The following is a 57671-nucleotide window of genomic DNA, read 5'->3' as shown; positions in this document are numbered from 1 at the left end:
GGTGGACATCATTTGCGCGGGTATCAACCACCAGACCTGGTACATCAGCGTGAAACACAAAGGCCAGGACATGACCGGGAAACTCCTGGAGGCCTTTGAGAAGCACGAGACGTACAGCAAGACGGAAAAAGTGCGCATCGAAATGCTGCGGCGCTTCGGCTATTACTGCACGGAGTCCAACGGGCACTTCAGCGAGTACGTGCCGTGGTTCCGCAAGCGCGCGGACGACCTGGTCAACTGGATCGACCTGGGAAGCTGGATCAACGGCGAGACCGGCGGTTACCTGCGGGTCTGCACCGAAGGCCGCAACTGGTTCGAGCATGACTTTCCCAACTGGATGCAGGCCGACCCGTGGACCTTCGAGCCCGAGAAGCGTGGGCACGAGCACGGCTCCTACATCATCGAGGGTCTGGAGACCGGGCGCAGGTACCGGGGGCATTTCAACGTTCAGAACCACGGCTGCATCCCCAATCTGCCCCCGGATTGCTGCGTGGAAGTCCCGGGCTACGTGGACGGCAATGGCCTGAGCATCCCCATCGTGGGTGACCTGCCCCTTGGTTGCGCAGCAGTCTGCAATGCCTCGGTGAGTGTGCAGCGGCTTGCGGTGGAGGCGGCGGTACACGGAGACGACTTCCTGCTGCGGCAGGCAATGATGATGGACCCGCTCACCGGTGCTGTGCTGAATCCGCCTGAGATTAGCCAGATGACCGACGAGATGCTGGTTGCGGGGGAGGCGTGGTTGCCGCAGTACGCTGACGCTATTGCGGCGGCAAAGAAGCGGCTGGCTTCGGGGAATCTCATCCCGACCCGCGAGGGCTATCAAGGCGCGGCGCGCCTGCACACCAAGACCGTGGAGGAGATGGAGGCAGACCGCGAGGCGGCGCGTAAGCTGGCACAAGAGGCGGACAAGGCCAAGGAGCGCCCGGCTGCGGAAGGATAGGGAGGGACTGAAGGTGACAGGTGCGGGGCCGCGTCGGCTGGACACCGCCGACACCCCGCACCTGCTGTCTGATCGGGAGCTCTGCAAAGACTGGCTTGCTACCGCGTCAGGTCATCGATGCTCCGCAGTTCCTCGTCACTGAAATCCAGGTTGTCCAAGGCAGCGATGTTGTCCGCAACTTGCGCCGCACTGGAGGCGCCAATGAGGGCGCTGGTGACTGCCGGCAGGCGCAGGATCCACGCCAGAGCCATCTGCGCCATGCTCTGCCCACGCTTTGCTGCGATCTCATTGAGCGCCCGCACCTTCGCCCAGACCCCGCGAGCGTCTTGCTCGTCCCACCACTTCTTGCCGTCTGCTCCCCGCTTGCCCCACCGTGAGTCGGCAGGCAGGCCCTTGAGGTACCGGTCCGTGAGCACTCCCCCCGCCAACGGGCAGAAAGCGATGACGCCGGTGCCGAAGGCCGCGGTGTGGGGGAGCAGGTCGCGCTCGATTCCCCGGCTCATCATGTTGTAATACGGCTGATGGATGGTGATCGGCGACCAATGATTGTCGCGCATCGTCTGTACGGCCTGGCAGAAGCGCTCCCCCGGGTAGTTGCTGACTCCGACGTATAGCGCCTTGCCCTGCTTCACGATGAGGTCCAGCGCGCCCAGCGTCTCCTCCAGGGGCGTTTCCGGGTCCGGGCGGTGGTGGTAGAAGATGTCCACGTATTCCAGCCCCATGCGCTGCAGCGACTGGTCGAGGCTGGCCACCAGGTACTTCTTGCTGCCCCAGTCGCCATAGGGGCCCTCCCACATGGTGAAGCCGGCCTTGGTGGAGATGATGAGTTCGTCCCGCGGCATGTCCTTCACGATCTTGCCGAAGACGATTTCGCTGTTGCCTGGCGGCGGCCCGTAGTTGTTCGCGAGGTCGAAGTGGGTGACGCCGTGGTCGAAGGCGTAGTAGACCGCCTCCCGGCAGACCTCCTCGCGCCCCGGCTCGCCCAATGACTGCCACAGACCGAGGGAGATCGCGGGCAGCATCAGTCCACTGCGACCGCATCTGCGGTACTGCATCCTGTCGTATCTCTGCCCGCTGAACTCGTGGGCCATGCTAATCGCTCCTTCATTGTCCAGATAGTGGTCGGGTATTCACCGCCGCCGCCGTGGATTCCTGTCTGCTGTGCGCAAGGAGGAATGACCGGTCGGTCTGGACAAAATAGACGCTGACGGAAACCACGCGTCTCGGGAGCATTGATGGAACACGCCTGTTGGTTCGCTATCAGCCTGCTGGTCATCACCGCTTTGTCTGTCGCCCAGCCGCCGGGGCCGCCGCAGTTCAGGGACGGCGATGTGGTCGCCTTCATCGGAGACAGCATCACCCACTCGCGCAAGTTCCACCGGTACATCTACGATTACACCCTCACCCGGTTCCCGGAGCGCAGGGTGAGGTTCGTGAACTGCGGCATCGCGGGCGATTCCGCGAGTGGAGCCGTGAGTCGGCTGGATTGGGACATCCTGCCGAACCGGCCCAATGTTGCCTCTATCATGCTGGGCATGAACGACGTGGGGCGCAGCTACTACGGTCGAGAGAACCCCGATGAGGCGATCCTGACCGCCCGGCAGAACGCCCTCGACAACCACCGGCGAAACATGGAGACGCTCGCCCGACGACTGCTTGCGAATGGCGTTTCCACGCTGATCTTCTGCACGCCCTCGCCTTACGACGACACGGGAGACATCCCCACGGAGAACCTTTTCGGTGTGAACGCCGCGCTTGCCACTTGTGGCGAGTATGCGCGCAACCTGGCTCTGCAGTTTGGTGGATCGATCGTGGACTTCCACGGACCGATGACAGCGCTCAACATTGAGAAGCAGAAGACCGACCCAAAGTTCACGATCATCGGTCAAGACCGCGTTCACCCTGGTGACGTGGGGCAGATGGTGATGGCGTACCTGTACCTCAAGGCGCAGGGCGTGCCGGCCCTTGTCTCGAGCGTGTCACTGGACGGCGTGGCCGGAACCGTTGTGGAATGTGCGAACGCGGAAGTGAGCGCGATCGAAGCGTCCGGTGAGCGCATCGCCTTCACGGTCGCCGCAAAGGCGCTCCCCCTGCCCATTGAAGACGTTGCGAAGCCCGCGTTGGAGCTGGTGCCCTTGATCGAAGATCTCAATCAGGAAATCCTCAAGGTCAAACTTGAGGGCGCAGGCAGAATGCGCCTGGCAATTGATGGCGAGAACGTGGGGGAGTACTCGCGCGAGGAGCTTGGTGCGGGAGTCAATCTTGCCACCAATCCCGCGACTCCGCAGTATCGGCAGGCGCGTGAGGTGGTCGCCCTCAACGACCAGCGCAGCGCTCTCGAAGTGCGCATCCGCAGTTGGGCACAGATCAGGATGATGCTGATGCGAGCGAAGATTGATGAGGGCGACGACGCAGCCATCCAGACATACTTCGACGACTTCCTGGCGAAAAACAGCACCCCCGCCGGGCCGAACCCATATTTCGCCGGGCAGTTCAAGAACTACCTGGCAACGCGGGGGGAGTTGGATTCTCTGAGGTCCCGGATTGAGGACCTGCAGCAGCAGATCTGGCAGAGGAATCAGCCCGTGCCGCACCGGTACGAACTTGTCCCCGTCGCTGAGTAGCTGATTATCACTGTCTCGGAGGCACTCACGTGGCTCGCAAGCGCATTTTCAGCCAGTATGAGGCCACACAGGCGCGCCTGAAATCACAAAGGCCGCTATACCCGTGCAAGGCGAAGACGAAAGAGGAGTGGCAGGCCTGGCGGAAGACCTTCCGGCGCGAGCTGGTGAAGCTCCTGGGGCCGGACCCGGAAGCCGTGCCCCTACGCCCGGAAGTGCTCGAACGCACCGACCAAGGGGACTACATCCGCGAGAAAGTTGTCTTCGATTCCGACCCCTATAACTCGATTCCAGCGTGGGTGCTGACTCCCAAGGACCTGCCCCAAGGGAAGCGACTGCCCGGCATTGTCATCGCCCACGGACACGGGATGGGGAAGAACCCCTCGGTCGGTCTGGACAATGATGGTAACCCCATCGAGGACTACCAGCGTTGCATGGCGATCCAGTTCTGCCGGCGGGGGTATGTGACGATTTCGCCCGACTGGCGTGGGTTCGGGGAGCGCATCGATCCGGACGAGTGGGTACGTCGCCCCAGCCGCGACGGGTGCAATGTGGCCTACCTGGCCAACGGCTACTTTGGCTTCCAGTATCTGAACCTGCACATCTGGGACGCGAAGCGCGTGGTGGACTATTTGCAGACGCGGCCGGAAGTGAACGCCGGGAAGATCGGCTGCATCGGCGTGTCCTTTGGCGGCACGATGACCACGTACCTATCCGCCCTGGACAGCCGTATCAAGGCCTGCGTTATCTGCTGCTACCTCAGCACGCTGTCCGATGCCCTGGGTGACCGCGGAAAGGGCAATTTCTGCGGGGCACAGTACATGCCGGGTCTCGCGAAGATTGGCGATATTCCCGACGTGGCTTCACTCATCGCGCCGCGGCCGATGCTGGCGGAGATCGGCGAACAGGACCAGTGCTTCGTGGTGGATGACGCGATGAAAGCATACCGGAAGGTGGCCGCCTGCTATAAAGCGGCGGGTGTCCCGGAGCGCTGCGACGTGGATCTGCACCCGGGCGGTCACGAGTTTAGCGGGGCCAAGGCATTCGACTGGTTCGATCGCTGGCTGAAGGGGAAACAGGGGCGATGAGGGCGCACGATCACCCGGGCGAGAGAGTTTTCCCTCGCCCGGGTCGTTCGCACGGTTCCGGAGGCCGCTGTTTGCGCCCAAGCAATGCTTGGCAAGCTCACTTCTCCCGGATGAAGAAGATCCGGTCGATGGAGATTGACTCGATCTGGTCCGGGTTGTTCTTCGGTGCAAACCACACGTACATGCTGGTCTTCAGTTCCTGCACCCCCAGGTCGATGAGCACATAGTCATCGCCCGCGCACTCGGAAGCCGCAACTGTTCGACCAGCCAGGCCGGCTTTGGTCTCGTTGTCGTAGATGCCCGCCTCAAAGGCCGGGGCGGCTTTGTCCTTCGCGGCGCACTTCACCAATGCATAGCAATGGCTCTTCCCAAGCTGTTCCACGTCCCGGGTGATGGGGTACTGGGTGGCCCACTGGGTGTGGTTCGTGGGCATGCGCGCTGCCCAACCGTCGGATGCCTTCTGGTCTTCGACGAGAGAGACCCACGCGCCTGCATTGTGGAGGGTGAAGTCGTTGTCCTGCACGTCCACCCAGTCCTCAACGGGGAGGTCCTTGCACATTTCCGGCGGCGGTCCGGCTGCGCGGAACCGGCGCTCCAGCGTGGGCGCGTAGTTGCTGAACGGCTGGCCCTCGCGGAAGCTGTCCACGTCGAAGCGTTCGGCAGTCTCGATGAAGTCCCGGACCATTGCCTGCGGGTCGGCGGGCCCGAGGAACTCGGTCTTCTCCCCGATGGCCTGGCGGCGGAGGGCGTTGTAGCCCAGGATCCAGGAGTGGTCCAGCGGCAATCGGGCCCGGCGCACGCGGTCGCTGAGGACCTGATCGCCCTCGACTGCCCGCGCCGCTTCGGCGAACAGCCTGGTGGCCGCGTTCATGTCGGCCAGCGGCAGCCAGTCAATCGTGCCGCTCATGTAGCACCGCAGGGCCTTACCGCTTCTCTCAATGGCGTCATGATACAGTTCAATGTACTGGAGTAGGGGTTCGGCTGCCGGCCCGTAGTAGCCCTGCATGAACTCGCGGATCAGGGCCTTGTCGTCCAGCGACGGGTCCCACATCAGTTTCGCGAGAAGCCACGCGCGCAGTTCCGGGAAGTCGCTGCAAGAGCAGCTTGCGTCACCCTGCTCGAACAGCCCGATGGTCTTGTTGTTGACGAAGAATCGGATGTTCGGCGCAAGCACCCGCAGGTTCGGATGGGGCATGATGTAGCTGGCGAAATTGGTGACGTAGTCCCACACGTAAAGCTGCGGGGCGACGGCGCTCCACGCCGCCACGTCCCGCGCGAAGGTCCTGTTGGTTTTGCTGGTCTCCAGGGGCTTGGAGAAGTCGCACTCGATTGAGCACAGGCGGATGATAACATTGCGCCGCGGCTTCACCTTTTGCGGAGCCTGCCGGGTGTACTGGTAGGCGAGAGTCTCTACCAGCACATTCGGGAACTCCTTCTCGATTTCCTCAGCCACCGCGTTTACAAAATGCACCAGCACCCCGGATGGCGCTCCTTCGGACTCCTCCAAAGCCCTGCAATCAGCGCACTGACAACGCCCGTGCCAGTCATTCTGGGACACAGAGATAATCCCCGCGTCCGGCTGCTGACGGATTCGCTCCAGTGCTACGCGGACGAATTCGGCGCGCATCTCGGGGTTGGTGAGACACAGTTGGGCACCCTCATGGACACGCCGTCCGTTGATCTCACTGTACCACTCTGGATGCGCCGCGAAATACTTCTCGGGCGGCAGGATCTGGTAGAACGTGTGGCACCACCCGATGATCGAGTAATGCCCGCCGTGAGAAGCCGGAATGCTCTCGAAATGTCCATTGAGCTTGAGCTTCGCAGCAAACAGCGGATTTCGCAGCACGCCGCGGTAGAAGGCCTCGCGATACTGGAGTTTCGGCACGTAGACTGTGTTGAGATCGCCAATTTCGAGGGTTGGGCGCCGGGGCACGAACTCCGCATCCGCCGCCCACCAGCGACAGCCGACAGGGTTTTCGAGAAACGTGTAGACCGCATACAGCGTGCCACGCGGGCTGCCTCCTGCGAGGAAGAGATCGTCACCGACGGTGCGGATGACGATGCCGTCGCGCTGCAGGGCAGCGAGATCAACATCCGGGCAGGCCTTCTTGAAGCGCTCACCGGGACCGACTGCGATAACCGGTGCATCGGCCGCGACGTCACTCTCCTGAGCGATCTCCAGAACGGCGCCGGTCACCGCCTTCAAGGTCTTCTGCAACTCCTCGGCTGCGGTGATCGTCGGCGCGTCGGCATTCACCGGGACCGCGATGACGTAGTGGCTCGCACCGTTGTGCGCGAGGGTGACTGCAGACGCACAGCCTGCGCAGGCAAGCAAGACGATGGCGATGAGGACGAGATAAACCTGGTGCATGTCCGCCTCCTGGTTATACGGCATCGAGTTTCTGCCAGTATTCATACTCATATTGCCAGTCGTCCTTGCGCATGGAAACGATCTGCCGCATGAACTGGGCGGTCTGCTCGTGCTCCTCGACCTGGTCCGCGGGTGGCTCACCGGATTGCACGGCGGCAACCAGCTTGCGGCCCAGTTCCCGCGCTGCTTCCACTGCTTGCGGCGCCTGGGACGGGTCCATGAGCTTGAAGGCTTCGGCCCCGGTGCTTCCAACGGTCCAGGCACCGGCCATGCGCAAGAAGCGCAGCATATAGTCTTCAACTTCGGTGCATCCACCGCCGCCGGAAGTCACTACGGCAGCGCCGAACTTGCCGGCGAACTGCTGAATGTGGATCGGCCCGCAGCAGCGGTCGAACAGGGCCTTCATCTGGGCGCTTACGCTGAAGATGTAATTCGGGCTGGCCAGGACGATCATGTCGGCGTCCAGAATGGCCTGGAGGACCTGGTCGAAGTCGTCGTTGATCGCGCACTTGCCACCTTTGTGGCAGGCATCGCAACCCACACAGGGGGCGACTTTCAGCTTGCCCAGAAGAAGCGTTTCGACCTCCGCGCCGGCTTCCTTCATTGCCTCCAGCATCGGTTCCAGCAGCTTCGCCGTATTGCCCTTCATTCCGTGGGGGCTGCCCATGATTGCGACTGCTTTCATGCAACTCCATCCTTTCCGTTCTCAGGCGTATCTTTGGGTGTGGCCGGGTTGTCGCGACTGACGGTGGCGGGCATGAGGCCCGCGCCTAAGGCACCGAGGGCTGATGCGATTGCCGGTGGGATCATCGCCGGCGGCAGAGAACCCGCGGCGTCGCCGATCATGCCGCCGACCGTGGGTCCGACCGCCTGCCCGATGCCCAGGAAGAGCGTGACGAAACCCAGGGCGGCCGGGGCAAGTCGCGGTCCCAGCATATCGCCGCAGGCAGCGGCAATGATTGCGGGAACGCTGAAGGCGGTGAGGCCGAAGAGCAGCGCGGACAGTGTGAACCCCGCCGGCGTGGGCACGAATGCATACAGACCGTACGCCGCGGCCTGGATCAGATAGACGATCACCAGCGCGCCCTTGCGGCCGATGACATCCGACACATGGCCCCAGATAAGGCCACACGAAAGGCTGACCCAACCCATGATCATGAACAGGTGCCCCGCCTGTGCCTGGGTGTAGCCGCCGTCGGCGATGAGGCCTTTCACGAAGAAAGTCAGGTACGTGATGTACGCGAACCCGTAGGCAGTATAGACGAAACCCATCTGCCAGACTGCTCGCGAGCGGTAGATGAGCCCCCACCGCAGGCCCTCGGATTTCACGGGGACCGGCGGCGTTCCGTTGACATCACCCACCGGGCAGAGATTGTACTCGGATGGGCAGTTGCGCAGGAGCAGTCCGGCAAGGGCCGCTACGAACAGAGTGATCCCCCCGTATGCGAACCAGCAGACGCGCCAGCCACTATCCCCGTAGGCCGAGAGCACCGACGGAGCCGCGTATCCCAGCAGGATCAGAGCAATGGATGAGCCCGCCACGGCGATACCCGAAGCCACGCCTCGCCTGCGCAGGCTGAACCACGCGGCGAGCAGACCCATAATCGGTACATTGCTGGCCCCACTGCCCACGCCTGTGATTGTGCGCCAGATGCCGGTGTCGATGATGCCGTGGGAAAGGCCGGTCAGCACCATGGAAGCTCCCGCAAGGGTCATCCCCACCGTGATAACCACCCGCGGCCCGAAACGCGAGGCCAGTGCGCCGCCCAATGCGGAGAGGCAGAGATAGCCGGTGAGATTGGCGCTTGCCAGTGCGCCGGCCTGGGTGTTGTCCATCCCCAGGCCCTCCTGCATCGCGGGCAGAACCATACCGTAGCCCAGACGCCCCAGACCCAGAGCGCCGAAGACCACCAGCGTGCCTACCGTCAGGATAATCCAGCCGTAATGCAGGGATGCGAGCTTGATTCTCATGAATTGCCTTCTCTTCTCATGCTGATTTGACTACTGCACACCGAGCCTGCTGCGGTGTGGTTCTCTTGGCCCGGTGGCTGCACGGGCTTCCTCGATGATACGCCGGGCGTCGTCGCCCTCATCGAACCCGAAGTACGCGATCAGCCCTGTCTCCCGCGTCGGATCGCAGGCCGCGGGGGGATCGGCCGCGCCCTGGGCCACGTGGGCAGCGAGTTCATCCTGGGGCAGCGCTCGGCTGTACACCCGCACCTCATCAATGAGGCCCTCGAAGGAGCTGTAACGGTCCTGCCTGCCACCCACTGCGAGGGGGGTATTGCCGGGCTCACGCCTGCGGTTCACGGCCTTGCGGGCGACCTCGGTTCCGTTGGCGAATACGACGAGGTCTTTTCCGTCGTAGGTCATCGCCACGTGTTGCCAGACGTCGGACGCCAATGCACCATCAGCGCTCCAAAGCTGGATCATGTTCCCCTGCCCGCCGCCGATGTTCAGGTATGCACCCACTTTGCCAACGTTCGTAACCAGCGCATAGTTGCCCTGGGTCCACTCATCATCGTTCTTACAGACAATCCAGCGCCGGGTGTCACCGCTCGGATGGGACGATGGAACGCGCACCCATGCCTCAAGGGTGAGTTGCTCGGGCTCGAGCGCCTCCGAGTGGGGCATCTCCACCAGCGCCGACGGGCACTGAAGCGCGCCGCCCACAAGTCCCCGGGCGAAGGCCCGGATACCGAACTGGTTGTCCACCCACGTGTGTCCTTCGGACCGGTTCTGGTTATGTCGCACCGGTTCGGAGCCCACCGCGTAGATCACATTCCGTTCGAACAGGAAGCCGGTGCTGCCCTCGTCGATGAACATTCCGTTGTTCGGAGCGCCCTGGGCATGGCCGCTGCGGTAGACATCGTGGATGAGATTGCCGCGGATCACTGTGCCGGGCTGCAGGCCCAGGGTGTAGATGCCGCCACCGTCGCAGAGCTTGCCCATGACATGGTGAATGTGGTTGTACTCGATCAGATTGGCCTTGCACGCGGATGCCTGCGGCGCCCAAACCCACCCGCAGGAGATGCCGCTGTACGGAAGGTCATGCACCCGGTTGTGGGAGACGGTGGTCTCGCGCGCGAAGCCGACCCAGATGCCGACCGCGCCGAAGAATCTCTGGCCTGTGTGATGGATGTGATTGTCGCTTACGATGTTGCCGGCCGGCGCTTCGGCGTCATCATTCGCCGCACCCACTTCGATGCCATTGCCGCCGATATCCGTGACTTCATTGCCCACGATGCGCACGCCATAGCAGCGCCGGCCGATCTCCAGGCCGGACGCCTCGAAATGCCTCACTGCTCCCTCGGTCAGGCTGCAGTCCTGTGCGCACTCCCAGCGGATGCCCACCGGCACCACCTTCCGGTTGGCGGTGCTGCCGGTGGAGTAGCGGCAGGCCTGCACTCCATGGTAGTCGCCCTCTGGAAGTGGCCAGGCGGAATCCTCGAACTGGATTCCCTGGAAGTGCAGGTTGCGCACCGGCTGCTCGTTGGTGCCCCTGACCACCACCAGCCCCTCGCAGCGGGGCATAACAGCGCTCAGCTTGCCAGGGTCCTGCCCCGGGAGCGGCATGTAGCTGATGGTCCCGCTGGAGCGGTCGAGATACCACTCCCCGGGCTGGTCGAGAAACTCCCGGGCGTTCTCGAGAAAGAACCAGCGGCCTTTGCCGGGCCAGTTCCAGGGGAGCTTCGAGCGGTCAAGATGCGGCGGCTGGAACACCGCTGCGTTCCTCTCTGGATCGAGGCTCACCACGCGCTTGCGGTTGATCGCCCAGTTGCCCTGGCAGACCATCTCCACGTCAGTGGGGTTGCCCCAGTTCTCGACGACCCCTGCGGGGAATGTCAGGCGGAACTCCATCCGCTCAGTGTCCAGCCGTTCGTCCACAACCTGGATAAGTGGCTGGGGCGCATCCGCATTGGGGGTCCGCGCGCGAGTTGCAGGCTGCCCGTCGATGATGAGCGACGAGGGATACCAGTCGCCCTCTCTCACACCCGGCACGGTCGCTGTCCAGATGCCGTCTGCGTGTGCCTGCCACCCGGTGATCTCGCGGCCGCCGCTGATGACCACATCCTCCCCCGGCGCAGCGCACCAGGTTACGGAGAACTGCTCCGTCCCTCCATGCTCCGGGCCGAACTCCAGGGGCGCCCCGATACGACAAACGCCGCCGTGCAGTACGACCCGCACGTCCTGGGTGAGGCCGGTTTGGGTGAGGTCTCGAACCGCCGCCATTGCAGCGTGGATTGAACGCCAGGGCGATTCCTCGGTGCCCTGTCCCATGAACTTCGCATTCGGCGTCTGACCGCGGACGTGCATCACAGTCTCGCCCTGCGCGCATCCCACAAGGAATGCCACGAGGATGGCGCACGCAGCGAAGGTGTTGAAGTGGCGGGCTCCTGTCACTGTGCAATCAGCCCCTCGCGAACGGCAGGTTGGCGTTACTGGGCGAAGAAAAGGATCGAGGCAGGCTCGATCTTGCAGCTGCAGTGGGCTCTTGCGGCTTCGATGCCGCTGGTGTCGATCTTTTCGAACCCCAGCTGCCAGGCGGGCGATTCGGCGCGCAGCGTGAAGTCGTCTTCGGCTGGGTCCACGAAGTGCGGGTCGGCGAACAGAGAGTTCTGGTCATATCCACGAGCCTGCCAGTCAGCCCAGGTCTCGCGGCCACCGTACCCCAGCTTCGGCTCGGGGATGCCAGGACACCAGAAGAGGTTGCGGTCCGCGCGGATCACCTCAGGGCCCAGTGTGCCGTGGGCCCAGAGAATTGCGTCAGGGTTGCTCCAGGCCACGATATTGCGCTCGAATACCAGGCCGGTGGAGTTGCCCGCGAAGTTGGACCAGTGGCCCTGGCCCACTCGCCCGTCGACAAGAATATTGTTGATGACGATGTTGTCCTTGCCCCCCTGGAACATGATGCCGCCGTTGTTGCTGCGCGGGCAGATGTTGTCGCGCACCGTGTACCCGCCGGCAAAGGAGTCCAGGTAGATGCTCCAGGACAGGAAAAGGGGCTTGTCGTGCTGGCAGGAATAGCCGATGGTATCGGCCACGAAGTTCCGCCGGATAGTGCTGCCACTCCGGCCCTCGCGGTCGCCCTGGGTCACCTCGATGCCGCCCGTATCGTAGGTCTCCAGGTTGGTGTTCTGGATGAAATTGTCTTCGACGAGGTTGTTCGTGCCTGCGTACTTGAAGCTGATCCCGTACCGGGAAGTATCGTGGATCGCGTTTCGGCGCACCACGTTGTCACTGGCCTTCGCGCCCTGCATGGCGATGCCGCCCGGGTGCTTGTAGACTTCTCCGGTATGATGGATGTGGTTGTCTGCCACCAGGTTTGCGGCGCTGTCCAGGAGTATCACGCCGCCGTAGGCGGTGCGGGAGATGTCGTTCCCCGTGATGGCATGCCTCCCGCCGCCCGAGCAGCAGACAGCGTGCTTGCCGATGCTCACGAAGGTGCAGTCGGACACCTCGCAGTCCGTGGCATTCCCCAGAAACAACACTCCGTTCGTGCCCATGCCGTAGCCGATGGCGCCGTCGTTCTGCTCATATTCGCCACCGGTGAAGGTGAGACCCCGGAAGCGCACGTGAGAGACGGGTTTGTCCGCTTCGCCGACAAGTTCCACGATGCGCCCGGCCACCGGAGCGACCACGAGGGATTGGGCGCCGAACCCGGCAGGCGGGATGAATCGGAGTTGCCCCTTTTCCGCGTCCAGGTACCACTCGCCCGGTGCATCCAGGGCATCCGGGACATTCTGCACGAAGTAGCGGTCGCCGGTGGCCAGGGAGGAGGATGCTTCCGGGCCGCCCACCGTGACCAGGTGCTTCTCCTCATCCACGGATTCGATGCTCAGAACCTCGTGGAACGCCCGGCAGTTGCCGGACTGGAAGATGTGGACCTCCGCACCGGGTACCTGTGCCCATTCGGGCTTGATGTCTCCAGGGGCGTAGGTGAAGCTGGTCTTGGAGCCCATCCCGCTGCCGCTCACGGATAGCTGGATGCCCTTGTACTTCGTGAACCGCGCGGCCTGGATCAGGATCATGTGCCTGCCGTCGGCCACCGGGGGGAGGTTGGTGTCCACCGGCTTCCAGTCCGGGTCGTCACTCAGCGCGAAGGTCGCCAGGTTCAGCCCGCCGCCCCTGAGATTCTCCCAGTGCAAGACATGCTTCCCCGCTGTTAACTTCAGCGTCGCGGTGGGTTGCCAGCTTGATACCGCCCAGCCCCCGGTGTCCGGCAGGTTCAGGAGTGGCGTGAACTCACCATCATCGATCTTCACAGCTGTTCGCCCGGCCATGTTGTCGTTGCCGAAAGGCTTATTCTGCGCCCCGTAGTAGACCCAGAGCGTGTACTCTCCATCCGCCGGTACATCGATGTCATACTCCATCCAGTCGCCCGGATTGTGGATATTGCCAACCGAATAACCGAAGGCGTTAGGGTCCAGGGCCACATATGAGAACCCCTTGCGGTAGGGATCGGTCGGGTCGAAATTGGGGGTGCGCGCAGGGATCATTCGTCTGCCGTCGGCATACAGGGACTTGAAACGCCAGCTCCCACCCCGCACTTCCGGCAGGTCGGCAACGAGCACCCCGTCAGCCTGGGCTTCAAACCCCGTGATTGGTTTCCCACCCACCAGCACCGGCTTTTCCCCCGGGTAGGCCATGTATGTGATGGGCGCTTCGGCTGTCCCGGAATCCTCCGGACCGAGAGAGAGGGGCTCATCCAGGAAGTACTGCCCCGCGCGGATCTGAACCGTGACGGGACCTGTGAGCGCCCCCTGTTCTTTTAGCGCGCGGATTGCGTCCCGGGCTTTCGCGACCGTGGCGAAAGGCCCGTCCGCGCCCTGCTCATCGGCAGCGGGAAGCCGTCCAGACCAGGTATCATCACCCTGGGGCGAGACAAAGAGCACGGTCTCGGCGGAGAGGCACGACGCCCCGAGGGCCACCAGTAATGCGAGGCACAGAGCCGTGGGTGACATGCAATCTGCTCCCTTCCAGTGAGGCAGTGGTTCCTGGCTATTCACCATCAACGCCATGCCTCCCTTCGGAAGGTCGGGGCTTACTGTGCCGGGAATGAACATAAGTATTCAAGTCTGACAGGCGGACATGGCGTGGGAAGGGAGAATGTAGGCTGATGACAACCAATCCTGCACTCCATCCGGTTGGGTCTCTGCTGGTCGCTCTCGTATTGGTAGCCGGCGCCTGCAGTGCACAGGTGCGCTTGCCCGTGGATTTCAGCAACGACCCGGGATGGATCGCCCACCCCACCTTCCTTGGGAATGCGGCGGCAAATCCCCAGGTCATCGCTGAAGACGGCGCGGTGACGTTGCGGGTCTCGGAGCCTGGAAAGGGCATGAAGTTCGAACTGCCCCTGCGCGACGTGGCCGCCGAGACCAGCGTCTACCTGGTGCTGCGTTACCGGGCGCTCAACCTCGCGGGCGGCTATGCGATCTGGGTATATGACGGCAGCGCTTCCGGCAAGGAAGTACTCAACGTGGCCGAGCTCGTCCGCGATGGCCAGTGGCATACCATTGCGGTGGACCTCGCGGCCCGGGGCGCTCAGGGCGGGGTGCGGTCGGTACTGACCGAAGTTCAATGCCGAGAAGAGCCTGCGTGGATCAGCTTCGATCACCTGGATGTTACCGACGATGCCCCCGCGGATGCGACGGTCATTCCGGCGAGTGCGACTCCGCTGGCTGATTATGTCCTGCGGCCAGGGGAGGATCTCGAAAACCTGCGCGCGGAGCCGGGCTGGCTGGCGAATGACGCGGCAGCTTTCGCGGCGGAATCGGACAACGGAGTCCTGCATCTGAGCGCTGAAGGCGCCGACAAGGGCATGAAGTGGTCGGCCACCCTGCGCGAACCCGTCGACCTGAGTGGCTATCGTTTCGTGGCGATCCGTTACCGGGCGCAGGGCACTGCTCCGTGGGGCGATTATCTGCTCTGGCTGTCGGGTGCGGAGGGTGGCATGCCCCAGCAGAGCCAGCGCGTCATCTCCCTCCCGCAGGTGGAACCCGACGGCCAGTGGCATGTGCTGGTGTTGCCTTTCAGCGCGGACTTCACGGCCACTCACGCGGCGGTCCAGGTCTGCAGCAAGGGCGAACGCGGGGATGTGTGGATCGACACGGTGCGGTTCAGCGCGCGGCGGCCACGTTTTCGGGTGAGTGAAGTGTTGCCCGTGTCCGAGGGCTGGGGCGGGTCCATGCTTGCGCGAGGGAACGTTCGGCCGGTCGAGGTCCCTGACGAAGATACCACGCTTCTCGGCCATTCGCTGCGGGCCATGGGCCTGTCTTCATGGTTCCCCCAGGGCGAGATCTGCGTGCGGGGAGTGCCCTTTCGCCTCACCACAGGTGAGCCGAGAGCTCTCATGACGCCGGATAACATTGATGAAATGGCCAAGCTGGAGGTGGGGCAGAGCGGCTCAGAGCTCTACCTGCTCCTCGCCGGCCAACTTCCGGCAACCGACGGCTCCCGCATGGGCGACCCCGTTCCCATGCGACAGACCAGCGCCCCCGAACGTTTCGTATTCCGGGTCGAGTACGCGGACGGATTGGTTGATGAGATGTTTCCGATCTGCCTGGTTTCGGGTCGCTATGAACTGCGCAATGGTCCGGAGGTCTACTGCCTCACCGGTCTGCGCGATGAAAAGATCGCCCGGGTGAGCCTGCGCAACCGTATGGAGAGCGGGAAACTCTGGCTGGCGGCGGCCACGGTCAACGGCGGCCCGGCGGCGACCCAGGAGCCCGAAGTGCAGGTCATCCCGCCGCCGGTTTCTGTTCAGGCTGATGTTCCCGGTGATGGCCGCATCACCCCCAATGAGGGCGGATTCCTGATTGCCAACGACCTGCTTGCGGTCGATGTGCAGACTCGAGGCGGGGTGCGGTTGCGGGGGCTAAGCAGTCCGCTCATGCAGGGGCCCGGGATCACGGTGGAGCCAGGCCCCTTGTTTTCCATCGGGCGCGACGAGACCACGCTAACCTCAGAGCAGGTATCCGTGGGCGAAGCGTTAGTGGAGGCTCATGGGGAACGTACCGTGTTGCGCATTCCGGTGGATGGGACCGAGGGCGGCGTGGCCTTGCGGGGTGAACTGCGGATATCCGTGGGCGATGGACCGGACATCGGCATGGAGCTGGACCTCGAACAGGCGTCGGAAGAGGTGTTCACGCCGAAGGTGAGCTTCCCGCTTGTGAACGGACTGCGCATCGGGTCCGCGAAGGATACATGGTATCTGTGGGGGCGCAAGGGTGGGATCATCAGCAACCGGCCTACCCACCAGCGGCAGACTTACGGGGGCGAGTACCCGTTGCAGGTGGCGGACGCGTTCAGTCCCGCTGCCGGCGCGGGGCTGGCGCTACTGACGTACGATCTCGACAATGACTACCGGTACTGGGACCTGGTCAAGGACCAGAACGGGATCGCTTGGCGCCTGGACTTCTGGGAGCGGGAGTACCAGCCGCAGGAGCGCATCGAGACGTGCCCCGTGGCTCTGCGGGCTCACTCCGGAGACTGGCGCGCGGCGCTGGGCATCTACCGGGACTGGGTGAAGACCTGGTACAAGCCCCAGGTCCCCCGCAAGCAGTGGTTCCAGGAGGTTTTCTACTATCAGCAGACTTTCGCCTGGGGTAGCCTGCGCAATAACCAGACAGGCGAGTGGAAGATGAAGGAAACGATCGAAAAGTACCGCGACTATTTCGGGCGCCTGGACTACCTGCACATCTTCGACTTCGGAGCGTCGCGCGTCTACGGACGAGTGGGCGACTACAGTCACTACGATGAACTGGGCGGCCGGGAAGCGATACGGGAGGCGATCCGTCAGGCGCAGGACGCGGGTGTCCGCGTGGGGCTGTATATCGAGGGCTACCTGTGCGACATCCGGGGCGAGTGGGGCCGTGAGAACGTGCCCAAATACAACATGCGCCGCAAGGACGGCTCGCCATTCCTGTGGGAACCCGACTCCACCGAGCATATGATGTGCGCCGATGCCAAGGGATGGCGCGATCATCTCGCGAGCACCTACGAGCGGGTGGCAGGCGAGCTCCAGCCGGACGGCATGTACATCGACCAGTACGGGTTCCTGAACCCCTGGAAGACTTGCTGGTCTCGGGAGCACGGGCACCCGGTTCCGTGGGGGCCGATCCGAGGAGAAGCGGCGACCCTCAAGGCCATCCGCTCCAGCGTTCCCGAAGAGATCGCGACACTCACCGAAGAGACGCCCAACGACGTGAACTCGCAGTTTCAGGACGGTGCGCTGGGCTACTCGGTGACATGGTCTGACCCGGACCTCATGCCTCACCGGGTGGACCTGTTCCGTTTCATGTTCCCGGACTTCAAAGTGTTTCAGCTTGTCTCGTACAACGCCTTCACCGAAGGCGGCTGGGACCTGCTCAAATGGCCGTTCTTCAATGGGGAAGGCCTGTGGACCCACGGCGGGACTACGGGTTTCTACTGCGAGGACGCCCATCAGTTCCTGCGCGGGGCCTTCGCGATCCAGCACGAGCACCGCGCGGCGTTCTGCGCGGATGATGTGGAGCCCCTGGTGCCCACGCTGGTCCCGACAGTGTATGCGAACCGTTTCACCGGCGGCGGGGAGACGGTCTGGACGCTGTTCAACGCCGGCTACCGGACTTTTCGTGGCGAGGCATTGAGCGTCCCGCATCTGGAAGGCGCCCGGTACTCCGACGCGATGACCGGGGAGCTGCTGGACGTGCGCCTTGCTGACGGCAAGGCCTACATCCCGGTGCAGCTTGGCCCGCATGGGGTGGGCTGCGTGGTGATGCGGGAGCCGTGAGCCCAGGCAGTCGCCGTGGCGCAGCTCCCTAAGGCTCGATGAACAGCCGGTCCGCAGACAGCTCCTGACGCGGGATGCCCGGCCCCTCAATTTCCAGCCGCATCTGGTTCTTCGAGTTGCGCATGAACTGGACTTCGAAGCAATGCAGGCCGGCCTTCAGTGCTGCGCTGCCCGTATGCTTGCTTCCCCACCAGCCGCATCGCGCGAGCTCGGGCAATGCCAAGTCGCGCTCCGGGTTGAAGATGAGCACCGAGGCGGTTTCCGGCGTTTCCAGGTGAAAGTGGTAGACGCCGTCCTGCGGCACTTTGAGGAACCCACGCCATCGCACACCACAGAAGCGCGCGGGTTCGGTGATGCTCATGTCCAGGCCGTCGCAGGTCCCTGATTTGTTCGGCGTTCGCAGCATCAGGTCGTATATCCTGACGCTGCCCTTGTGCTCGAAGAAGTCGTACCTCATCCCTCTCACCAGTCCCGTTTCGGTCGCGTGCTCCGGTTCACGCGGAGGCCACGGCCAGGGCCGGAACTCGCGGGTCGCCACCAGCGGCAGCGGCCGATTGCCCTCGAAATACCGCGCCTTTACCGTGCAGGGCTCGACAAGCGCAACGGGCCCAGCATACAGCGCTGACCGGGCGTTGGGATCCCTGCCGTCCACAGTGTACCGGACCTGGTATCCGGGCTCCGCCTCGATGATGAGCGGGTCCGCGTCGGCCATTTTCAGGAATGGCTTCGGGCGCGAGATCACAGGCACCCTCGGGACGTAGATCGGTTCTGACGTAAATTGGCCGCCGTCCATGCGGAACTCGAAGTCGTGTGTGGGCACTTCCTGTGCTGCTGCACCAATCGCCATGTCACTGCAGCCGAAAGCCAGACCCCAGAGGCTTGCCCCGGGGGCTTCGCACACCATTAGCGACTCGGCGGTGGCCGTCACAGGGCCAAGCTCAATGGACTGCGCGGCACCACGGCTCACGTAGCGGATGCGGGTGCCGTCGTCGAGGGTGGTGTCGAGGCCCGCGCCACTCGCTTCTGATAGGAGCTCCGCGGCTCTTGCAACCGGGCCGGCTTGCCCTTTATCGGTGGGCACGAGGAGCGTCAGAAGACGGTCCGAAGCATTGCTCTGCCAGTTTACGTGAATGTCCACGGCCGGCCGCGCATCGCCAATTCCCGCCGAATACCAGCCCAGCCACGGGTCACGGTTGCCGTGGTACTTGCGGTATTCCAGCGCCGGGCCGAAGTGGAGCAGTTCGATGTTCGGTCCGTCCGGGTCCGCGGTGCGCAGTCGCTTGGCGGTCTGGTCCAGGACGAACTGATCTTCCTTGAACCCGGCGATGACTTTGCGGTATTCGGGGTCCTCGCAGTATGGCGCGAAGTTCCAGACCTGGGTATACTGGTGGGGCTTGTCGCCAGTGTTGATCATGCGGTCTTCCACCAGCCAGAGCTTCGCGGGTTTCACGAAGACCACGCGGCGGTAGTGCTGGACGCTCATATCCACGTTGATGTCGCGGTTGTTCTCGAAATCCCCGTAGCCCAAGTCATACAGCCCATCCACCAGGTCGCAGCGTTCGGAAGTATGCCAGCGACTGAGCACCGGTGTCTCGTATGCGCGTGATGCATGGGGGCCGCTCTTGGACTGAGAGCGCCCATCTACGATCACTGTGTTGTTCTTGAGGCTCGAAGCCTCGCTCAGGTAGAAATCCGCGCCCTTCGCTTCCGGGGTGCGGAAGACGCCATAGGTCGGGTCACCCCCGCAGACAAGCAGCTGCCGTCCATAGGCGGTCACCTGGATGGCGTTGTTGTCGCGCATGGAGTGCCCTGCCTGCGGCCTGCCGTTCATGAAGAACAGATACAGGTCCTTCATCTGCCAGCCGCTGCGCATGGCGTGGAAGCCGCTGTAGGGCAGGGAAATCGATGTGTACGGCTGGGGACGAATCGGGCTCTTGCCCTCGAGCGGTGTGGCCCAGTACTTCTCGGCCGCTGCGTCGCTCTCCCAGACATTCTTGCCCAGCACATCGTGGGCATTGCCCACCTGTGGAAGACCGCCCAGGGGCGTCTGCAGCGCATCATCCACGCGCCTGCGCGCCGCGACACGCTCGCGGATCTGATTCGCGAAACGCGGCGGGTTGTCGCCGTAGAAATCGAGAACCTCCTCCAGGCCTTCCTTGTCCTGGCTGTTGTAGTTGAAGGACTGCTCCAGGCTGCCGCCGTCCGGGGCAAAGTTGCTGCTGAGGAAGTCCTCGTACCCGCGTTCCACATACTCGTTCACCTGCGGCGTGGTGCGAAACTCGGGGAAGATCGCGGCGTAGAAGGCCAGGGCCTTCAGGCCTTCCGCGCGCTGATTGGGCACAGCGCCGGGGTACAGGGTGAACCAGATGAGCTTGCTGATGTGGTCGCGCTCGCAACTCAGGGCGATCTCGGCAAGCTGCGCGGCGTTCACGAGCGCCAAACGCTCCCGAGGCAGCTCCTCAAGTGTAGGCGCGAGCACATCTTTCCACTCCGCGGCCTTGTCCGGGCCGAGGCACTTGGTCAGCCCTGCCAGGACCTTCAGAAAGTTCTTCAGCCGCCACCCGATCTGCAGAGCGTTTGTGTTCAGCCGCCAGTCCACATGCAGCTTCTCCCAGACGAACTTGTCCGGGAGGCCCTGGTTCGCAAAGTAGATCGCCCAGAAGCCTCGGGCATGGTTTCGGGAGAAGTCGCTGAACAGGTCCAGCGCCTTTTCCAGATAGACCGCGTCTCCGGTCTCCCAGTAACGAGCCGTAAAGGATTTCGCGAACTCGAAGTTTCCATAATCGGTGCGCTCCATCTTTACCGTGCGGTCCCATTTCTCGCAGTCGCCACCGCCCCAGTCCGTGACGTCGTCCACATGAGCATACCAGTTCACCGGGGGAGTGTCGCCGGGCAGTCCGGTCATGCCGTAGATGTCCACGAAGCCCACCATCGGTGACTTCAGGTACTCCTGACGAGGAGGCTTTCCGAGGAGAGCATCAATGCTGCCCACACTGCGCGGGTGCCGTGCATACTCATGCCAGCCATACTCGCCGAAATCATGGACGCGCAGTCGCTGGACCACCCGGTCGCGCCACAATTCCAGGGCTTCCAGGAGTTTGGCCTGCCGCAGGAGAAGAGCATAGTCGCGGCACTCGGGCGCACTGAGATCAAAGCGCGCGAAGAGTGCTCTGGCGGTCTCTTCCGCGGGCGGCGCGGGAACACCCCCAGCCGATGCCGGAATGATCGGCTCGGGCGCATCTTGCGTGTAACCCGGGACGGCAATCACCGCGGCAAGCAGCACAGGGAGAAGCATGTGCATGTCCCTCTTGTCCTCCGGGGTGTGGCGGTCAACCCGACGCGTTGGCGCCGGGGGGCTCGCGAAGCGACATCCGGCCACGGCCCGGCCTGCTATCTGCCCTGCAGTCTGGGCGGTCGGCCGAGATCGGCATCGGTGATCCCCACTGTGGCCAAAAGGGCCTCGGCGCGTTCGAAGGCCATCTCGTAGCGCGGTGAGTGGCAGTCCGAGCCCAGAGTGAGCATGACACCGCGCTCTTTGAGGCCGGCCAGGTATTCCACGTACTGCAGCGGGAAGGTGTCCGGGTAGCTGGTGTTGAGCAGGTTGGCCGAAATGTTGACCTCGGCTGCCTTGCCGTGCTGAACCAGGGCCGCTGCGAACTCATCGTGCATTGATGAGGGAATCTTGCCGAAATCGTCCAGCCACGGATCGGTGGTATAGCGCCCGTCATCGTCGCGCCAGTGGCCCATCCACCACCACGGGTGGGCGACGATGTCCACCAGCGGATGGGCCGCAAGGTACATGTTCTGTCGGTGGTAATCGCGAATCACCGCGTCTCGCTCCATGGGGCAGTACAGCGGCCAGTGGGTTCCCGCGACCACGTACTCGATGCCCAGATTCTCGATGTCGTCGGCGGTGAGGCCGATCGCGGGTTCCGCACCGGCTGGACCTCCCTGCCGCAGTCCATAGACAGGGCGCTCGTAACTACCTCGGGCGAGCTCTTCCAGCTCCCATTGGGAAACGCAGCTGACTTCAACGCCGAAGTGGAAATTGTGCCCTGGTTCCGTGGCCAGGTACTCTTGCCTCGAAGCGTACAGGTCAGGCAGATTATATGGAGTATGGATGTGGTCGGTGATTCCGAACTCGTGGATACCGTCCCGAGCTGCCGACGCGACGAGCTCGTTCATGATGAGGGACGCCTCGTCGCAAGAATGCCGGCTGTGGATGTGCCAATCGCTGGTGAGGGGCATCAGGAAGTCTCCCGAGGTCGTCATTAGCCGATCGTGAGTGAGATTCCGCGCTCGTCACCGGGGCACCTTCAGACCGGTACGGCTCGAGAAGGCCGCCGGGCCATGCGCGGGGAAACTGTAAGGAACGCTAGTTCAGAAGAATCGCTTCCCTGTTGCCACCGGAAAGGTTGCACGAACGTGACTACCGCAATGCTCATTCTCGCACTTTTCGCATCCATCGCCGCCCTCGCGGATGACCCGGTCGAACTCCCCTGCGAGAACCTCGGGGCGCCGCTGGTGGTGAAGCCGCTATCCTTTGAAGTGGTGACGCAGGGCCCGGGGGAGGATTTCATGGCCTGGGCGCGTTACGAGACCAGCGAGCGCCACGCGGCGGTGGGTGTATCGATTGCAACCGGCAAGACCACTTGGCTTGACACCACCGAGTACGGGCGCACCCATGTCTTTCAGACCCGGGGAGCCGACGGCGCTCTTTATATCTACACCGGCAATCCGGGCCGGTTCCTGCGGTACGACGCGGATTCCGGCGAGCTGAAGGACCTGGGCATTCCCGCAAGCCCGGCGAACTACTGGATCGGGCACTGCATGGACCCGCAGGGCAACTGGTACATCGGTACGTATCCGGCCACCCACGTTGTGCGCTGCGACACGCGCACCGGAGAGGTCTCGACACTGGGGACCTTCGGGGAGGATAACCGGCAGAAGTATGCGTTGTCCGTCGCGGCGAGCGATGACGGGATCGTGTACGTGCCGGTGGGTCTGCATCACCGCGAGCTGTGGTCCTGCGACCCGAAGACCGGCGAGAAGCACCAGATCCTCCCCGCGGAGATGACGGGTGAGCAGGGATCGCCGACGGTATGCACTGGTGTGGATGGACGCGTGTACGGGAAGTCCGGCGCCACCGAATTCCTGTGCCACCCTGACCACATTGAGGTGACCACCCCCGCACCGAGGCGCTCCGATGCCGCGCGCCTGCAGGCCGGAAAAGAGACTGTAGTCAGACTGGATGACGACGGGAATCTGGTGCTCAAGGACGCTGGGGGGCAGACCCGGAACGTACCCACGGACTACGCGGGCAGGCCGGTGACACTCTTTTCGGTGGCGTGTGAGCACGGCGGCAAACTCTGGGGCGGCGGGCTGTTTCCGGGGCTCCTGTGGTCGCTGGACCCAGGAACCGGCGAGATGGCTAACCACGGTATGGTCGCGGCCGGAGCCATTCAGATCTACGACATCATCAGCGGCCCCGAGGGCCTCTGGATCGCCAGCTACATGGGCTGCCATCTGGACCTGTATGACCCTGCGAAGCCCATCGAAAAGGGCCTCAACCCGTTGCGCATAGCCCAGTCAGTGCCGGGGCAGGAGCGCCCGAACCAATGGGAGCGCGGCCCCGACGGGAAGCTGTATTTCGGCACCACACCCGCGAAAGGACGCCTGGGTGGCGCGCTTGTGCAGGTGGACCCCGAGACACGGAAATGGCAGCAGTTCCCATGTCCGCTCCCCGATCTGAGCATCACGCACCTGGCGAGCATTCCTGAGACCGGCGAGGTCCTGGCATGCTGCTCCATCGGCGGCGGCAGCAGCGCTATCCCCAGCCAGACAGAAGGCGCAGTCTTCCTCTGGGACCCGGTGAAGTCCGAGATGACCTGGAGCGGAAAGCCCGTGCCGGGCACGCGTACGTACTGGCGCGCAGTGCGGCTGCGCGATGGACGGGTGTTCGGGATAGCTGACGCGAAGTATTACGTGTTCGACCCGGTGAAGCGCGAGGTCTTGTTCACTGGCGACCTGCCCGCGAACGGCTTTGTATTTCCGACCCTCAACGATAGCCCGGTCGGGCCACGCGGACGAGTCTACGGGATCGGTGGCGGGCTGGTTTTCGCTTTCGACCCGGAGATGAACGCGGTGGTGGTTGTGGGCCGGCACCCGTCCCTTGGCAAAGCCCACGGGTTCCTGGTTACGGAAAGGGAGACGCTGTATTACGGTTCAGGTGCCGACTTGTGGCGGTGTGACCTGCCAAAGTGATGGGGCGATCTCCCCGGGTGCGAACCTGTGCCCCGCATCACGGGCTTCGGTGATGAGAAACAGCGTCGGCTTTGCGAAGCGGTGGCGTCCGCTGTCGGCTCCCCTAAGGCGCGCAGTAGACCTTCACGTCGTCCACGAAACACGTGCCCATTCCGCCCGGTTCGGCATGCTCCCTCCTGCCCGCGTCGTAGGGCACCTTGCCCGCAAACAGTCGCTTGGGGGCTGATGGATCGGCCAGCCAGTCGACGCGCAGGCATTCCCAGTTCTCTCCGTCACGCGATGCCTCCATCAGCACGTATGACCGCGCGATGCGGACGCGCAGCCAGTACCACTCCCCGGCGGGGTAGCCTTCGTAGAGTTCCTGCGTGCCGGCACGGTCTGTCTGCAGACGGCCGTCACTGCGCACGCCGATGCGCGCTCGGGTGTCGCCGATCCACAGCGCAAGCCCAGGCCCCCAGGACATCCCGAAGTCGCCGGCCGCCCAGACCCGGCACTGCACCGCGACTGTGTCTGCGGGCAGGTCTCGCTCGATGGACACCACCGTGTGGGCACGGGCATCAATGCGCAGCGTGTCTTGCTCAACCTGCAGGGTTGCTTCGCTCCGTGGGCTCAGGAAACACGTCCAGCCGCCGGGAAGAGCCGCTTCCAGACCGCCCTCCGGTGCGGGTTCCGGCAGTTTCGCGCTGAGGGTTGGGTCATCGAAAGTCTCCTGCCAGGCCACGGGCAGTTCGGGCATGGGTTCGGTCATCACGGCCTGCAATTCGCGGCGCTGGGCCACGAGCTTATCCTGCCGCTCCTGCGCCTTCGCCTCCACCCTCGCGGGCAGGTCGGCATTGAGTGCCGGCCAGTAGTACTTCTTCATGCCTTCGAAACGCTGCCCTTCGGCTCCCAGGAAATGCAAACGAATGTTGTTGTCCAGCAGGAAGTTTACAAACTCCTCGTCCAGCGGGTAGTTGTTATTGTTGCACAGCACGCCGATGGAGTTACTGATGTTGTACGTGGACACGAAATACCGCATGTAGTCCGGGTTGGTGTAGGAATCCTGACAACCCTCTCCGCGGAGTATGAAAGTGTAGTAAGTGTCTATCTGGGGCAGATAGACACCGCCTCCGGGCGGACTGCCGGTGGCGTGGAACTCCAGGATACCTTCGTCGCCCACCAGTTCCCGGGACTTGCGGCTGATGAGATACGTTCGCACTACATTCCCATAGATACCGTCGAAGTAAAGGCCGTCGGGTTTGTATTCTTTCACGACGCGAGTGATCTCGGAAAGGAAGATGGGCCAGTTGAGGCCCCGGGGGTCGCCGGGCGAGAAGCCTGTGACCGCGAAGTTGTCGAAGCTGTTCATCGCCTTGTCTTCCAACCCGGTGCCGGTCAGGAAGTAGAAAGGCGATGTGTAGACGATGTTGCGCATTCCGAAGCGCTCGCACGTCTGATTGACCCGCTGGAACTCCTCGATGCCGTTGCGCGGGATGAAGCGCAGGCTCCAGTCTTTCCAGAGCATGACTTCCGCCTGCTGCAGGAGGATGTTCCCGTACTTGCTCCACTGTTCGATCAGGTCATCGGAGGGGTAACCAGTCTCCATGGACCAGTGCCAGGCCACACGCTCGTTGAAGGAGTCCTCCCAGGGGTAAGGCCTTGGCGGCCCCACGGACAGCCACCAGACCTGCCCGGGATCCAGGGCGTAGTCGATGGTACGCTGGTCGGTGGAGCTCTTCGCCCTGCCCTCACCGGTGGCGCAGTAGGTACCCACGCAGCCCCACTCATCCAGGAGTAGTCGGTCTGCGTGGTACTTCCGGACGCTGGCGGGCTCGAAGGCCACCTCGCAGCGCAGCTCAACGGGCTCCGCCGCTTTGAGCATGAGCAGCGAATCCCCATTGATGCGCAACTGGAGTGTGCCCGCACCGTTGCGCATCCGCACCGCGCCGGTTCCGCAGGCCTCCGTGGCAAGGCCCGACAGCAGCCCGGCGGGGAAACTCACGCGCACTGTTTCGCGCTCCCTGCCCAGGCGCTGTCTCACCACCAGGAGGTTCTCCCCGGGACTGAACACGAACTCGCCGCCGGTGGTTCTCACCTGGACGCGTTCGCCCCCTGCCTCGACGTGATCCACCGCCATTCCGAACTGGGCGGACATGAAGTCCGGCGTAGTCAGAAGGTAGTCCGCGTCCGCCTCAATCGACGGCGAAAGCGAGGGGTCCTGTGCGAAAGCCAGGGTGCTGACCGCCATTGCAAGGAAAGAGAGTTTCCACATGGGATTGCCTCGGAATCGGGAGTGTCGCGGCCGGTGCAGGGAATTGCTCACACCGGCCGCGGGTGCTTAGCTCAGGTCCACCAGGTTCCAGCGTCCCGGTCCGGCGTGGGCCAGTTTCCGGGGGAAGCCGCTGCGCAGGAACTCCATGTAGCGTTCGACCTGATCAACCGGCGCGTCGATGCCATGTCGGGTCTTCAGTTCGTCGCGCACCTGTTCGGCGCTGCACAGTTCCAGGTCGGCAACGATGTCCAGGATCATGTCCGATGTCTCGCGAGAGAGTCTGGTCAGGTCCGCCATGGTTAGCACTTCCCGACGGAGTCGATTGCCTTGCGAAGCCCCTCGGCGACGCGCTTGGCGTTCTCCTCGGAGATCATGCAGTTGGTGTTCACCAGCCGCGGGAGAATACGTTCGGCGGTGGGGCAAAGGCCATCGCGGTACTCGTAGTTGCCCTCGTAGTACGGGCAGTTGTGGATCGGGCAGCCTTTGTCCTGGTACGCAAGGGGGTGCGTGAACAGCTTGTACTTGTACGCCGGGACCTGGGTGAAGCCCACGTTCCAGGTGTCGCCCGTGTCGAAAAGGGCCTGCTGGAACTCCATCATGTCGATGCCCTTCTCGTCGCCCTTGAACAAGAAGGAGAAGATATACGGCGAATTGCCGCAACCCTCGCGGATGGCCCTCGGCTGCACCCAGTCGCAGCCATCAAGGGCCGCGGACAGGTGGGCGTAGCTCTTCTGGTATTCCTCGATGTACCCCTTGACCCGCTCCAGTTGCGCAAGGCCGATTGCCGCCTGCATCTCGGTCATGCGGAAGACCGTGGCCAGGTGGGGCGGCGACTCCCCGAAGCAGGTGACTCCCCGGATTTTGGCGGCGAGGTCGTCGTCATCGGTGAGAGCAATGCCACCGTCCCCGGTAGTCATATGCTTGCCCTGGCAGAAGCTGAAGACGCCGATGTGCCCCCATGTGCCGGCGTACTTGCCCTTGTAAGGCAGGAACATGGCGTGGGCGCAGTCTTCGATGAGGATGATGCCCTTCTCATCTGCCAGTGCGCGCAGCGCGTCCAGCTCTGCGGGCTGTCCCCAGAGGTTCGTGGCGCAGATGGCCTTCGTCTGCGGGGTAATGTTGGCCCGGGCTGATTCCGGATCCATGAGCCATGTATCCTCGCAAACATCGGCCCATGTCGGATGCGCGTTCATCCACAGCGCGCCGATTGCGTGGAACTGTACCAGGGGGTCACACAGGACCTCATCGCCCGCGCCGGCCCCGGCGGCGAACACCGACGAGATCAGCAGCGACATGGCCGCATTGGCTGAAATGGCGTGTTTCACGCCGAAGGCCTTCGCGAAAGCCGCCTCCAGCTTGCCCTGGTACCCATTGCTCCGCCCGGACAGGGCCCCACGGCTGAGGATGTCCTTCAGATACTCGATTTCCGGCCCATCAAAGCGATCGACGCCCACGGTGCGCCTCCTCCATTCTACCCGCCGGGAATGACGGGAAGGGTGCCGGCCTCGATGTCAGCCACGAGGTCGGCGAGTGTTTGGAATTGCACGTTATAGTCACTGCGTGCGACGGACAGCAGTTCGTGGATCAGTTGCTGCGACAGCCTGTCTTCGGCACCCACACACTGAACGTGGCAGATCAGGATGTAGACGCCGTCCAAGGCGCAAACGCGCTGCAGGTCTTCCACGGCAAGCGCAAGATGGACCGGGATCTTCTCCGGCGTGAGATACCACGCATACTCGCTGATCATCGGCAAGCTGACGACGCGGTCTGTGAGCATGTATGGGTGTGGCGGCACCGCCGGGTCCCAGTCGCCGGGGTTATCGTAGTTCTCGTTGATGTATTCCCAGCCCCGCGGGTCAATCACCAGATTTGAAGTGTATCGCATACCCACATCAGCCATGGCGCGATACAAGTCGGGTGTCTGGGAGAGCGCACCGGTGCGCAAGACCAGTGGATCGCGTTCGAATGCGGCCCGGAAGATCGCCATCGCAGTCTGGAGTTTCTCCACGTGAGACTCATAGTTCCAGACGCTCCCGAAACTGGCGGCATTCTCCCGCAGCACCTCCTCGGGATCTCGACGGCCCATTGCTCGGATCATCGCCGGATAGGGGCCAAACTCGCAGTTTCGGTGGTCCAGACCATGAAGCTGGCAGTCGTGGCCGGCGGCCTCGGCGGACTTCAGGGCGCTCAGCCATGCCGGCTGGGTATCCAATTGCCAGCCGCCCTCGCCCCGGGGAACAACCATGAAACTGGCGGGGACACCCTCATCGTCGAAGAATTGGCGAGTACGCTCGAATATGTCGAGGTCCTGGATCAGCCCGCCCGGGTCGTCTACGGTGACCACGAAGCGGTGCGGCTGCGGTGCACTCATGGCTGCTCTCCTGGCAGAGTAATGCGCTCCGTGGAACCTGGGCGGAACACGTGGCTTTTCGCCGCGGTCCTGCGGCAGTCCTTCTGCTCACGGAGGAATGCAGGTCCTTTTGCTAGATCTGTCGAAACGCGCTCCCGGCCCATGCGGCCCCAATACGAAACAAGAAGAGGACTGCGTTATGCTCAGGTTCGGAGTCATCGGCTATGGCGGCCGCATCCGCGGCATCATCAACGGACTCAAGCAGTTCAGCGTGCCTTTCGAGATTGGCGCGATCACCGACCCGAAGGGTAAAGAGTACAAGGAGAGCTTTGAGGACCTGAAGAACGCAGGCATCTACGAAGACGCTGACGAGATGCTGGACAAGGAGCAGTTCGACGGTGTGCTCGTGGGCACCCGCTGTTCACTTCACACCCCGATGGCTGTGAAGGTTGCTAAGCGCGGCCTGCCGCTGTTCCTGGAAAAGCCTGTGGCCACCAGTATGGAGCAGGTGCGCGCGCTGGCCGAAGCATTCCACGACTACAGGCCCCAGGTCGTGGTGTCCTTCCCCTTGCGGCTCACCACGCTGGCGCTTGCGGCCAAGGAGATCATCGACTCCGGGCGTCTTGGGGAGATCCACCAGGTCCAGGCCTGGAACAATGTGCCTTATGGGTGGGTATACTACGGCGGCTGGTACCGGGACTTCAACGAGACCGGCGGGCTGTTCCTGCAGAAAGCCACCCACGACTTTGACTACATCAGTTATCTCCTGGGGTCCCGTCCCGCCTCCGTCTGCGCTATGAACTCCCGGCGCATCTACGGCGGCGACAAGCCGGAAGGACTCATGTGCCGCGACTGCGATGAGCAGGAGACCTGCATTGAGAGTCCGTTCAACCTGTTCTACCGGCGCGGTCAAGGCTCGAAGGTGGACCGCGAGAGCACCATGCATTGCATGTTCTCGGAGAGCATCAAGAACGAGGACAGCGGCAACGCCATTGTGGAGTTCGAGAACGGCGCCCAAGCCTGTTACAGCCAGAACTTCTACGCACGGGGCAAAGCCGGGGCGCGCGGAGCCCGATTTCTCGGCTACCACGGCACCGTCGAGTTCGACTGGTACACCGGCGAAGTCAAGGTGTTCGAGCACCACAGCCTGCGCAATGAGACCATCCGGTTCGAAGCAGGCGGCGGGCACTTCGGCGGAGATACGGAGCTTTGCCACGATTTTCTCCAGATCGCCCAGGGTAAGGGCGACTCGCGCAGCCCGATTGAGGCGGGGATCATCAGCGCCCTCACTTGCCTGAAGGCGCGGGAGAGCGCCGCGACCCGGACATTCCAGGATGTGACAATGTAGCTTTCACTGGGACGGGGCCCCGGGGAGGCGGTCATTGCTCGCGGCGAAAACAGGAAGCGTGGGGTGCATGCGAATCCTCTTGGTGAACTACGAGTACCCGCCCCTGGGTGGAGGGGGAGGCACGGCGTTGCGTGACATCGCCGAGGAGCTGGCGACCCGTCACGACATTATGGTGCTGACCTCCGGCAATCGTTCTCTGCTGGCCCGCGAAATGGTCGGTGGCGTGCAGGTGGCGCGCATACCCGTGCCCGGCCGGGGTATGCGCGCTGTGGCCAGTATCGCATCGATGGCCGGTTTCATGTGGGCCGGACGGCGTGACGGTCCGCGGATCGCCCGGGATTTTGCGCCGGATGTGGTCAACACCTGGTTCGCACTGCCAAGCGGCCCCGTGGGTGCTACAATCAGCCGCGCCCTGGATCGTCCCAATCTCCTGACGATCATCGGCGGCGACATCTACGATCCGTCCAAGTTCACCTCCCCTCACCGATGGCCTGTCACCCGCGCCATTGTGCGCGGCGCGATCCGGGGTGCGGATGGGATATGCGCCATCTCTTCGGACGTCCGGGAGCGTGCCGGACGGCATTACGGGGTGGACACCGGGCAGATCGAGGTCATTCCCCTGGGCCTGCCCGAGCCCCGGTTCGAGCGGTTGTCCCGCGACGAACTGGGCCTGCCGCAGGATGCTTTCATCGCAATAGCCATAGGCCGGCTAATACCCCGCAAAGCTTTCGACCGGCTCATCGACGCCTTGGCTCTCACCGCAGACCGCGGTATTCGCCTGGTGATTGTCGGTGACGGTCCGCTTCGGAAGGCACTGGAAGCTCACGCGGCGGCGCGCGGTGTCGGCGACCGGGTTACTCTCACAGGATGGGTCGACGAGACCCGCAAGTTCCAGCTTCTCGCTGCCTGTGATGTCTTCAGCCTTGCGTCCCTGCATGAGGGTTTCGGAATCGTCTACCTGGAAGCGCTGCATTGCGGCCTTCCTGTGGTGACCAGCCCTGATGGTGGTCAGCGGGATTTTCTGCGCGATGGTGAAAACTCGCTATTGGTGCACTCCAACACGCCCGCGGAGTATGCTCGCTGCTGGAGGACCCTCGCCGAAGACCCCCAGTTGCGGCGGCGGCTTGGCGATGGCGCGCGCAGGACGGCCGGCAACTACTCAATCACACGCACAGCGCAGAGGTATGAGGCGGCAATGGGTAAGCTGGCAGGGCTGGGTGGTGCCTGAATGCGGTCCAATGGGTTCATCGGCCCAGCAGATGACCACGGTAAGCCGTTTTCCTCTCACAGGAAGGATTGGCCCTGGCTGGTTGGGCTCTGCGGGCTGATTTTTCTCATTCACGCGCCTGTGCTGCTGGGCCGGTTGGTGTACTTTCACGACGACCAGTGGCTGTTTTTCCTCCCGACGCAGGACTTTATGCGGCGCTGTGTGTTCGAGGGCAACTGGTTCCCGTGGTGTCCTTGGATTGGCTGCGGCTACCCGATCTCGGCCGATCCGCAGGTGGGCCGTTTCTACCCGCCGAACTTGCTGTTGCTGCTGCCTGCATCCACCGAGTTGCTGATGGGCTGGAACTTGTGGTTGCATTACTGTATCGCCGCTGTGGGGATGTTCGTGCTGGCAAGGCGACTGGGCGCTCTGCCCCTGGGGGCCTTCTGCGCGGGGGCCATATTCGCGAACAGCGGCTTCATGATCGCCCACCTGCACCACTATGTGATCATCCAGTCCGCCGCCTGGTTCCCGTGGGCCTGGTATGCAATTCTGAACTACCGACTGGCTGGCGGGTGGCGCAACCTCGCCCTTCTTGCGTGGTGTATCGTTGCTCAGACGCTGGTCGGACATCCCCATGAACTGCTGCTCACCTCCTGCTCTGGTTTCATACTCCTGGCACTGTGCGAGCTGATGCTGCCGGACATGCGATCGACGCCCGGTCTGCGCTTGCGCAGATGGAGCGTCCTGGTATCAGTCTTGGTGCTGGGTGTCGGGCTGGCCGGTGTCATGCTCGTGCCAACGATCGCTCTGCACATGTTGACCGTGCGGAGCGAGCCCAGCCTGAGTTTCATCACCTCGATTCCAATTACACGTGACGTGTTGTGGACCTTTGTGAATGTTCGGGGCACGCAAGGGGCATTCTGGGAGCGCGAGGGTTTCGCGGGCTTCTCGACGCTTGCGCTTCTGCCGTTGGCAGCTCTTTCGTGGCGACGCCGCAAGATCATCAGCGTCCTGCTCATACTGATGCTCATCGCCTTCGCTATGGGGATGTCGCAGATCAATCCGATCTACCGTGTTGTGCTGTACATCCCGTTCCTGAACAGTTTCCGGGCGGCGGCGCGATGGCTTCTGGTGATCTCGGCGTGTGTGAGTCTGCTCATCGCTATCGGGCTGACGACTCTGCCAGAGAGCCTCAAGACGGTGCGGTGGATAATGTGGCTCGCTGCTGCCGCAGTGGTGTGCGAGACCGGTGTTTTCGCCTGGAACTACAACCCGAGGATTGCCGCCGACGCACGTGAGCAGTTGCCGTCATTCGAGCGTGGCGACGGAGGGGGTCGCTACTTGCTGCGCAGGCCGCCGGAGGAAGGGCTGAGCGTTGTCGAGATCACCCTCCTGCGCGCTCAAATGGCTTACCCGAATTCGAACCTGCTCTGGGACCTGCCCACGGTGGACGGGTACACCCCCATGCGTCTCAAGCATTTCGCTCATGCGCGAATGATGGCTGACATCCCACACAATCTGACAGTGTCGGCTCTGTTCGGCTGCCGGTGGATCATTGAACGTCGGCCTGGCCCTGGCGGAGGAAGCACCGTTGTCTCGCGCGAAAACCCCGAGTACAGGGGCCTGGCCTGGCTGGCGTCAAGGACGGCTACTGAAGCTAAGTTCGAGGCGGTTCTGCGAGGCGAAGACGTGTCCGACGAACCCTTCGCGACCGCTTATCTGCCCGAAGGCACAGGTATCGAAATCCCGCGGGTCTCGCGTGCCTCCGGCGGGGCCGCCCGCGTGATCTCCGAGGGCACACGCGGAGTGGTGGCTCAATGCGAGGCCCGCGCTCCGGGCATCCTGGTGCTGGCGTATACCTGGATTCCTTGGCTCGAGGCGCGAGTCAACAGCAAGCCGGCTCCACTGCACCGGTGCAATATCGCATTCTGCGCCGTTGAGGTACCTGCGGGGAATAGCCGGGTGGAGTTGGTCTACCATCATCCCCACTTGTGGGCGGGCATCGCCGTCACGGTCCTGTCGGCGCTCATTCTCGGATTGGTTCTCTGGTGCGAAGTGAGGCGGCCCGGCGAATGAAGGCGAGAGACATGCAGTCTCAGCTCGCGCGCCACTGGCCCTGGCTGCTCATTGGCCTGGGCATCCTGCTGAGGACCGTTCAGTACCTATCCGGGCGCTCTCTCTGGAGCGACGAAGCCGCGCTGGCACTGAATATCGTAAGTCGTTCCTATGAAGCGCTGTTGCAGCCACTGGCCGATGAGCAGGTGGCCCCGGTTCTGTTCTTGTGGGCGTCCCGAGCGGCCGTGGATCTGCTCGGCTCGGGCGAGGATGCTCTGCGCTTGCCTGCTTTCGTGTGCGGGGTCCTGTCCGTGCCGCTGTTCTACCTTGTAGCGCGTCGTTGGTCTGATGCGTCCTCCGCCGCGATCGCCACGGGTCTATTCGCAATCTCCGAGCACCTGGTGGCCTACTCCGACGAACTGAAGCAGTACTCGGCGGACGTGTTCTTCTGCCTGCTGATCTTCTGGCTGGCAGGTGGCGGGCTGCCGCGGCTCCAGCGTTGGTGGCTGGTGGGTCTCGTGGGGATGGTGGCGGTTTGGGGATCGCATGCGTCGGCGCTGATGCTGGCCGGGATCTGCCTGGTTCACGGGATCGCGATCCTGTCGGAGCGCCGCTGGCGAGACCTGCCGGGTGTGCTCGGGTGCGGAGTCCTGTGGGCAGGCAGCTTCGGGGTGATGTACTTCATGACCCTCACCGGCGCGACCGAAAACGACTACCTTGCCGATTACTGGCAGGGCACTTTCGCGCCGATCCCCCCGAAGAGCATTGGAGACCTGCGCTGGTTCGTGGATACCCCCTTCAAACTGCTGGGCATGCCCGGGGGATTCCCGCACCCGGGAGTGGCTGCGCTGCCACTGCTCATGGGGATCGTGGCCGCGTACCGGGCTTCGCCACACAGGTGTCTCCTCACACTCTCCGGCGTGCTGGTGGCGCTTCTTGCCTCCTCCGTAGGGAAGTACCCCTTTGGCGGGCGCCTGATGCTCTTCGCGGTGCCCTTCGGGCTGCTGTTCATCGGCGAGGGTGCCGCCTTGATCGTTCGGCAGGCGCGGAGCCTGAAGGAGGCCGTCGGCCCGCTGCTTCTGATCCTGCTGTTCGTGCCCACCGGGATCATCGCGGCCCGGGATGTCGTGCGCCCCCGCACGAAGGAAGAGGTGCGTCCGGTTGTTCAGCAGATGATGGCGCACCGACAGCCCGGAGATGTGATCTACGTCTACTACGGTGCTCGGCATACCTTCCGCTACTACGCGGACCGGATGAACCTGCAACCGGACCAGTACACAATTGGGGGGGAGCATCGCAAGGACTGGGAACGCTACCGCGACGAACTGACGTCGCTGCGGGGCGAATCCCGTGCCTGGATCGTGTTCGCGCATCCGTGCACCTGGGAAGGTGTGAATGAGGAGGTCCTTTTCAGGCGGTATCTTGACCAGCTGGGACACAAGCTGGCAGAATTCACTCACCCCGGAGCGACTGTGTTCCTGTACGATTTTGCGCGTCCAGGGAGGCGGGTTCCAGAACACTCCGGTTCCGATACATCCGCGACTTCACAGCAGCCCGAACGGTAGACCGCAAGCACCGGGAGATCAAATGAGACTTTCAGTAGTCATGCCCGTTTACAACGAAGCCGAGACGGTGCGCGAGGTCGTGGCCCGTGTGCTTGCGGAACCCCATGAAAAGGAAATCATCATCGTCGATGACGGCTCCACAGATGGCTCGCGGGATGTTCTTGCACAGATCGCACTAGAGCACCAGGAAGTGGTTCGACTGATCCTGCATGAAGCGAACCGGGGCAAAGGCGCAGCGATTCGCACCGGAATTGACCACGTTCAGGGCGACATCGTGCTCATACAGGACGCAGATCTGGAGTACAGCCCCGATGACTACGGCGCTCTCATCGCGCCGCTCCTCGAAGGCCGCACCGACGTCGTCTATGGCTCGCGTTTCCTCAACCGGGACGCCCAGTTCCTGCCGGCCTCGCGGGCGGCGAACCGCATGCTCACGCTGCTGACCAATGCCCTGTATGGGGCGCGCTTGACCGACATGGAGACATGCTACAAGGTGATCCGCACTCCGCTGCTGAAGAGCCTGCCACTGCGCAGCGAGGAGTTCGAGATCGAGCCGGAGATCACCGCGAAACTCCTCAAACGTGGCGCGAACATCATCGAGGTGCCCGTTCAGTACAAGGCTCGGGGCTTCGTGCAGGGCAAGAAGATCGGCTGGCGTGACGGTCTGCAGGCTATCTGGACGCTGCTCCGGTACCGGTTCAGCGACTGATCGACGTTCGCCGGGAAAGACGTGTCGCGAAAGTAGACCGGCAGTAGCTCCCTTGTGGCTGCAGGTGTGGGTGATCCGCTGCGGGGGCGAGTGGAGGAGATGCGCTATCAGTACCTCCCGCCTGGGGGCGTGGGCGAAGGCCTACTGGCCGTGGATACTCATCGGTCTGGGCGTGGTTCTGAGAGCAGTTCAGTACTTCTCGGGCCGATCTCTGTGGACGGACGAGGCCTCGCTGGCGCTGAACATAGTCGAACGTTCCTATGCTGAGCTAATGCTCCCTCTGAGCAACGATCAGGTCTGTCCGCCCGGGTTCCTCTGGTTGTCTCGCGCTGCATTTGATCTGCTCGGCCCCTCGGAAGCCGCTCTCCGGCTGCCGGCCTTCCTGTTCGGCCTCCTGAGCCTGCCCGTGTTCTACGGCCTGTGTCGCCGGTGGACGGGGCGAGCGGAGACGGCGCTGGCATTGGGCATCTTCGCTATATCCGGGCATCTCGTGGCATATTCCGCCGAACTCAAACAGTACTCAGGCGACGTGCTCTTCTCGATGCTCGCCTTCCTGCTCGCGGGACAGGGGAGCATCGAGGGACGACGCTGGCTCCTTACGGGGTTGCTCGGCGCGGCAGCGGTCTGGTTCTTCCACGCGGTTGTGTTCGTGCTCGCAGGGCTATGCCTGGTGCACGGTGCGTATTGCCTCGCCGAGCGTCGCTGGCGCGGTCTACTTGCTGTAGTCGCCGGCGCCGCCATTTGGTCCTCCAGTTTCCTTCTGGTGCATCGCCTGACATTATCCCCCGCGACGGAGAGCCAGTTCCTCACAGGGTACTGGCAGGCCAGCTTCGCCCCAATTCCCCCGATGAGCGCGGAGGACGTCCGGTGGTATCTGGAGACGCTCTCTGAAGCCTTGAGGATGCCTGGCGGTTTCCCATATCCGGGGGTCGCATTTCTCCCGCTGTTCGTGGGCTGCGTGTTGGCCTGGCGCCGTTCAGCGAAGGGATTCTGGTTGCTGGTCTCGCCAGTACTCCTGGCACTTGCGGCTTCGGCCATGGGCAAGTACCCCTTCGCGGACCGTCTTCTGCTCTTCACAGTGCCCTTTTCTCTTCTGCTCATCGCGACTGGGACGGTGCACATCGTTCGGCAATCGCGCGGCCTGGAGGGAGCCGTCGGGACGATCCTGCTCTTGATTATCCTCGTGCCGCTTGCGCTGGTGGCAGGCCGGGACATCCTCCGGCCCCGAACGGTTGAGGAGGTGCGACCTGTGGTTGAGCGCCTGTCGCGCGAACGCCGAGCTGGGGACACGATCTACGTCTTCTATGGGTCTCGGAACCCGTTTCGTTATTACGCTTCGGCTCTGGGCATTGGGCCCGGTGAGTACACCATCGGTGCAGGACGACGAGAAGACCCGGAAGCATACAGTCGGGGCCTTGAAGCTCTGCGTGGCAAGCGGCGCGTCTGGGTGGTCTACTGCGTCCCCTGCCCGTGGGGCGGTGTACGCGACGAGCAGCCCTTCTTGCGTGATCTGAACGCGATCGGGACCCGTATTGACGAGTTCCAGCGGCCCGGAGCGGCACTGTTTCTCTACGATTTCACCCGCCCTGCCAGAGCCGCACCGGCGGCCGCCGGGCCCCATGCCTCCACGGCTTCCGAGCAGCCAGACCTGTAACGCGCCGACACCCGATAACGCCACGGACCGGGGGCTGCTCAATCCACCCACAATCTACTTCAGCACCATCTCGCCCAGGCGGTCGGGCCTGTGGAAATCGTGCTGGGTGGTGGGGCTCCAGGCCAGGGCCTCCTGCGGACCGCCGCGAAACACGTTCATGAAGATGCTGGCCCCTGCGGAGAAACCGTCTGGAACGATCTCCCGGAGCGGCACCGCGACCAGCACGGTCCAGCGGTCCTTCGCCTCGGTGACGGTGCTGTTGATCCGCAGGGCGGTCTTCCACGGTTCGCCTTTTCGGGGGACTTCATACTGGCCGCTGTCCCAGACGCCTGATGGGTTCACGCCCACCTGGTAGTATTTCGCCCCGCCCCTGCTCGTGGAAACAAAGATCTCCCAGTCATCTCCATCATAGATGTGCGGCGAATCCTGCAGCCCTCTGAGGTCGCCCTCCTCGGTGAGACGCAGGTACAGCCACTCACCGTCATGGGCCGCCTGTCCAGATACCTTGCGTGATGTGGGTTCACCGGTGTTCTGTCGGAATGGAGAGAATTCTCCCGCCTGCGCCCAGTCCACTGCAGACGGGTCGCCATTGGCCGGGCTGACCCTGGGCGCCTCGCCACGCGGCGGCGGGACGTTGCGGTACTGCTCGCGGGCTGAGTACCTGCGCCGTCCGGCCAGCATGTAGTTCCAGATACCCTTTTCGAAAATTGCGATCCGCGCTGCCTCATCGCCCGTGGAGGCGAGGGTTTTCGCCTGGTCGAGATACCCTTGCCAGCGATCCATGCGCTCCTGGGTGCCCAGCCAACCCCAGGCAATCTCTTCGGTCTGGTGATGATGGCCCTCGATGCGGCCCTCGGCGATGGACGGCGGGTAGCTCTTCGGATCGCCGTAGACCTGCTCGATCTCCAGGTAGATGCGTTTCATTGATTCGGATGCGGGGCCATACATGCCCGTGAAGTACTCGTCTAGGAGTGTATCCACATCCAGCGTGGGGTCGTCCATGAGTTTGTAGGTCAGGTACGCCTCGATCTCCTGGCCGTAACCGCAGTGGAAGATGCCCCGGTAGCCGTACTCATGGAAGAGCTTGAATTGCTCGCCGATTGTGTGCGCGAAGTAGCCGGGGAAGCAATGGAACTTTCCGTTCACCGCCACTTCCCAGGGGAATGTATAATATAGCCACAGGTACATGGGTCGGCGCTTGCTCTCCGCGCCCCACTGGGCCAGGTATTCGAGCTCGTGTTCATAGGACGGCCTGTCGTAGTTCAGGCGATTGCATGCGAAGCAGTACTGGACAGCAACATTCGGCTCAAGCGCCACCTTCTCGGGTGGCGCGGCATGGGACATGTAAGCCAGGGTGATGATCCACTTGTCCGGATGTGTCTCGCGCAGCTTGCGTGCCACCCCGTTGATGAAGTTGAAGAAGTAGTCGCTGTCGCGGCCATTGGAGAAGAAGATCGACGCCGCCTCGCGCTGGCTGACCCATCTCTGGCATGCCTCGCACTTGCAGAAGGCCGCGTTGTCCATGGGTTCGACGGGGAACATGTTGGGCGGGATGGGGTTCCAGAAAATGCCCAGCTGCGCCCCGGTGACCTTGCCGTCGTAGTAGTCTCGCGCGTCCTTGGCGAGCTGCTCCAGGAACCCCTCGTCGGTGTAGCACATCTGCGGCGGCTCGCCGTTGTAGCCCTTGGCGAAGTACTCCGGGCGCTTCTCCACGAACAGCGACGACTTTTTCTCGCCATCGCGCCAGAACCGGTCATAGTAGCCATAGAGCGAGTGGTTGCAGTAATTGCGCTCGCCGCCGACCCGCATACGGTGCAGGAACAGCCTAGTCTGCCGATTCTTGGCCGCCCGGAAGGTGCCCTCGGTGGGCGCCCGCTCAAGCAGGCGGGGGTAAGCGGTGGCTTCGAAATCCGCGAACTCCGGAGTGCCGGACTGCCAGAAGGTGGTAATGGAAGGGTCGTAGTTGCCCGGGTTCATCATGGTGCCGGTGCGCATCTTGAAAACCGGGGAGCGCCGCATGCTCTCGCCGGTCACGGTCAGCGTCTTCCGGGGAGTGTAGATCGTCCCGAAATCCGTGGGACTGAACCAGCGCACTCCACAGAAGCGTTCCAGAAAGTCATAGACCGCATAGCAGGTGGCCTGATCGTCGTGGAAATCCGGAAGCGGCGCAGGCCCGAGTCTGCCGCCCGAGTCCACGGGGACACCGGACTCCTCATCGAAGTGCAGCAGTGTCGCGGTCTTCGGGCCTGCCGCCGGACGCGCCTTGAAGCCGCTCTCTTCGGGAGTGATGACCGCTCGGGTCACCCGCACAGCGTCGATCCGCCCCGTGAAGGGGTTACCCATGTTCCCCGTGAGTCCGGTCGCACCGATCTGGAGCATGGATCCCTCGCAGCAGGTTACGAGGTACTTGGCCGAACCGGCGCTGGTTCCGTCCACGAACAGCTCGAGCCGGTCATTGGCGACGCTGTGGGTTGCCAGCAGGTGATGCCAGCCAGGGGAGAGTTCACCGGTTCGCACTGCGGTTCCGCCATGCCCATCGTAGGTGAAGTAGCTTATGCGCCGCGAGTTCGGTTCGCGCTGGAGGATGTGGTAAGTCCACGGGCCCGGGCTGTCCAGGCGCAGGATGGTCCCAATGCGGGGATCAAGCTCCTCCGGCAAGAACACCCACGCTTCCATGGAGCCTTCCTGGTCATTGAAGGCGCAGTTCTCTACCCCAATCGCGGAGCCGCCGTCGAAGCTGAGAGCGCGGCCGAACATGCCTTCGGCGGGAACCGGCCTGCCAAAGACCGACACATTTCCCCGCGCGGGTTCGTCGCTGTCGCGGCCCATCAGGACGAGGGTGTCGGGCGCGAACTGGACCACGTATTCCTGGGGCTCGAAGCTGTCCGAGGTCAGGCCCAGTTTGCGGGTCGCCGCGCTCTCGCCCACGAGAATGCGGGTACCCCGAACGGGAGTGGTGTCCGTCACCACAGGCAGTTCCGCGCCGGTGATGAGCTTTACGTGGGTCTGGAGTTCTTCGACGGCGAGGCGTGCGGGCACGGTTGGGCGCTCCGCAGTCACGATTGTAGCGGCGGGAACGCCGCCATCCACCAGCGTCAGGCTTGCGGCGTGTCCAGCCTGGTTGGTAATACTCAGAGTCGCAACGCCGATGAGCAAAGCGGGGAGTCTCATGCTGTGGCCCTCGCAGGGATCGTGGTCGCCAACCTCAGCGACTGACCCTTCTACGGGAATGGGCATGATCCCTCCCGCACTCATTCCTGTTGTGCGGAAGGAGCAGGGCGGCTGGTCGTCGAATAGGAGCGCCTCACCGGACCAGGCATGCTGGCACGTCCAGACTGGTGGAGCCACCAGCAGGAGATGGCGCATGGACAGAGTCACGCGCGAATGGGACGAAGCGATGGCCCGATGGATCGATCCCTACGAGACCTCGGCTTCGGCGATGATCCGGCTCTCTACCCGTCCCCCGGTCACGCTTATCGAGAAGCGGGTGGGATCGCTCGCCGGCAGGAGGGTGATCGAGCTGGGTTGCGGTGGTGGAAGCCTGGGGCTTGCCTGCGCGATCCGTGGCGCGAATGCGACTTTGTTCGATAACTCCGCGCCCGTCCTGGAATCAGCGAAGCTCAATGTTGAACGCGCGAGGCCGCACATTCCCGCTGGAGTTGAAGTGCGGCTTGAGCAGGGCGACTTGCTGGAGCGAGATTTCGGGCATGCCTTCGATGTGTGCCTGTCGGACGGCCTGATCGAGCACTGGTTTGAAGCGGCTGAGCGCGCGACGGTGCTGGAGAAGCACTTGAACGCCACTGCTTCGGGTGGGCTTGTTGCGGTGTGTATCCCGAACAATGCGCACCCGTGGATGGATCGCTGGGAGCGCCTGGGGTGGCCCTGGACGGCGGAAGACTGCCCCCTGCGCGAAGCGAAGATCACGCCGGAGGAACTGGCGGATGAGCTTTCGGCAGTGGGGCTGACGGACGTGCTGGTGCAGGGCTACATGGTCTGGGATACCCTCTGCAAGTGGCCCAAGAGCCGGGCCACGGGGCTGCTGGTCAAGGGTCTGAAAGCGACCCTCGGATACGACCGCATTGGGCCGATTGCGCTGTCAGAGGAGTACAAGCGGCGATATGGTACGTGGCTTCTGGGGACGGGCTTCGCCCGGTGATGCCCAGGTTGCCCCCCGCGAAGCATCGCGGGGGAAGGAACGCCCCTTCGCCACGGGGAAACTGTGCTCAAATCCCCGCGAAAGGGTGGATCGGCCATGTGGCAAGCCTTCGTGGTAGTTGCGCTGATTGCTGCCAGTCTCGTCTGGGCACAGCCGGCAGTGTGGGTGGCTTCGCCGTGGGAGCACGTGCTGAAATCCTCGGACCCCGGCACCGTCTCTGAGGTGACCCTCGAGGCCGGGGCCAATGAGTACGAAGCCTTCCGGATCATCGTCCGGGCGGGTGAACAGCCCCTTCCCGACGTGAATCTCACCGCATCAGACCTGACGGGCCCGGCAGGCACAATCCCTGCGAGCCGTATCACTCTTTTCCGCGAGCACTATCTCAATGTCTTCGAGCCCAGCCTGCGATCAACCGCCCCTGCGGGCTGGTACCCTGACGCCCTGATCCCCTTCCTGGACCCGGAGACGGGCCAGGACATCCAGGGCGCGAAGTATGACGCCACTCCATACACTATTGAAGCCGCCACGAACCAGGGCTACTGGGCGGATCTGTTCGTGCCGAAAGGAACCGCGCCCGGGGAGTACCGGGGCAGCGTCACGGTCACCTCGGCCGGGAAGACGGTGGCTCAGATCCCGGTCATTCTTGCCGTCTGGCCCTTCGAGCTCCCAGACACTATCGCGATGCAGTCCAGCTTCGGCAGCCTGGGTAGCCGCATTGCGAAGAAGAACAATCTCGACCCCAACTCCCCCGAGTTCGCCGAGGTCGAGGACCTCTACATCGACGCGTTTCTCGCGCACCGCGCGGTTCCGGGCAGTCTGGGCAATATCTGGCCGAAGGTGCTGGATGACGGAACAGTGGATGATTCTCAGACCGGCGAGCGCCTGCGGATGATGGTGGAAGACAAGCATGTGAACGCTCTGCGCCTGCCATTCAGCTGGAGTGAGGGTCCCGAGAAGTGCAAGCTGCGTCTGCGTGCGCTGGCCGGATACCTGCGCGAGAAGGGCTGGCTGGACCTCGCTTACGTGTACATGCGGGACGAACCCAATGACGCCGAAGAGTACGAGATCGTGCGGCAGCAGGGCGCTCTCATCCGGGAAGCCGACCCGGGGATCAAGCGTATGTGTACCGAGCAAACCATCACTTCCAACCCCGATTGGGGAGACCTGTACGGCGCGGTGGACATCTGGTGCCCGCTCTGGGGCCTTTGGGACGAGAAGACTGCGCGGGAGCGCCAGGAACTCGGCGAGACCCTCTGGAGCTATACCGCCCTTTGCCAGCGCAATGCCCCCTTCTGGCAGGTGGACTTCGCTCCCGTGCACTTTCGCGCGCCGTTCTGGGTAAGCTGGCGCTACGGTATCAAGGGCTTCCTGTACTGGTCCAGCGTGTACTGGGATGCGTACGAGGATGTCTGGAACAAGCCCCATTTCCGGGACAAGTATTGGGGAGAGGGCATGTTGGTCTACCCCGGACTTGAGGCAGGCATTCGAGGGCCGGTGCCGTCCATTCGCCTCAAGTTGGTGCGCGAGGCACTTGAGGACTTCGAGATAATGACCCTCGCCGCCAATAGGGGGAGAAAGGCGGAGGTCGACGCCATCGTTGACTCTCAGGTGCGGTCCTTCCAGGACTGGAACCAGGACCCGCAAGGGTATGTCTCAGCGCGGCGGGAGCTTGCGGCGTTGCTCAAGTAGCCACGAGGCCGGTTCGACGCGAAGACCAACGACACAACAGCGAGAGGGTGGTCGGTGATGGAACGACTGATTCCGCTGGTTCTGGTCGCATTGTGTGGGGCTCTGCCGGCGCTGGCCGGCCCGCAGGTTACAGTGGCCGGTCTGCTGCGCGAGATGGTGGACATGGAGCGTCTCGCCTCCGCGCCGGAGCCGAGCGTAAGCAGCGACCAGTGGTCCAGCTACGACCGGGCGAGCGTGGCGCCGGACAGGGACGGCTGGTTCGCGAACGGAGACGCGGGGCAGTTCATCCGTACTGAACAGCACGCAGGCCGCACCGAGTTCGTGATGGCCGAGATGGACGGTCCGGGCGCGATCCTGCGCCTGTGGTCCGCGAACCCCGATGGAGCGGGCACGGTGCGGATCTACATCGACGACCTGGAGACCCCGGCGCTGGAGGAGGATTTCCTGAAGCTCACCTCCGCCGGGCTCGCGTGCTTCCCGGCGCCCTTCAGCGGACGTCGGGCATTGGGTGCGAACCTCTACTTCCCAATGCCCTACCAGAGCAGGTGCAAGGTCACCTCCAGCAAGCCCGGGTTCTATTACCACGTGGGCTACCGGACATACCCGGAAGGCACCGAGGTGGAGCCTTTCTCGATGAGCCTGCTGCCGCAGGTGCGCCCGGTAATGGCGGAAGTGGGGCGCACCCTCGCGCATCCGGCTAACCGGTTCACAACGGACGGCGCCAGGCGTACGGACGGCCGGGTCACCATCCTTCCCAGTGAGGAGGCGATCCTTGCCGACCTGACCGGCCCGGCCGCCATCGTGCGCATGGAAGTGCGCGTGGATGCACCCAGGGACTCCCTGTTCGAGGCCATGCGAGAGCCGGTTCTCTGCGCGCAGTTCGACGATGATACCGAGCCTTCGGTCTGGGCGCCGCTGGGCGACTTCTTCGGCTCCTCGCCGGGTTTGAATGCCTATGAAAGCCTGCCCGTGGGAATGCGCAAGGACGGGGTCTGCTACAGCAACTGGTACATGCCCTTCGCGAGACAGGGCCGGGTCTGGGTCCGCAATGACTGGTCTCAACCGCTGACGCTGCGGTTCAAGATCTGGGCAAAGAGCGCGGATTTCGACCCGGGAAGGGACCTCTACTTCCGGGCGAAGTGGCGCAACGAATGGCTGCCCGCCGACCCGCAGTTCGTGGACTGGCGGATGCTCGACGCCACCGGGCCGGGGCGCTTCGTGGGCGTGATGCTCGCGGTCACCAACACCCACCAGACCTGGTGGGGCGAGGGTGACGAGAAGGTCTGGGTGGACGACGACACATTCCCCAGCTTCTTCGGCACCGGCAGCGAGGACTACTTCGGATATGCGTGGTGCAACACCACACTGTTCGAGCACGCCTACCACAACCAGAGCATCTGCACCGGGCCGGGCAATTTCGGTTACACGGCGGTAGCGCGCTTCCACATTCTGGACGACATCCCGTTTCGGGAGCGAATACGGTTCGACATCGAGAAGTGGGCCGCGGCGGATCGCGAGTATGCCTGCACGACCTACTGGTACTCGGCGGCGGGGGCCAGGGACTTCTTCGTGCCCGTGCCCGTCGAGGACCGGCGCATTCGACCGCTGCCCGAACCCTTCCGGGTGAAAGGCGCAGTGGAGGGCGAGTCACTCCAGGCCCTGCGATGCACCGGCGGCAAGGTCCAGGTGCAGGGCATGAACATGGACTTCAGCAACGGAAGCCACCTGTGGTGGACCAACGCCAAAGTCGGTGACGTTCTCGAAGTGAACATTCCCGTTGCGAAGGCGGGCCGCTACTCCGTGACGCTGGGGCTCACGAAGTCCTGGGACTACGGCATCCACCAGATCATGATCGACGGCAAGGACGTGGGTGAACCAGTGGACCTGTATACCCCGCCGCCGTTCAAGCCTTTCAAGCTCGAACTGGGCGAGTTCGAAGCGAGCGCGGACGGCCTGCGCGTGGGCTTGCGCTGCGTGGGCACCAATCCGCAGGCCGCCCCGGTGAACTATATGGCGGGCATCGACTACGTCCTGCTGACGCCGCTGGACTAGGACAGCCTTCGCCACCAACTGCGAAAGCAGAGCGAAGGAGGCAGAGTCATGCGGGTAGTGGCCGCGACGCTGGTGCTGGGGTGGGTGCTGGCCCCCATACTGGCCGCGGATACTGAGGGTGTGTTCGGCGAAGACGAGCGCATGCTCGCGGTCTACTTCTTCTCCCGTGGGCCGTGGGATGATGTGAATGTCACCTCCGGCGGGCAGCTTGGCATGTCCGGCACGTGGAGGGCCATCTTCCCACCGGCCGATGACCCGCGCGCATCCATCTTTGGCCTGGAGTCTCCGAGAAACTGGCCCGAGGGGAAGACGCCTGATCCCTCGCGCTGGCCCGCCACGTACAAGGACCCGGAGCAGTTCCCGCTGTGGCTCATGGCCGAATGGCGCGCCATGAAATGGAGCGGGTTCGATTTCGTGCTGGTGGACGACTGGCATTCCCTGTGGTTCAGCCAGGACCTCAGCCCGCAGCCGTGTTTTCAGGCGCTCATGGACGCGTGGGCGGAGATGGACCGGCGCGGCGAGGAGCCCCTGCCCATGGGGATGTTCCTGGAGACGCCCTTCGCGTGGTACCAGCCCAAGGACGGCGACGGAACCGAGGCTTCCAAAGACGGTATCAGTGAGATTTGGGAGCCCACACGGGCTTTCCTGCGCCAGTTCTATGGAGAGCCAGGGTATGAGCCAAAACTGCCCCTGCGGGCCCTGGCCCGGGTCATTGTGAACGGTGAGGCGCGGCCGATCATGCAGTACTGGTTCCCGACCTGGGTGGATGCCGGGCTGCGCAAGTGGAACGCCTGGACCTTCCAGGAACTGCGCCGGCTCTGCCGCGAGACTTTCGGCGTCGAGCCGTATATCGGGGTGAACCAGCACGTCCATGGGCCACAATTCGTGGGCGGCTGGAACGGTGAGCAACCAGACGGCGGACGGGCGGATGTCACCTCGCAGGCCGGTGTGGTCGACTATGACGTGGCCTGGTGGGGAGGCATGGCCGGGCCGCAGATCTACCCCAATGCCATCGCGCTCGGACCCGGACACTGGTGTCCGCGCCAGACCGGGAACAAGCCGGTCACACTCCATTTCAGCCCCGACTATGGTGACGACCAGTTCCGGTACATCCAATGCTGGCGCAAGGTCCTGAGTGATCCGGCCCACTTCGACCGCCGCATCATCCTGGTGGAAAGCTGGAACAACAACGACGAAGGCTGCGCGATCTCGTACAGCGAACCGAAGGATTTCCTCAGTGAGGACGGCACGCTGATCGACCGCTGGGGCGACACGCCGGAGTTCTATATGCAACTCACTCGCGACTTCGCCCCGCACTGGAAGGCCGGGACGTGCCCGGAGCGGTTCGGGAAGAAGCAGTGACCCGCGGGCGGCGGAGGATGCCCGCCGCGCTGTGCCGAAGTAGCCGGGTGAGTGCGAACTACGTTGTCTGGAGGCACACGATGAGCGTCGCAACTATGATCTGTCTCATCCTGCTGCCGGCTTGCGCTGCGCTGGCCGCGCCTGACTTCTACGTTGCGCCCGGGGGGGATGATACGAACCCGGGTACGCAGGCGAACCCGTTTGCAACGATTCAGCGTGCCCGGGATGCCGTGCGGGAGCTTGACAAGGTCGGGCGGCAGGAGCCGATTGTAGTGGAGATCGCCGGCGGCACGTACGAACTCGCGGCACCGGTGGAGTTCACCGCCGCCGATTCCGGCAGCGAGTCCTGCCCCGTTGAGTACCGGGCGCGCAAGGGCGAAGAAGTGCGGATCGTGGGCGGCCGCGTGGTGAGTGGTTGGCGGCCGGTGCGTGATCCTGCGACACTCAAACGCTTGCCCGCGGTGGCCCGGGGGAAGGTGTTTCAGGCGGACCTCGGCGCCCTGGGCATAACTGATCTTCAGGGCATCAATGGGGCGAGGGTCTACCAGTCGGACCCGGGCCTGGAACTGTTCTTCCGCGACAAGCCGATGACCCTCTCGCGTTACCCGAACGAGGGGTACATGCACATGGCCGAGGTGCTCAACTCCGATGGAGCGCCGGCGGGAGCCAATGCCAACACTCCAGAGGGCCGATTCATCTGCAACGACCCACGGCCTGGCCGGTGGGTGGACGAGAAGGGCATTTGGCTCCACGGGTTCTGGGTTTGGGACTGGGCCGACGAGCGCATTCCACTGGTCTCCATTGACCCGGCCGGCAATACGCTGAGCCTGGGGCCGAAAGAGGGCCGCAGCTTCAACCTGAGGCGCGGCCAGTGGTTCTACGCGGAGAATGTGATGCCGGAACTGGACAGCCCCGGCGAGTGGTACCTGGACCGCGACACCGCGATCCTCTACTTCTGGCCGCCTGCGCCGCTCTCATCGGGCAAAGCGATGGTGTCGGTCGTGCGCGACTTGTTCAGGCTCAACGATGCCTCCAACATCACCTTCCGGGGCCTGCTGGTGGAGGCCGGTCGCGGGAGCGCTTTCATGGTGCGCGGCGGGGAGAACGTGCGGGTGATCGCCTGCACCATTAGAAACATGGGCAACTGGGCGGTCAAGGTCTACGGGGGGTTCCGGCATGGTGTGGTGGGCTGCGATGTGTACGGAAACGGGCAGGGCGGCATCCATCTCGAAGGCGGAGACCGCAAGACGCTCGTGCCGGCGGGGCATTACGCCGAAAACAACCACGTCCACCACACCGCGCGTTGGGACCCGGTCTACCAGCAGGCGATCACGGTCTTCGGCGTGGGCAACCGCGCGACCCACAACCTGATCGACAACGTGCCGCATATAGCCATCGGCTTCACCGGCAACGATCAGACCATCGAGTACAACGAGATCCACAGTTCGGTGTACCAGTCCAACGATGCAGGCGCCATCTACACGTCGCCGCCGGATGAGACCTGGTCCATGCGCGGTCACAAGATCCGGTTCAACTATCTGCATAACATCCACGGGTTCATGGGCAAGGGGTGTCTCGGGGTATACCTGGACGACTGCTTCTCGTCCGCCGACATCTCGAGCAATATCTTCTACGACGTTGCGACCGCGATCCTCATCGGCGGCGGCCGCGACAATATCATGACCAACAATATGTTTATCAAGTGCAACCGGGCCTTCAGCATCGACGCCCGGGGGCTGGGTTGGGCCAAGGGCGTCGGCGTGTTCGCGACACAGGAGCTACACGACCTCAACTACACTCAGCCACCGTGGTCGATCAAGTATCCGGAACTGCTGGGCATCCTCGAGGACGAGCCCCTCGCTCCAAAAGGCAACGTGATGGCGCGCAATATCTGCTGGGGCGGACCGTGGGGATGGACGGAGCCGAAAGCCGAACCGTGGGTGAAGTTCGAGGACAACCTGATCGATGTCGACCCGCTCTTCGTGGAAGAGCCTCCAGCAAGCTTCCGGCTCAAGCGCGAGTCACCTGCGCGCCGACTGGGGTTCCGTCCCATCCCGTACCACAGAATCGGGCTGTACGAAAGCGAAGACCGGGCCTCCTGGCCGGTGGTGTCACCACTGCGCAAGGACCCGAACCCGCAGCCCCCACCCAAGCCAAAGCCTCCACGCAAGCCGGGGCCGGCGCCGGTGTTCAAAATCCCGCGGACCAGCACGCCTCCGGTGATCGATGGCAAGCTGGCGCCCGGCGAATGGTTCGGCCTCGATAGGAAAGCCGGGATGGTCATCCAGGAGGGTGTGTATGGGGAGAAGGTTCCGGTGCCGACCAGGGCCTGGCTGGCGTGGGATGACGAAGCGCTGTATGTTGGCCTCGAGAACTTCGTGAATAAGTCCATTCCCATGGTTCGCGAGGACAACTGGGGCGGCAGTGACGCGGTGGAATTGGCTATCAGCAACCCACAACTGGGTGCGCAAGCACCTATTATTGTCTTGCGCGGCTTCACCAACGGGGTCTTCGTCTCAAGCGAGGAGGCCGGCGCGCCCACGGAAGTGGCAAAGAAGGCTGCCCAGAATATTCAGTACGCGGCGACGGTCATTGATGCGGGGCGCTGGGTGGCGGAAATGCGGGTGCCCTTTGCGTCCCTGGGCTTCACGCCGAACCCCGATGTGCGGTACCCATTCAATTTGTCAGTCCGCAAACAGGGCGACGACCCCTGGGTGCTCTGGCGCGGCACGGGCAACTGCACCTGGTATCTTCCTCAAGCGGGCTTCGTGATGTTCGTCCGCTGACAATCCGCGGAACCGATGGTAGACTGTCCGCGTTGTTGTGCAGCAGGATAACCGGGCGCGCGATCGCTTCAAGCGTCCGCGCGCAACTGAAAGGAACCACCGACTGATGAGCCTTCTGCCGACTGTGGATTTCCTGGGGCTCAACCCCACCCGCCTCATCATCGGCGCAAACCCCTTCGGCGGCTACAGCCACCAGAACCGGGAACGCGACCAGGAGATGGTGGCGTACTATACCGTCGACCGCATTCTGGAAACGTGGGAGCGAGCTGAGGCGGCCGGGATCAACACGATGATCACGAATAACGAGACGCCGCACGTGTTGGAGGCCGTGACGACGTATCTGTCCGGCGGCGGGAAGCTCCAGTGGATCGCGCAGATCAACAACAACCGGTTTCCGAACATGATGGGCGCCATCGACCAGGCGGTGGAGATTGGCTGCAAGGCCATGTATATCCACGGCGGTGTGGTGGACAAGCTGTACCAGGAGCAGGACGCCGACAGGCTCCGGGAATGGATCACCCACGCGAAGTCCCTGGGCATCCGCGCGGGTGTGGCAGGGCACTCTCCAGCGACCCATTACTGGGTGGACAGCCTGGACCTCGTGGACTTTCATGTGGTCTGCTTCTTCAACTGCGGCAGTCTGCACAGTGGGCAGGGGGAGAAGTTCAAACTCGCCGACCTTGCCCCCGCAGCGGAGTGCGTGCGCAAGATCGACAGGCCGTGCATCGCCTACAAGATCATGGCGGCCGGGCGTATCGACGCGAGCATGGCCTTTGAGTACGCCTTCGAGAACATCAAGCCCACCGATGTGGTGAACGTGGGCATGCACCGGGGCGACCGCGACGACATGGTGGAAGAGAACGTGCGTATCGTTCGGTCGATTCTCTGCGCGTAGTGGATGCTGTGAACCGCCGGAATCCCGGGCCGTTCATGGTGGCAAGGGGATTCCGGCGGGATACGGGGTCCGAGGAAAATCCCCGCGCCGTGATGATCCGACGCTTCCACAGTACTACTGCATGGCCGCGACCCGGTCGTCGCGGAACTGGTAGTCCGGCCAGAGCGGGCAGTTGAGGTCGGTCCAGGTCTTGATCCGCAGCTCCTCTTCCTGCGTGAGCGTCACCCCGTGGTGTTCATTCCCCAGCACCTGCCAGAGCGGGCTCTTCACCGTGCCGAAGGTGAGCGGCTCGCGCTTCTCACAGCCCCCCGAGTTCCAGCCGCAGTCCACGTAATGCACCAGGCCCTTGCTGATCAATGTCCGGTACGATGCGGGGACCCGGTTGGCGTCGAGCGTGCCGGTCAGGTCGATTTTCGACTCGCTGTCTGGTCCGTGACACCGCACGCACCGGGCATCAAGCACAGGCTGCACCACAGCCTCAAACGAGAACGGACCGGGCCCCCAGGACGGCGGGACAAGCTGTGATGCCGTCCCCGTGACGGCCACGGGGCGCTTCACCTGCGGGGCTGATGCCCGCGATTCATGGCAGCCAATGCAGCTGCGCACTTCACCGGGCTGCAGCTGGACGATGCTCCGCATGCGCTGCAGTTCGTTATAGTCAGAATCCAGGACCTGGAAGTACAGTGTCTTCCCCGCGGGGGCTCTGAACCGTGCCGAACCATCCTCCGCCACCGGCACCAGGCCGAGCGGCGTCTTCGCAACATATGCCGGCCACCCGCAGGGACCGCTCACAAGGTCTACGGGAGATGCGTACCACTTCATGAAATCAGCATGGTCACGGTTGGGGTTCAGAGCGATGTCGTGACGGACTTCCTCCACGACCCGCAGCCATTTCACCGATCCGCGTTCCACAGCCGGGGTCAGCCCTTGGTAGACATCCATCAGCGCGAACTCGCCCTCTTCCTCGGACGGAGCCACGGCGTCAGGAATGATCGGCGGCGGAGTCTCGCGGCGAAACAGGGTTGCCCCCATGCTGTCGATGGCCGGGTCGAGATAGAGCAACTCGCGGTTACCGAAGCGGTCGATGACCGCCAGCCCGAACCGGTCTCGCGGCGCGTGGGCGCACAGGAAATAATCGCGCGCGATGGGCAACGGGTCCCGGAAGCACTCGTTGGAGGGCCACATTCCCGGCCAGGGGACTTCCGGCGTTATGCTCCTGATCGCTTTCGGGTTGAAACGCCCTTCGCGGGGGGCGATCAGCGCGATGGGACCGTTGATGTCCCCGAAATGGGAAACCAGCGTGCAGCAGATCTCGGCCGTCCCCGGCACCTCGCGCCCGCACGCGTAACCGTTGGGCTGGATGATGGTGTTGCCGAAGACCAGTTCCGGGTGGCTGCCGTCCGGGCGAATGGACCAGAGCGTCTGGGAGAAGTCCGCGCCCTTGTCGATGTACTCCCACCGGGTCCAAATGATGCGTCCGTCGCGCATGACCGAAGGCGCCCACTCGCTGAGGCTGGCATACGAGAGTGGGCGCATGTTGCCGCCGTCGGGGTCCATGCGGAACAGGACCGAAGATCCGCCACGAAAGCAGAAGACCCTCGCGGCGCAGCGCGTTGAGATGAAGGCCACACCGCCATCTGGAAGCGGGCAGGGGTAGAAATCGTGGTACGGGCCGACCGTGATCTCGCGCAGATTGCCGCCATCTGCATCCATGCTTCGAATATGGTAGAAACCGTCTCTGGTGGGGCGGTACCCGAAGTAAATGCGGCTCAGGTCGAAGGTGGCGGCCGGGTCGCGGGCAATTCCCCCGCCCGAGTCGAACAAGCGCGTAAGCGTGGCCGATTCCGGATCAAGGCGGTCGCCAGTGTGCGGAATGTCCAGCCGGTATATCCCGCCGCCGGGACGGAACGGCGCGTCGGTGTAGTCCGTGTAGATATGAGAGGGGTGGAAGGCGTGGCGCTTCACGAACAGCAGGCTTTCCAGGGGCGCCAGTTCGCGCTCCCGGAAGAAAAGATTACGCTTGGCTAGCCGGGCCTCGAGAAACGCTGTTCGCTGTGCTTTCAGATTGGGCGGGGCAGCCGCGAGAGCCGACTGAAGCTTCCGGAATGCATCAAGTCGCTCTCGCTCGGGCGCGACATCTATACCCTTGCGCTCGAGCCGGTCCAGCAGATCGGCCATCAAAGACAGTGTGCGCTCCAGGGGATCATACCGGAATAAATGCAGGGTGTACGAACCCACCCCGGCCTCGTTCACCTTCAGCTCGCATTGCCTGCCGATGGGCCCCCTCTGCGCCGGTATGTTCAGCACCCGGGTCTGCCCTGGCGCCAGCGGAACCGTACCCCCGAAGGGCGATAGGGTTGCACTGCCGGATGCGACGCCTTCGGGCAGGCTCAGGCGCACCTGGAAAGCCCCGGTCTCGCAGTTGCCTTGCTGGGCGATGCCCAGCGATGAGAACGCGAAATGTATGGGCCGCCCGCGCGGGCTTGTGTGGCGCCCTCCCATGCCCAGACCGATGCGCAGGCCAACAGCTTCCGCATCCGGAAACAGCGCCAGCGGCAGGCGCAATTCGAAGAGACCTGCGTCCAGATCCTGCGCGCTTTCGAGCGGCACGCTCTTCTCGACCCTGAACCGCCCGGGCGCGTCTTCCGAATACTGGTTGAAAACGAGGCCTTCGGGGGTGATCACCACGATCCCGCACCCTTCCCAGTTGGCTGAGGAAAGCACTGCGAGATGGCTGCTAAGCAGCCGGCCGGCGTGGATCGCCAGCACCAGGTGGCCGCCAATTCGCCCGGCATGCACGGCCGTTTCCACAAGCGGCCCGGCATCGAAGTCATCCGCTGAAGCTACCCGCACCACACCGCGCGAGGCCCAGTCCCAGCAGGCGTCATCGAGACTGCCGTCGAGCACCGGGGAAGAGGGAAGAGGGGGCAAGGGCAGCCGGTCATCACCGACGTGCCGCGGATATTCGGTGACGCGGCCATTGTACGGAACCAGATTCGGGTCCAGGTCAGCGCGTCCGTAAGTCTTCAGCCATGCGTGTTCTTCGGCCAGGAAGGCGATCCTGAGCAAAGCCGCACCTGCAAGGCCGGGCACCTCCGGTTCCGGTTCGGGCAAGGGGCCAAGGCGTTCCACCGCAATGGGCGCTTCCTGGCCGTAGACTTCAAGCTCGTCGATACGCGCTTCTCCGTCCGATGCGGACTGGATCGCGACCCGGATGCGCCGGGCGCGCACCGGCCTGAAGCAGAACTCCCGCCGCAGAGTTACAGGGGGGCCAGATTGACGCCAGGTCGTCTGCCAATGTGCCTCGGCGCCCGACGCAGGGGAGTCGGTGGTCGCCTGTATGATGAACATCGCCGGGGCGCGGTCGCGGTACTTCGCGCTGGAGTCGCTCCCCAACGCCACCTTCCAGACCCAGTACGCCGCGCCGAGGTCGATCTCCGCCCACGAGGGCTCTCCTTTCGATATCCAGCTGTTGCTATTGCCGAGCTTGCCGTCATTGAGATGCGCAATCTGATGGATGGCCAGCCCGCCGTCAGCATAGACCGAACTTGCAGATGCCTTCGCTTGCGGACGCAATGCAAGGTTTACGAAGCCGAGGGCGTCTTTCGCCGGTGCGCTCAGGTCCTCTGGGATCGGCGTCTCACTGCTGCCCCCAGCGTGCGGGGGCGGTGGGGGTGCGGGCAGCGACGGTTCGCCTTGGCTGCTGCCTGCCAATGCTCCGCTGATGGCGCGAGCCTCAACTTTGCGCACGGTCTGCCAGTTCTCACCGTCGATGGAAAGTTGGATTTCGAACAGGTTGGGGATACGGTCGCCGTACTGCCGCATGCGGTCGCGCGACAGGACGACGGATGACACCCGGGCCGCTTGCGGCAACTCGATCTGCGCCCACTCGCCCGTGACACCGGCGGGAATCCAGCTTCGCGCATTTCCGTATTCGCCGTCGTTCAGGTGCGCGGTGGCGTGCTGGACGTAGCCGCCAATGCACGAGGAAGCGGACGCCTTCGCTCCAGACGCCGCAAGCGCCAGGTTTTCCTTGCTCTCGGGACCGTACACCTCGAGCTCATCGATGCACGCCTGCGTATTGCCGCTGCCGGGCCCCAGGAGAATACGCACGAACCGCGCGTCGGTTTCGGGGAACTCGAATCTGTTCGCGCGGTCGGAATACACTACGAGGCCGTTGTCGGCCGCGACAAGTACAAACCAGAGGATGGCCGGCGTTGCAGTGACTAAGACGCGCCGCAACCGGCTGTCGGCCATGCAGAGATCACCTCGCGAAATGCCTTTGTCCAGGGCCGGTCCGCGTACTAGCGGAACGCCTCCCCGCGCGCGAAAATGGTCACCCGCGCACGTGGAGCGGGCAGTGCGGGCCCAGCAGAGCTGAATGCCAGCGCGTTGCTGCCGGTGAGCAGTAGCGGCATGGCGATGGACGCGTTCACCTCACCCAGCGGCTCGCCGGCCGGCCCGAACAGCGTGCCTTTGCCCGATGCGTCCACCTCAAGGTATTGGCCGCTGGCGATTTCCACCGGGAAGGTGACGGTCTGCCCATTGATGTTCAGGGCCGGGTTGATGACGCGCGTGGTCACCAACGGCAGTGCGCGTACGGGCCGCAGGTCCACGAGGATGGAGTCTTCCGGCGGCAGATTGTTGCACCAGATAGTGAGCGCCGAGACCACGCTGTAGTTCACGTGTTCGCGATAGATTGAGTACCCGCCGGGGTAAGGCCACGCATAGTCGGCATAGCGGTCGGAATCATGCTCGACAAGTTCGATGTAGCGCCAACCCTCGAAGTCCACGGTCACATAGTGCTCGCCCTTGCCGTGGCTGATGTGAGAAGGGCTCTCGACCTGGAAGTTGAGCACCTCGCCCTTGCCGTCGCCCAGGACCCAGACACCCATCGTCTGCCGGTTACCGAGGTCCAGCGGCGGATCAAAGGTCTTCCTGAAGCTCGCCCAGGTTCCGCGGCGCTCCTTACCGGAGTTTGTAGCAGTCAGGCGGCCGTAGGCGACGTCTCCGTCCACGACGCATTCCAGATCCGCCTTCACCGCGGGCGCGGAGTTGCGCGAGCCGAATTCATCGGGGGAGGTGAACTCGGCCAGGTTGATGCCCTCCGGGCTGTCGTGAGGAGCGGCGGCCATCATCGCTTCGATCCGCAGGGAGGGCGCCTGTTCTCTGTAGGGATTCTGGACCGTCCACTTGTCGCTCCAGCCGTCGGGGCCCTGAACCGTGTGCTTCTGGACCTTCGCCGGGCGGAATTGCCACTGGCCGTCGGGGGCCTTCTCGAGGCTGAAGTCCACTCCCGGTTCGCGCAGCCGCGCCTTCACTGATTCAGGGAAGTACCCGGCGTGTCGCAGTTCCTCATAGCGCTTCACGATTTCCGCGAGGCGCTGGTGCCCGGGCAGCGCGGGGTTGTATCCCATGAGCGACAGTCCGGACCCGGTGCCGAGTGCCTTCGCGCACCAGTATTCGATGTCGTCCGGGAAGGTGGGTTCGCCCTGGGGTGGCTGCCAGTTCTTGAAAGCCCACCAGCCGAGTTGGCTGGGCAGGAACATCCGGTCGTTGTTCCGGTTGCCCGCCACATGCTGATCGATGAACTGCTTGTGGGAGCGAGTCGGGTGGTCCCACGCCCCGATGCGCGACCGTAGCGGCCACAGGTGGTGGTGGAAGGTGCTGTATTCCATTGCGGCCGGGTGATCCAGGCGCTTCCAGAGTTCCCAGACGTATTTCGAGCCATAGTGCCAGGCCTCAGCACTCCCGCCCAGCGTGTCCTCACCGTCCAGCGCGTCCTGGTAAATGGTGTCGAACCCACAGGCATTGAAGAAGTCGGCGTTCGCCTGCACGACTTCGAGGAACAGGTCGGAGTCGGGGTCAGGCACGAACAGCCCGAAGCACTCTTTCAGGTGGTGGACTTTCTCCCCGGCCGAGTGTGCCGAAGCTCTCGTGCCCAGTGCGCCGCGGGTGCATTGAGTGAATGCGTATGGTGGCTCCTTCGAAACGCCACCGTAAGTAATCAGCTCTTCACCGATGCGCAGCGTCACGCTGTTGCGGACGAAAAACCCGGTGATAGTGTGCATGGCCTCGGTACTCTCGGCCACGGGCACGGAGCTGGCGTCGGCCGGCAGGTCAGCGGTCAGGGTGAATGTTGCGTCCGATGCGAGCCCTGGATTGGGCACTGGCGTCACCCACGGGGTGGCCTTGTCGATGAAGAACGCGTATGGGTGCATGCCCACGTAGATGTTGGCCTCGTGGAGCCGGTCAATGACCGCTTTCACGCTGGCGACCCCGTTCGGGTACAGCTGGGGGTTGGGCAGGCAGTCGCCGAATCGGTACGTTCCCCGCCCTCCGTGAATCTGAACCTGGTTGAACCCGATGCTTTTCACGGTGCGGATGATTTCATCCACGTTCTGCTCAGACGGTGCCGCGAACAGGTATGAAGCGCGGTTGATCGGCGCGTCCATGGCCCACGGCCCGCCCAGCGGTGATTTCGGCATCTCCGGCGCGGCGGTGATGGCTTCCTTGAGCGCGTCGCGCATCTGATCCGTGGGGCAGGCGATGACGGCCACTGCCGCTCCAACCAGCCCGAACTTGCTCACGCAGCTTGCGGCAAGTCGGCTGTTCGGCCCTGGGATCTCGCGCACGTTGGTCTTCAGATTCAGCGCCAGCGCGCAGGCTGCGAAGGGCTCTTCCAGCCTGCCCTGAAGGGTAAGCTGCAGGTTCAATAGCTGGAGTTCCTCGACGTCCCCGGAAACGTCAGTCACTTCGAACACGAGATGCCGGTCATGTACCGCCACCTTGAGAGTCGCAGTTGCAGTGGTGCCGGAGAAACCGACGCGGACCGCTTCACCCCGGGAAGCCACACTCGCCGCGTCATGCCACTTGCCCGCCACCTTCGCCCGCGCGATGAATGATTCAGGCGCCCCGCGCAGGTAATTCTCCCCGGACGCGAGATCGAGGAATTCCCGGTTTTTCCCGTCTTCGCCGACGACATATCGCAGGCAGTCATTCGCGAACACAATGGTTCTCCCGTTTTGAGCATTCTGGGCTGGCGCCTGGCCGGTGATGAGCGCCACTGCTGCCAGGCAGATTGCCGAGTCAAGCACGGACCGTCTCCTCTGAACCATGTTGGGCCTCCTGGACAGCGACACATACGGCCAGCCGATGCCGATTGTTGCCATACCTCCAGAGATATTTCCCTTGAGAGGCAATCGCGACCTGCCCGGGTATGGGGAGGCTGAAGGGATCTGCTCTGCGCGCGGCCAAACTACAAGCATCCGGAGCGAATCATGCACATCTGCGAGGAATCTCCATGCGCGTTGCGCTTCTTGTCCTGATCCTCTCTGCCACGGCCTCTGTTCACGCTGCGAACCTCCTGGCGAACCCCGATATGGAACTGGGCGGTGCGACCACCGTCACCGGGTGGAACAACCACGTCGCCGTCGGTCAGTATGAGTTTGAGGTTGCCGGAAACGCGCACTCGGGCCAGCGCTGCATCGGTGTGCGCTGCGTGGGAGAGCCGGGCTGCGGGCGCTGG

At 63.5% G+C, this 57671-nt stretch carries 33 protein-coding genes (2 of these 33 only partly in view); 18 read left to right on the top strand and 15 right to left on the bottom strand.

What is annotated here, in order from left to right; all coding sequences use genetic code 11:
• Positions 1-940, top strand: partial view of an alpha-glucosidase/alpha-galactosidase gene (locus HPY44_13890; protein ID NSW57099.1) — the 3' portion only. It extends 572 nt beyond the left edge of the window; only the last 940 of its 1512 coding nucleotides appear in the window; its start codon lies off the left edge, out of view; it ends in the stop codon at positions 938-940.
• Between the two features lie 98 nt (positions 941-1038).
• On the opposite strand, the gene HPY44_13885 is transcribed toward HPY44_13890, so the two are convergent.
• Positions 1039-2031 (bottom strand): aldo/keto reductase, encoded by a 993-nt coding sequence (locus tag HPY44_13885; GenBank protein ID NSW57098.1) that lies wholly within the window; start codon positions 2029-2031, stop codon positions 1039-1041.
• A 144-nt stretch (positions 2032-2175) separates the two neighbouring features.
• On the opposite strand from HPY44_13885, the gene HPY44_13880 reads away from it, so the two are divergent.
• Positions 2176-3564 carry an SGNH/GDSL hydrolase family protein gene (locus HPY44_13880; GenBank protein NSW57097.1) on the top strand — a complete coding sequence of 463 codons (1389 nt, stop codon included), beginning with the start codon at positions 2176-2178 and terminating at the stop codon, positions 3562-3564.
• A 29-nt stretch (positions 3565-3593) separates the two neighbouring features.
• Positions 3594-4649, top strand: a complete 1056-nt coding sequence (locus HPY44_13875) for an alpha/beta fold hydrolase (GenBank protein NSW57096.1) — start codon at positions 3594-3596, stop codon at positions 4647-4649.
• Between the two features lie 97 nt (positions 4650-4746).
• Here HPY44_13875 and HPY44_13870 read toward each other — a convergent pair whose 3' ends face one another.
• The 5 genes from HPY44_13870 to HPY44_13850 are packed head-to-tail and all read right to left on the bottom strand — an operon-like array spanning position 4747 to position 13988.
• The gene (locus tag HPY44_13870) at positions 4747-7023 is read right to left on the bottom strand and encodes a DUF4838 domain-containing protein (GenBank protein NSW57095.1); all 2277 of its coding nucleotides are present in this window, start codon (positions 7021-7023) and stop codon (positions 4747-4749) included.
• 13 nt (positions 7024-7036) lie between these two features.
• Positions 7037-7708: a flavodoxin family protein gene (locus HPY44_13865; protein NSW57094.1), complete on the bottom strand. Its 672-nt coding sequence runs from the start codon at positions 7706-7708 to the stop codon at positions 7037-7039.
• A complete protein-coding gene (locus HPY44_13860) occupies positions 7705-8994 on the bottom strand; it encodes an MFS transporter (GenBank protein NSW57093.1) in 1290 nt (429 codons plus the stop codon). Before HPY44_13860 ends, HPY44_13865 begins: the two co-directional genes overlap by 4 nt.
• Before the next feature lie 30 nt (positions 8995-9024).
• Positions 9025-11427, bottom strand: coding sequence for a right-handed parallel beta-helix repeat-containing protein (locus HPY44_13855; protein NSW57092.1), 2403 nt, complete (start codon positions 11425-11427; stop codon positions 9025-9027).
• 35 nt (positions 11428-11462) lie between these two features.
• On the bottom strand, positions 11463-13988 hold the full coding sequence (locus tag HPY44_13850) for a right-handed parallel beta-helix repeat-containing protein (protein ID NSW57091.1): 2526 nt from the start codon (positions 13986-13988) through the stop codon (positions 11463-11465).
• A 155-nt stretch (positions 13989-14143) separates the two neighbouring features.
• On the opposite strand from HPY44_13850, the gene HPY44_13845 reads away from it, so the two are divergent.
• The gene (locus HPY44_13845; protein ID NSW57090.1) at positions 14144-17797 is read left to right on the top strand and encodes a hypothetical protein; all 3654 of its coding nucleotides are present in this window, start codon (positions 14144-14146) and stop codon (positions 17795-17797) included.
• A gap of 28 nt (positions 17798-17825) precedes the next feature.
• On the opposite strand, the gene HPY44_13840 is transcribed toward HPY44_13845, so the two are convergent.
• Together HPY44_13840 and HPY44_13835 are read right to left on the bottom strand one after the other, a co-directional pair.
• Positions 17826-21098, bottom strand: a complete 3273-nt coding sequence (locus HPY44_13840; GenBank protein NSW57089.1) for a heparinase II/III family protein — start codon at positions 21096-21098, stop codon at positions 17826-17828.
• Between the two features lie 89 nt (positions 21099-21187).
• Complete coding sequence (locus tag HPY44_13835; GenBank protein ID NSW57088.1) at positions 21188-22045, bottom strand: PHP domain-containing protein; 858 nt, start codon at positions 22043-22045, stop codon at positions 21188-21190.
• Between the two features lie 177 nt (positions 22046-22222).
• On the opposite strand from HPY44_13835, the gene HPY44_13830 reads away from it, so the two are divergent.
• Positions 22223-24061, top strand: a complete 1839-nt coding sequence (locus HPY44_13830; protein ID NSW57087.1) for a hypothetical protein — start codon at positions 22223-22225, stop codon at positions 24059-24061.
• A 103-nt stretch (positions 24062-24164) separates the two neighbouring features.
• Here HPY44_13830 and HPY44_13825 read toward each other — a convergent pair whose 3' ends face one another.
• The 4 genes from HPY44_13825 to HPY44_13810 all read right to left on the bottom strand — a co-directional run bounded on the left by HPY44_13825 (position 24165) and on the right by HPY44_13810 (position 28683).
• Positions 24165-26312 carry a hypothetical protein gene (locus HPY44_13825; GenBank protein NSW57086.1) on the bottom strand — a complete coding sequence of 716 codons (2148 nt, stop codon included), beginning with the start codon at positions 26310-26312 and terminating at the stop codon, positions 24165-24167.
• 66 nt (positions 26313-26378) lie between these two features.
• Entirely contained in the window at positions 26379-26609 is a 231-nt protein-coding gene (locus HPY44_13820) for a hypothetical protein (GenBank protein NSW57085.1), read from the bottom strand.
• A gap of 2 nt (positions 26610-26611) precedes the next feature.
• Positions 26612-27766: a DegT/DnrJ/EryC1/StrS family aminotransferase gene (locus HPY44_13815; protein NSW57084.1), complete on the bottom strand. Its 1155-nt coding sequence runs from the start codon at positions 27764-27766 to the stop codon at positions 26612-26614.
• 17 nt (positions 27767-27783) lie between these two features.
• Positions 27784-28683, bottom strand: a complete 900-nt coding sequence (locus HPY44_13810) for a DUF2334 domain-containing protein (protein ID NSW57083.1) — start codon at positions 28681-28683, stop codon at positions 27784-27786.
• Between the two features lie 178 nt (positions 28684-28861).
• Here HPY44_13810 and HPY44_13805 point away from each other — a divergent pair, with 178 nt between their 5' ends.
• The 6 genes from HPY44_13805 (at position 28862) to HPY44_13780 (ending at position 37203) form a co-directional block, all read left to right on the top strand.
• Positions 28862-30010, top strand: a complete 1149-nt coding sequence (locus HPY44_13805; GenBank protein ID NSW57082.1) for a Gfo/Idh/MocA family oxidoreductase — start codon at positions 28862-28864, stop codon at positions 30008-30010.
• A gap of 67 nt (positions 30011-30077) precedes the next feature.
• Positions 30078-31238, top strand: coding sequence for a glycosyltransferase family 4 protein (locus HPY44_13800; GenBank protein NSW57081.1), 1161 nt, complete (start codon positions 30078-30080; stop codon positions 31236-31238).
• The gene (locus HPY44_13795; protein NSW57080.1) at positions 31239-33296 is read left to right on the top strand and encodes a hypothetical protein; all 2058 of its coding nucleotides are present in this window, start codon (positions 31239-31241) and stop codon (positions 33294-33296) included.
• An 11-nt stretch (positions 33297-33307) separates the two neighbouring features.
• Entirely contained in the window at positions 33308-34840 is a 1533-nt protein-coding gene (locus HPY44_13790; protein NSW57079.1) for a glycosyltransferase family 39 protein, read from the top strand.
• A 22-nt stretch (positions 34841-34862) separates the two neighbouring features.
• Positions 34863-35549: a glycosyltransferase family 2 protein gene (locus HPY44_13785; protein NSW57078.1), complete on the top strand. Its 687-nt coding sequence runs from the start codon at positions 34863-34865 to the stop codon at positions 35547-35549.
• Positions 35550-35601: 52 nt separating this feature from the next.
• Complete coding sequence (locus tag HPY44_13780) at positions 35602-37203, top strand: glycosyltransferase family 39 protein (GenBank protein ID NSW57077.1); 1602 nt, start codon at positions 35602-35604, stop codon at positions 37201-37203.
• A gap of 54 nt (positions 37204-37257) precedes the next feature.
• On the opposite strand, the gene HPY44_13775 is transcribed toward HPY44_13780, so the two are convergent.
• Positions 37258-40374, bottom strand: a complete 3117-nt coding sequence (locus HPY44_13775) for a DUF4838 domain-containing protein (protein ID NSW57076.1) — start codon at positions 40372-40374, stop codon at positions 37258-37260.
• A gap of 193 nt (positions 40375-40567) precedes the next feature.
• Between HPY44_13775 and HPY44_13770 the strand changes: the two genes are divergently transcribed.
• The 6 genes from HPY44_13770 (at position 40568) to HPY44_13745 (ending at position 50143) form a co-directional block, all read left to right on the top strand.
• Complete coding sequence (locus tag HPY44_13770) at positions 40568-41359, top strand: methyltransferase domain-containing protein (protein NSW57075.1); 792 nt, start codon at positions 40568-40570, stop codon at positions 41357-41359.
• Between the two features lie 96 nt (positions 41360-41455).
• Positions 41456-43048: a DUF4091 domain-containing protein gene (locus tag HPY44_13765; protein ID NSW57074.1), complete on the top strand. Its 1593-nt coding sequence runs from the start codon at positions 41456-41458 to the stop codon at positions 43046-43048.
• Between the two features lie 57 nt (positions 43049-43105).
• Positions 43106-45100, top strand: coding sequence for a DUF2961 domain-containing protein (locus HPY44_13760; protein ID NSW57073.1), 1995 nt, complete (start codon positions 43106-43108; stop codon positions 45098-45100).
• A 48-nt stretch (positions 45101-45148) separates the two neighbouring features.
• Positions 45149-46462 carry a hypothetical protein gene (locus HPY44_13755; GenBank protein ID NSW57072.1) on the top strand — a complete coding sequence of 438 codons (1314 nt, stop codon included), beginning with the start codon at positions 45149-45151 and terminating at the stop codon, positions 46460-46462.
• Between the two features lie 80 nt (positions 46463-46542).
• Positions 46543-49248 (top strand): right-handed parallel beta-helix repeat-containing protein, encoded by a 2706-nt coding sequence (locus tag HPY44_13750; protein ID NSW57071.1) that lies wholly within the window; start codon positions 46543-46545, stop codon positions 49246-49248.
• Between the two features lie 106 nt (positions 49249-49354).
• A complete protein-coding gene (locus tag HPY44_13745) occupies positions 49355-50143 on the top strand; it encodes a hypothetical protein (protein ID NSW57070.1) in 789 nt (262 codons plus the stop codon).
• Between the two features lie 114 nt (positions 50144-50257).
• On the opposite strand, the gene HPY44_13740 is transcribed toward HPY44_13745, so the two are convergent.
• Together HPY44_13740 and HPY44_13735 are read right to left on the bottom strand one after the other, a co-directional pair.
• The gene (locus HPY44_13740) at positions 50258-54400 is read right to left on the bottom strand and encodes a hypothetical protein (protein ID NSW57069.1); all 4143 of its coding nucleotides are present in this window, start codon (positions 54398-54400) and stop codon (positions 50258-50260) included.
• Between the two features lie 47 nt (positions 54401-54447).
• A complete protein-coding gene (locus HPY44_13735) occupies positions 54448-57261 on the bottom strand; it encodes a hypothetical protein (GenBank protein ID NSW57068.1) in 2814 nt (937 codons plus the stop codon).
• A 185-nt stretch (positions 57262-57446) separates the two neighbouring features.
• Here HPY44_13735 and HPY44_13730 point away from each other — a divergent pair, with 185 nt between their 5' ends.
• Positions 57447-57671, top strand: partial view of a DUF4838 domain-containing protein gene (locus HPY44_13730; protein ID NSW57067.1) — the 5' portion only. The gene runs 2526 nt beyond the window's last position; 225 of the gene's 2751 nt are visible here — the first part of the coding sequence; it begins with the start codon at positions 57447-57449; its stop codon lies off the right edge, out of view.

It is taken from the genome of Armatimonadota bacterium (assembly GCA_013314775.1).
Taxonomy (GTDB): Bacteria; Armatimonadota; Zipacnadia; order Zipacnadales; family JABUFB01; genus JABUFB01.
The sequence above is the reverse complement of the archived record's forward strand: the minus strand, read 5'-3'. Positions and strand labels throughout refer to the sequence as shown.

Coding starts and splice junctions, on each gene's coding strand:
- HPY44_13870 (NSW57095.1), bottom strand. CDS start 7,023: ATGCACCAGGTTTATCTCGTCCTCATCGCCATCGTCTTGCTTGCCTGC.
- HPY44_13805 (NSW57082.1), top strand. CDS start 28,862: ATGCTCAGGTTCGGAGTCATCGGCTATGGCGGCCGCATCCGCGGCATC.
- HPY44_13810 (NSW57083.1), bottom strand. CDS start 28,683: ATGAGTGCACCGCAGCCGCACCGCTTCGTGGTCACCGTAGACGACCCG.
- HPY44_13865 (NSW57094.1), bottom strand. CDS start 7,708: ATGAAAGCAGTCGCAATCATGGGCAGCCCCCACGGAATGAAGGGCAAT.
- HPY44_13885 (NSW57098.1), bottom strand. CDS start 2,031: ATGGCCCACGAGTTCAGCGGGCAGAGATACGACAGGATGCAGTACCGC.
- HPY44_13820 (NSW57085.1), bottom strand. CDS start 26,609: ATGGCGGACCTGACCAGACTCTCTCGCGAGACATCGGACATGATCCTG.
- HPY44_13835 (NSW57088.1), bottom strand. CDS start 22,045: ATGCCCCTCACCAGCGATTGGCACATCCACAGCCGGCATTCTTGCGAC.
- HPY44_13745 (NSW57070.1), top strand. CDS start 49,355: ATGAGCCTTCTGCCGACTGTGGATTTCCTGGGGCTCAACCCCACCCGC.
- HPY44_13740 (NSW57069.1), bottom strand. CDS start 54,400: ATGGCCGACAGCCGGTTGCGGCGCGTCTTAGTCACTGCAACGCCGGCC.
- HPY44_13735 (NSW57068.1), bottom strand. CDS start 57,261: ATGGTTCAGAGGAGACGGTCCGTGCTTGACTCGGCAATCTGCCTGGCA.
- HPY44_13785 (NSW57078.1), top strand. CDS start 34,863: ATGAGACTTTCAGTAGTCATGCCCGTTTACAACGAAGCCGAGACGGTG.
- HPY44_13795 (NSW57080.1), top strand. CDS start 31,239: ATGCGGTCCAATGGGTTCATCGGCCCAGCAGATGACCACGGTAAGCCG.
- HPY44_13755 (NSW57072.1), top strand. CDS start 45,149: ATGCGGGTAGTGGCCGCGACGCTGGTGCTGGGGTGGGTGCTGGCCCCC.
- HPY44_13850 (NSW57091.1), bottom strand. CDS start 13,988: ATGTCACCCACGGCTCTGTGCCTCGCATTACTGGTGGCCCTCGGGGCG.
- HPY44_13750 (NSW57071.1), top strand. CDS start 46,543: ATGAGCGTCGCAACTATGATCTGTCTCATCCTGCTGCCGGCTTGCGCT.
- HPY44_13825 (NSW57086.1), bottom strand. CDS start 26,312: ATGTGGAAACTCTCTTTCCTTGCAATGGCGGTCAGCACCCTGGCTTTC.
- HPY44_13860 (NSW57093.1), bottom strand. CDS start 8,994: ATGAGAATCAAGCTCGCATCCCTGCATTACGGCTGGATTATCCTGACG.
- HPY44_13840 (NSW57089.1), bottom strand. CDS start 21,098: ATGCACATGCTTCTCCCTGTGCTGCTTGCCGCGGTGATTGCCGTCCCG.
- HPY44_13790 (NSW57079.1), top strand. CDS start 33,308: ATGCAGTCTCAGCTCGCGCGCCACTGGCCCTGGCTGCTCATTGGCCTG.
- HPY44_13760 (NSW57073.1), top strand. CDS start 43,106: ATGGAACGACTGATTCCGCTGGTTCTGGTCGCATTGTGTGGGGCTCTG.
- HPY44_13765 (NSW57074.1), top strand. CDS start 41,456: ATGTGGCAAGCCTTCGTGGTAGTTGCGCTGATTGCTGCCAGTCTCGTC.
- HPY44_13775 (NSW57076.1), bottom strand. CDS start 40,374: ATGAGACTCCCCGCTTTGCTCATCGGCGTTGCGACTCTGAGTATTACC.
- HPY44_13880 (NSW57097.1), top strand. CDS start 2,176: ATGGAACACGCCTGTTGGTTCGCTATCAGCCTGCTGGTCATCACCGCT.
- HPY44_13845 (NSW57090.1), top strand. CDS start 14,144: ATGACAACCAATCCTGCACTCCATCCGGTTGGGTCTCTGCTGGTCGCT.
- HPY44_13800 (NSW57081.1), top strand. CDS start 30,078: ATGCGAATCCTCTTGGTGAACTACGAGTACCCGCCCCTGGGTGGAGGG.
- HPY44_13770 (NSW57075.1), top strand. CDS start 40,568: ATGGACAGAGTCACGCGCGAATGGGACGAAGCGATGGCCCGATGGATC.